Origin of the sequence: Microvirga antarctica (genome assembly GCF_017921815.1) — a bacterium.
GTDB lineage: Bacteria > Pseudomonadota > Alphaproteobacteria > Rhizobiales > Beijerinckiaceae > Microvirga > Microvirga antarctica.
The window spans coordinates 402,996-459,814 of sequence record NZ_JAGEMM010000003.1 but is presented as its reverse complement, the minus strand read 5'-3'; the positions used below and the strand labels follow the sequence as shown (position 1 = coordinate 459,814).

Sequence of the window (56,819 nt, the reverse complement as noted above, 5' to 3'; positions counted from 1 at the left end):
ATGTAGCGCAGGACGATCGAGGCCTGATGCACTCCAAGGGCAGAGGTCGGCTCATCCAGGATCAGGACTCTGGCGCCATGGTAGACGGCCCGGGCAATTGCCACACATTGCCGCTCGCCACCCGACAACGTGCCGACCGGTTGCTGCGGATCCCGCACATTGATGCCCATCTGCGCCATCTCGTTCAAGACGATCGCCTCGGCCTTCCGCATGTCGATCCGCCGGGCAATAAAACGGCCCTTGACCGGTTCCCGCCCGAGGAAGAAGTTGCGCACGATGCTCATGAGAGGGACCATCGCAAGGTCTTGAAAGACCGTCGCGATTCCGCAGTCGAGCGCCTGTCTCGGGGAGCGGAGAATTGTCGGAACCCCGTCAATCCGCACCTCGCCGTCACTGGGCTGGTGGACGCCTGAAAGGACCTTGATCAGCGTCGACTTTCCGGCGCCGTTGTCGCCGAGGAGGCAGTGAACCTCCCCAGGATTGATAGCCACCGAGATGTCCTCCAGCGCGGACATCGAGCCGAAACGTCGGCTGACATGGGAAAGTTCGATCAGTGGCGTGACCACAGGGGGCGTAAACGTTTCACGCATCACCGTGCCTCCAACGCCTTCCGTCGCACGTAATTGTTGACAAGGACCGCCACGAGCACCATGAGGCCGAGAAATACCATGAAGTAATCGCTGTCGATGCCGGTGTAGAAAATGCCCATCGCCACCGTTCCGAAGATCAGCGAGCCCAGCATGGCCCCGATGGCAGAGCCGTAACCACCGGTCAGCAAGGTGCCGCCGATCACCGTGGCAATGACCGCCTCAAACTCCTTCTGTGTTCCGCGAAGAGTGTCGGCGGATCCGGTCTCCAGGACCTGGATCGTGGCAAAAAGTGTTGCCGCGCACGAAGCCCCCACAAACAGAAGAACCTTGACCCGCGTGACCGGGACGCCAACATTGCGCGCGGCCTGCTCGTCGCCGCCGACGGCAAAAATCCAGTTGCCGAATTCAGTCTTCACCAGCAGCCAGGTGACCGCAGCCGTCAGGACGAGCCACCAGGCAATCGACATCGGGAGGCCCTGAACCAAGGGCACGCCATCCGGACGGGTCGCGATCCATCCCGCTTGTCCAAGCCACGAAAAAACACCTGACCCGAACTTGCCTCCGAACAGCCAGACGATGTCTGACTCCGTCGTGTTCTTGGTGATGTAGGGAATCTGGGTTCGTCCTGTCAGGGCGCGCGTCACGGAGAGACTGAGACCCCGTAGAACGAAATAGCTCGCGAGCGTGACGATGAACGAAGGCAGGCCCGTTCGCGCGACCAGCAACCCGTTGGTGGCCCCGATCACCATTGCAAACGCGAAGGCAATCAGAACCGATAGCCAGATCGGCAAACCGAATTGCACCACTGCGATTCCGATCGTGATTCCAGCAAAGCCGATCATCGATCCAATGGAGAGGTCGAACTCGCCGCCGATCATCAGGAGCGCAACCGCGGCAGCAAGAATGCCAAGTTGTGCCGAGACATGAAGGAAATTGACAACACCCAGGGCGCTGAACAATCCGCTGTCTCCGGCCGTGACGGCGAAGAATCCAAATGTGAATACAGTCGCGCCGAGCGCGCCGAGCTCGGGCCGCCGCAATCCGCGAGAAATCAACCGAACGAGTCGATTTCGCCGGAGCGGTACTGTCTGTTGAATGGGCATGAACGTTCTCTTCGTGATCGGGCGAGCGCGGCCTTGCGGCCGCGCGTCGCGTGTCAGCGGATGCCCTGATCGCTCAGCGTCTTGATCGACGCTGCGTCGGCCTTGGTCACGAAAGATGGACCTGTGAGGATGTCGGTGACCGGAATCGTCTTGTACATCGCCCGCCCGGCCAGAAGGACCACCGGCAAATACCCCATCATGTATTGCTGGTTGTCGATGCCAAACATCATCTTGTCGGACTGCAAGGCGTCCAAGACCTCGGGCGAGAGATCGAAACTGCCGATCTTGAGCTTCTTGGTATATCCGCGCTCATCCAGCATCTTGAGAAGCGGTTCGGCCAACGTGGTCCCAAGCATCAGCATGCCATCCGTGCTCCGGTGCGAGGCCATGTAACCCTCGACGCGGCGGGCCGATTCCGTAGGGTCCAGAGAAACAGCGACTACCGATGCCTTTCCGCCGGTGGCTTTCAGCCCATCCGCCAGGCCCTGACACCGGCTGTCGAGGCTGACATTGCCGACCTCGTGGTTCACACACATGGCGTCCTTGACACCGGCTTTGCCCATGAGTTCGCCGGCTTGCACACCGTTGTCGTACTCGGATGCACTTCCGACGTAGAGATCAAGGCCCCAGGGCTTCACGACCTCGCCGCCGGAATCGATCACAATGACGGGGATTGCCGCGGCCTTCGCCGCCTTGATCGGGCCCTCGAGCGCAGTGGCATCGGGGATCGAGATCACGAGGCCGTCGGGTCGGGTCGCTGTAGCTGCCTCGATCATCTGCGCCAGTTTGACAACGTCGAAGCTGGCTGGTGCCTGATACTCGACTTTGACCTTCAGCGCCGAAGCCGCAGCCGTCATGCCGTTCTTGACCACTGTCCAGTAGGCATCGTTGGCCTGCCCATGGGTGACGAAGACGATCCGCACCGCTTCGGGTTTCTTGGCTTGCGCCAGAGACGGGGACGGCGCGCTGAGCACGCTGCCGAGCACCACAAAAGTCACTGTCAGAAAACGCCTCGCGTTCAATCCGAATTCGTTCAACATGTTCCTCACGATGAAGTCCCCACTTTTTATGGTTGAAGTCTCGCCGCGGCGTCAGTCGACACACGCATGCTCCGTTCTGGGTTCGCGCCGATGCGCTTGATCCTGGCAAGGCAGCCTGATGTGGCCGCCGCCGGTGGCCAGTCACTCCTCGACGATGAACCCTGCCGCTGTCGCGGCCGATTTGAGGTGGGCGTATCCCATGCGCGCATAGGTCAAAGGATGAGCTTTGGCCGGATCCTGCTCGGCTTCGACCACCAGCCAGCCCGCGTAACCTGCTCCAGCTAGCATGGCGAGGAGACGCCCAAAGGGCACCTCACCGTCACCGGGAACAGTGAAAATGCCCGCGAGGACCGCCTCCATGAAACTCATGTCGTTGCGGCGCGCCTGCGCCATCACGGCCGGCCGGTAATCCTTGCAATGGAAGTGAACGACACGATCAAGATGACGTTCGAGAAGGGCTTCCGGGTCCCCGCCGGCGAACACGCAATGGCCGGTATCGAAGAGGAGGCCAACGGCCTTGCCGGTGTGCCGCATCAGGGAATCGATCTCGGTATCCGTCTCGACGATCGTTCCCATATGGTGGTGGAACGCCATGGCGACGCCAAAATCAGCCATTTTCTCTGCCAATCGGGTAATCTTGGCGCCATAGGCCGGCCAATCCCGCTCAGGAAGCTTGGGTCGCTCCGATATCGGGCGGAAGATGGCGTCGTGCCGCCCCCATGAGGTATCGGCATACACGACATGCTTTGCGCCAAGGTCTCGAAGAAGCGAGAGGTGCGGCAGCACGGCGTCGAATTCCGCGTCCACCTCGCGCTCGAGGATGCGCCCATCATACCAGCCCGACACCAGTTCGAGGTGAAACTTTGACAGCGCGCCTGCGAGCGCCCCGCTCTCGCGCGGGTACTTTCCGCCGAGTTCAGTCCCGCGGTAGCCAGCCTTGCGCATTTCAGCCAGGCAGACTTCGAGGGGCGTATCTCCCCCGAGCGACGGCACGTCGTCGTTGGTCCAGGTGATGGGATTGATCCCGATCTTCACGCCCATGCTCACGCTCCCAGCCGCCGTTATCGCCGCTGCGCCATACTAGGAAGCGCTGCACCCTCCGCGAGGGCCGGTTCCCGCAATTTCAATGGAGCCAGTTTTGAATTTATGTTACGTTATAATAAATTGCAGGAGGAGCCGAATTGGCTCAGACCTTTCCCCTCTTCGCCCTTTCGCTGGACCGGACGTCCAGTGTCCCGTTGCACCGGCAGCTCTATGAGGCCCTGCGAGACCTCATCCAGAGGCGGGCACTGCCCGCTGGTGCCGATCTGCCGTCGACGCGCGCTCTCGCGCAGGATCTGGGAATCGCCCGCAACACGGTGACGGCGGCCTACGATCAACTCACGGCAGAGGGCTATGGCGTGGCGCGACCAGGCGCCCGCACGGTCGTCGTCGACCTGCCGATCCGCCCGCTCAGTGCAGAGGAAACCCCGCCGGCGCAACGCCGCCCCTTGTCCAAGCGAGGCGAGTTGATGACCCGGCAGCCATTTCATTATGGCCGCCCAGGCGGCACCGCATTTCACCCCGGCCTCCCAGACGCCGCCAATTTTCCGTTCGGTCTGTGGGGACGGCTTCTGACGCGCCGCGCGCAGCATGCCCGCGACGCCCTGTTCGGAACTTACCACGTGGAAGGCTACCCCGATCTTCGTCGGGCGATTGCCAATTATCTGAAGGTCGCCCGCGGCGTGCGCTGCACGCCTGACCAGATCCTGATCACCACTGGAGCACAGGCCGGATTGGATCTACTGGCGCGGCTGCTGCTCGATCCCGGCGACAGCGTGTGGATGGAGGAACCCGGCTATTATGGTGCCCAATCGGCTTTTGTTGCCGCTGGCGGGACACTGGCGCCGCTCGCCGTGAGCGAAGGTGTATGGGATCTCACACGGCCACCTGCTCGCCGCCTGAAGCTTATCTACGTGACTCCCTCATGCCAGCATCCACTCGGTGCTTCGATGCGGATGGAGCAGCGGTTGCAACTTCTGGAGATTGCAGAGACGCTCAATGCGTGGATCATCGAAGACGATTTCGATGGAGAATATCGCTTCCAGGGTCAGCCAATACCAGCCATGCAGGGCTTCGACCATGACGAGCGTGTCATCTATGTCGGGACGTTCGCAAAAATTCTGTTTCCGGCGCTACGGCTCGGGTTCATCGTTCTGCCGCCCTCGCTGAAAAACGGCATCGTCAACGCTCTCAGCCTCACAGGGCAGTTTGCGCCGCTCATGCTGCAGGCCGCGCTGGCAGACTTCATCGAGCAAGGCCACATGGCGCGTCACCTGAGACGCATGCGCCGCATCTACGCGTCGCGCCGGCAAACCTTCAAGGACCTCGTCCAGTCCCATCTCGGGGATTGGCTCACCATGGTGCCGGGCGATTCTGGAATCCAGATGGCGGGTCTCCTGCGACACCCCATCTCCGATCACACGCTTGTTCTTGCTGCGCGAGAGCGGGGCATCAACATGTCGGCCTTGTCGATGCATTACCGTCATGGCCGCGAAAAATCGGGGCTTGTGATGGGGTACGCGGCAAGCAACGAAGCGGCGATGGTGCAGGGTCTGGAGACGCTTCGCAGCCTGCTGCCTCCCGGGTGACAGCGCGAGAAGCTTCAGGCAACAAAAAACCTCCCGACCGAAGTCGGGAGGTTCTCGTCATGCAGAGACGTCTTAGATCACGAAGAAGTCGTGATAGGTCATCTTGAGACCCTTCTTCAACGTCGCAATCTCAACCTGAGCTTTTCCGCCAGACCCGTCTGCGTCGTAATAGAGCACACCCGTCTTGTTGTTGAAGATCACATAGTCGTTCTTGTCCTTGGCGTGGTCGCCAATGGTGAAGAACGCCTTGTTAAGCTCCTTCGGCGAGGCTTCTGTCCCCTTTCCGAGTGTCTTGAAGACGGCATTGTCGAGGTAGACCGAGTCGTCCCTGACGTTGAAGTCGGAGATCTTGTCGACGTTTGTCTTCTTGTTCGGCGACGTGTCGAACACGAAGGCATCCTTGCCAAGCCCGCCAGTCAGCACGTCCTTGCCAAGGCCACCGTAGAGCTTGTCATTGCCCGCACCGCCCGACAGGACATCGTTTCCGCCGAGACCCTTGAGGATGTCATTCCTGACCGTTCCACCGATCTTATCGTTGAATGCGCCGCCATTGATCTTCAGGCTATCGCCCGCAGCCAGCGGTACCGACAGCGCCGCATACTGCGCCTTGGAGAGGGTAAGAACGCCATCCTTTGCGTCGATGGAATCGACGCCGCGGCCCGCGAGTTCCGCAATCTGCGACGCGGACAGCGCACTCAAGGCAGCGCCAGTGTCGGAGAGCGTCACGGTGTCGGCGCCGGTCAAAGCCACGCCGCCAAGTGCAAGATACTGCGCAAGCGACAGATTGAGCACATTGTCCGTCGTGTCGATGACGTCCACACCCTTTGCACCAAGCTGCGCAACTTGCGATGCGCTCAGCCCGCTGAGGGTGAAGCCGTTATCGGCCAGAGTGACAGAGTCACCCGCGGCCAAGGATGCCGCACCCAGGGACGCGAACTGCGCAACGCTGAACTGGACGATGTTGTCGCTGGCATCGAACGAATCGACCCCACGTGCCGAGAAGGCCGCAATATCGGCTGCCGAGAGGCCGCTGATAGCCGCTCCCGTATCAACGATCGAGACGGCATCCCCAGCAGCGAATGACACGCCACCCAGTGCATTGGCCTGAGCGATGGACAGAACGAGTGCGTCATCGCTTGCGTCGATTCGATCGACACCCTGGCCGGCCAACGCTGCCATTTCGGGGATGGTGAGCCCTTCGAGATTGGCACGCGTGTCGGACAGAGTCACAACGTCGACCGCGGTGAGCGTGACGGCACCGAGAGCGCCCAACTGTGCGATGGAGAGCGACAGCGCATTGTCGGTTGCGTCAAGCGTGTCGATCCCCGCTGCTGCGAGGGCCGCAAGCTGTACGGTCGTCAAGGTGCCCAACGCAGCGCCTGTATCGGCCAAGGAGACCGTATCACCGGCCGCCAAAGTCACAGCACCGAGCGCGTTGAACTGGGCCACCGACAGTGCGAGGACATCGTCACTGGCGTCGAGCGACACGATGCCCTTGGCGGCAAGGCCACCGATCTGCACGCTTGTCAAAGTCGCGATAGCAGCGCCTGTATCGGCGACGTTGACAGTGTCTGAGGCGTCAAACGTGATCGGTCCCAGCGCAGCGGTCGCGGCAGCCGAAAGGGTAACGGTGTTATCACTGGCATCGAGCACGTCGACCTGCTTGGCGACCAGCGCCGCAACCTCTGCGGCCGTCAGCGCGCTCAAGGCCGCACCGGTATCGGCAACGGTCACGAGGTCGCCCGCAGTCAGTTGCACCGTTCCCAATGCGTTCATCATGTCGAGCGAGTAGGTGAGCACGTCGTCGACTGCGTCGATGACGTCAACGCCCAGGCCCTGAAGCGTTGCAACCTGCGCCGCGGACCCGCCGGAGAGCACGGCACCGAATTCCGCCAGAGTGACTACGTCACCGGCCGTCAGGGCCACTGCACCCAACTGGGAGAGCTGTGCGGTGTCGAGGGTCAGCACGTCGTCGGTCGCATCGATAAAGTCGACGCCCTTGCCAGCCAGCGCCCCAATGTCGGCCGGCGCGAGAGCGCCGATCGCAGCGCCGGTGTCGGCGAGGGTAACCGCATCACCGGCCGTCAGGGTCACTGCGCCCAGCTGGGCGAGCTGCGCGGTGCTGAGCGCCAGCACGTCGTCGGTCGCATCGATAATGTCGACGTTCTTGCCAGCCAGCGCACCAATCTCGGTCGGCGTGAGAGCGCCGATGGCAGCGCCAGTGTCTGCGAGAGTAACAACATCACCGGTCGTCAGGGTCACTGCGCCCAGCTGGGCGAGTTGCGCGGCGCTGAGGGCCAACACGTTGTCGGTCGCATCGATGATGTCGACGTTCTTGCCAGCCAGCGCACCAATCTCGGTTGGCGTGAGAGCGCCGATCGCAGCGCCAGTGTCTGCGAGAGTAACCGCATCACCGGCAGTCAGGGTCACTGCGCCCAGCTGGGCGAACTGCGTGGTGTTCAGTGCCAGAACGTCGTCGGTCGCATTGATGGAGTCGACATTGTTTCCAGCCAGCTCGCCGATTTCCGTGGGCGTGAGAGCGCCGATGGCAGCGCCTGTATCGGCCAGGACGACGTTGTCGAGTGCGTCGAAGGGTTTACCGAGATTATAGTCAATTAGGTTTACTGTTACATCAGCCATGGGTACGCCTCAAATGTCCTTCGTTGCCTCCAGACGCCCGCGGCGACGGCCGCAATCGGGAGGATTCTCGGGCCATAAGAGACACGAAGTCGGACGGCAGCGCTAATACCCAAAGAGGGTATTCCTACCACTCAATGAGGGTATTATTTGCGGCGCAAAAGGTCCTTTTGGCCGATTTATTGTTGCATTTTCTTGCGCTCTTCGATTCGAAGTTGCACCGCCGTTGCCGAAAGTTCATTCCTTCACGATGTGCAGTGCGAGTTACTCATTTAACGAGATATCGTTATTGGCGCCATCCGCTCACGACATTGACGGCTCAAAAAAATGGATCGCCCGGAACAAGCTTGATGGGCTCGCCCGGAGTCGACCGAATGATGAGGCCGGGAGAGATCGCTCTTACCTGCAGCTCTTCGAAGGCTGGCCGATAATCGCCCGCTGCTTCATAGGATAGAACGAGTACGCCGCCTTGGGGCGCGAGCGTGAATCGCACGACCAACCCGCCTCCTGACCGCCAACTCGCAGCGTCGCCATTGTCTTCATAAAGTTCAGTCGAGGACGGCAGCGCAGGTGAACCGAACACCACCAACTCGCGGTGCACATCAGACTGCGGATCGATCCCGCCGAACTGGCTCCCGAGCGGCACCATTGCACCGGCGCGGACAAAGACCGGCAAGCGTCCCAAAGGCGCCTGAACCTTGACCTGTTGGCCGCCCCGGATATGGGTCCCGTCGTGAAAGTCGTACCAACCGCCGGCATGCACCGGCAGATAGATATCGCGCGCCACGGCGCCCTCTTCGAGAACGGGAGCCACCAACACGTCTGGTCCGAGCATGAAAGCGTCCTGCACGTCCCTCGCCGCGGCATCGTCGCCGAAATCAAAAAAGAGCGGTCGGATGACCGGTTCGTCGGCAAGCGATGCCCGCCACATCTGAGTGTAGAGATAGGGCATGAGACGATAGCGAAGCTGGATGGCGGAGCGAACCTCTGCCATCACGCTTTGATGCATCCACGGGAGATTGACGACACCGTCGTCCTTCCAGGAGTTCATGACAAAGCGTGGCCAGAGCGAACAAAACTCGACGAACCGACAAAACAGCTCGGGTGTTGGACTCGGCCCGTGAAACCCTCCGACGTCATGACCGATGTTGAACATGCCGGAGAGACTCATATTCAGTCCCTGGGTCAGGTTGAAGCGAAGTGTCTTCCAGGCCGTCTCATTGTCGCCCGACCAGGTCTGGGCGTAGCGCCAAAGCCCCGCGGCCCCGCCCCGCGTGACCGCATAGGGGCGCTTATGCGGATGCTGAGCCTGCTGCGCCTCGTAGGACAGCTTGGTCATCAGCAGCGGTTGGGCCGGTCGCGCGAGGGATTGAGCAAAAGGCCTGCCATCCCCATCACAGACAGCGTCTTCGTCCCAGATTTCGAATTCATTGTTGTCGTTCCAGACGGACACGACCCCATAGTCCAGCAATGTCGTTTTAATGCCGGCCCGCCACCAGGCTCTTCCGGCCGGATTGGTAAAATCCATGTGGAATCCTAGGCCATCCCAGAATTGCGCCAGCGCTGGCCGACCCGTCTGCGCATCCCGCACGAGAATGTCGGCCGCCATGGCTTCGGGAAGGCGCGGATGATCGTCCAACAGACATGGCTTCAAATTGGTGACAGGCTCCATCCCAGCAGCTTTGAGCCGCGCCATGGTGGCGGCCGGGTCGGGGAATTTGTCGCGATTCCAGTTGAAGGCGTAGCGGCGGTGTCCGATGGAGGTGTAGCCAGAGCCGAAATGGAAACTGTCGCAGGGAACGTCATAGTGACGACACTTGTCGATGAAATCCGAGATCCGCGCGTCGGCGTCCGGCGCATCGGCGATCGTCATCGAGGTGGTGCCAAAACCGAGGGACCATTTCGGCGCAAAGGCCTGTCCGCCCGTGAGCCAGGAAAACCGTCGGACGACCGCCGGAATCGTGGGACCGGCCATCACGTAGAAATCGAGATCGCCATCCTGCGCCGAATATGACCGAAACAATCCATGGTAGTTGTCGAGCGTGCAGCCGAGATCCATCTCGCCGACCGCCATGTTGTCGTAGAAGACCCCGTGCGCGCCGGTCGGGCCGTCGACCAGCAGGAACGGAATCATCTTGTAGAGTGGGTCGCTCAGCTCGGCGTCAAATCCACAGGGATCGACGGCATCGATCTTGAACCGGCGGCCAGTGTGATCGAGAGGGCCGGCTTTGTCTCCAAGGCCATAGTGACGCTCGCCTTTGTCCCGAGCCATGACATGCTGCAATGTGCCGGTCTTGTTCGACACAAAGTAAGCCTGCGTGGCGCGATCATGGAGAAACGGGGTTGTTTCGCCGGATCTGAACCACGCGATTCCAAAGGGAGCCAGTGTCACCTCTGCCCGCAGGCCACCGCCCGTCAGCACGACTTTGCCGTCGGCCTCACTCGCCTCAGCCTTCGGGCAGGTAAAGCCGGACAGGTCGTCCCGCAGACGGCCCTCATAGGGGGGCTCGAGACCGCCGGGCGCAATAGACCAGCCGCGATCCAACCGGTATCCATTCCCGCGTCGAAGCAGCACCCGTCCGATATCATGCTCCACGATACCGACTCGAAGCTCCGCGCCGGCCTCAAGAGTAAACACCGCCCAAATACCGTCGCGACCGCCGTAGCGCCCTTCCACCAAAGCCTTCATCGATGTGTCTCCTGAGAACGATCAGTTGGCGCGCAGCGCGCGTCCGGCAACGTCAAAAAGGTGAAACGCGTCTCGCCTGAAGTGCAGCCTGAGCCGTGTTCCGCGCTGGTAGGCTGTCTGGCCATCCTGCTTGACCGTGATCTGCGCCAGACCCGGCGTCGAGCCGTAGAGGTAGGTCTCGCCGCCGAGATGCTCGACGAGATCCAGGGTGATGGCGAGGTCCGCATCGTCCCGCGCAGTCACGTCCATATGCTCCGGTCGCACACCGAGCGTGATCTCGTCATCCACGTGCAGCCCCTCCGGCAGCGGCATCGCAATCATGTGCGGTTCGTTGCCAATGCGGATGGCGTCCGGTCCGACAACACGGCCTGGCAGCAGGTTCATGCGCGGGGAACCAATGAAGCCAGCCACAAACAGGTTGGCAGGTCGGTTATAGACGTCGAGCGGAGTGCCTATCTGCTCGATCCGTCCGGCGCGAAGGACCACGATGCGGTCGGCCAAGGTCATGGCCTCGACCTGGTCGTGCGTGACGTAGATCATGGTCCCGCCGATCTGTCCGTGAAGGGCCGCGAGCTCCTTCCGGGTCGCGACTCGCAGCTCCGCGTCGAGGTTCGAAAGCGGCTCGTCGAAGAGGAAGATCTTGGGGTCGCGGACGATCGCGCGGCCGATGGCCACGCGCTGTCTCTGCCCGCCGGATAGAGCCTTTGGCTTGCGGTCGAGATAGTCCGTGAGCTGCAGCATCTGCGCCGCTCGCCGCACACGCTGGTCAATCTCCTGTCGTCCGAGCCCCATGTTCTCGAGGGCGAACGCCATGTTCTTGAAGACGCTCATGTGCGGATAGAGGGCGTAGGACTGGAACACCATGGCAAGGCCGCGGTCGGAGGCCGGCACGCCCACGACGCTATGACCGTCAATCAGAATCTCTCCCTCACTCACATGCTCGAGTCCCGCGATGATGCGCAGCAGCGTGGACTTGCCGCAACCGGACGGCCCGACAAACACGACGAACTCACCGTCGGCGATGTCCAGATCGATGCCGTGGAGGATCTTGGCCGCTCCATAGGACTTCTTGATGTCGACGAGCTTCAGCTCAGCCATGGGTCATCCGGAGAGTTATTTCATCCCGGTATTGGCAATACCGGTGGTGATGAAGCGTTGCAGGAAGACGAAGACGATGGCGACCGGAATGAGTGTCACCATCGTCATGGCGAGAAGGAAATGCCACTGCGTCTGCAGTTCGCCCTGGAAGGCGTTGAGCCCGATCTGCAGCGTATAGACTTCCGTCTTGGTGAGCACAGCGAGCGGCCACAGGAACTCGTTCCAGCGCCACATGATGGAAAATATCGCCAGCACTGCAAGGGCCGGAAGAGTCAGCGGCATCACGATGCGCCAGTAAATCTGCCACTCCGATGCCTTGTCCATGCGGGCCGCCTCGATCAGGTCAGGGGGCAGCGTCAGCATGTACTGGCGAAGGAGAAAAACACCCGTTGGAGTGGCCGCCCCGGGAAGGATGACGGCCCAGAGAGAATTGACGAGACCGAATTCGGTCACCACCAGATAGACTGGCACGAGAATAATCGTGATGGGGATCATCAACGTTCCGATCACCAGAACCATGGCGGTATTCTTGCCACGAAATTCATAAATGGACAGAGCGTAGGCCGCCATCGAGTTGATCAAAAGCGTGATGAGCGTGGCGACGACGGTCACAAAGACCGAGTTACCGAGGAAGCGCATGAAGGCAAAACGCTGCAGCGGCTCGGTATAATTCGATGTCGCCAGAGAGAATTCCCGGACCGGAATACGCCGCTCGATCGGAACCCGAAACTGCTGCGATGGATCGGATGGATCGACCATCTGCGCCACAATTCCGATGCGTCGGACCTGGGCGAGATGCCGCGTCGTGCCGTCTTCGAGCGTTGCGGCGAACAACGGCAGTGGCTGAGGATAGCCATCAACGACCACCTCCTTCTGTGCCAAGGGCAGCAACGTCGGTGGGAATTCCAGCAACCCGGCCTGCGTCTTGAAGGATGAGAGCGCCAGCCATGCCACGGGCCCGAACATCAGGATCACGCCAATGCAAAGGTAGGTGTAGGCGGCAACGTCCGTCCAGTGCCATCGCCCGGCTCGCCGGCGGGACGTGAGGATCCGCGAAAGGGTTGTTCCCATCACGCCGCCTTTCGTCGCGAGAGGGCCAGTTGCAGGCCTGTGAGCAGGCAGAGCACGACGCCAAGGACCACTGAGGCTGCAGCCGCGAGTCCGAAATTCTGCACCTGATTGGAGAAGGCAGTCTCGTAGATGTACTGCACGATCATCAGTGTGGCGGTCCCCGGACCGCCACCGGTGAGCACGAAGACTTCGTCGAATGTCTGAACGCCGCGGATCAACGCGAGCACGATCACAACGATGAGATTCGGCCAGAGGAGCGGGAGGGTCAACCGCAGGAAGACCCGCCAGCGCGGTGTCGCGTCCATTTCGGCCGCCTCATAGATATCGGAGGGGATGGCCTGCAGACCCGCGAGAAGGATGAGGGTGTAGAATCCCATATGAGCCCAGATCGACACGAACACGGCCCAGAACATCGCCCAACCGGGCTCGACGAGGAACAGGATCCGCTCGCCCCCAAGCCCAATAATGCCCGCATTCAACAGGCCGTCGCGTTGCAAGATCCATTTCCAGATCAGCGCGACGACAACCGGAGAAAGGAGAACCGGGAAGAAATAGACCGCGCGAAAAAATCCGCGACCGCGAATTTTCATGTTCAGCACGACGGCGGTCAGGAGCGACAGGAGAACCATCGCGACGACCTGGGAAGCGGTGAACCTGAACGTGTTGGCAACGCCGCGCCAGAAATGGTCCTCCCGGCAAGTGCTCGGATCGAGGTAAGATCCGCAGTCGAACAGATAGGCATATTGCCCGGCACCCACGAAGGGCCGTTCGGACGGGAACAGGGCCGGTCCGCCCGTGACCGAGAAAATCACGTTGATGACGATCGGAGCGAAGACGAAGAGGCTGAAGAAAATGAGGTTTGGGAGCAGAAAGACATAGGCCATCCGCTGCTCGCCAAGCGCACGCTGGAGCGCCCGCATCGGATAGTCGACAATGCGCATCGCCAGCACAAACGGGATGCCGAGCCAGGCGACGATGCTTGGGCGTGCTGTCGTCTTCGGAAGGGGTTCAACGCCGGGCATGGGCGACCGTTCTGTCATCGGCTGTCTGCGCGCAAGGGACCCCGGGCCATCATCGCAATGGCCCGGAATCGGCATTATTATTTCTTGTTCCGCTCGGCGATCTGCTGGTCGACATCGCTGGCGATCCGCTTATACGCCTCGTCCAGCGTGGATTCGCCCGTAATGGCCTGCCCAAGTCGGCTGATGGTCGCGTTGAAGATCACGCGGTTATTGACGTAGCCCTGCAAGCGGTTGGCAGCCGGCGCCAGCAAGTTGACCTGATCGCTGAACACTTTCAGCGCGGCCTTGCCGAGCGGTGAAGCATCCTTGTAGTCGAGGCCCTTCTTGGCGATCCCGAGATGGCCTGGCACGAAGAGCGAGCGCTGGTAGAATTCGGCCGCCACGTCTTCACTGGCGAGATACTCGATCACGCGCGCCACTTCCTTCGGATGCTGCGTCGTCTTGATGCCGACCAGCGCGGCCCCGCCCGGCATGCCGGAGCAGTTGGCCGGCCCGCAAGGCGTTGGCACCGCAACCCAGTCAAAAGCCGAGCCGATGGTCTTGTCGAACTGGCCGATCTGCCATGACCCCGACATGTACATCACAACTTGGGCGTTCTTGAATTCATCGTTGGCGCCGCGATAGGCAGTTCCCGAGACAGCGCCCCACAACTCCTTCGACATCACACCAGCCTTGTGCCAGTCGTAGACAAGCTGGGCGGCGCGCTTGAAACCGTCATCGATGACAGCGGGTTCGTCCTTGTCATTCAGCACCTTGGCGCCTTGCCCAATGGCAATGCCAAAGAATCGGTGGCCAGACCTGTCGACCGCGATCGGGAAAGGTGCCTGAACCTTTGCGGCGACTTCCTTCGTGGCCTTTGCCCAATCCTCCCAGGTCGCTTTTGGCCCAGGCATCGCAATGCCAGCCTGCTCGAACAAGGTCTTGTTGACGAACGGGCCGGTAACGGTGAGCTGCGTCATGTAGCCAGGGATCGAGGAGGTGTCGCCCGGGACCCGCATCCATGAGAGAAACGGGCCATAACTCGCCTCGAAATAGGCCGGGTTCTGGAGATGCGGACGCAGGTCCAGCATGTATTTCGCGATCCCGCCGAGATCTCCGACGCGGGCGATGTCCGGACCCTGGTTGGACGCCAGCTGAACCGGGAGGTTCTCGTTGATGGCCTTGAACGGAACCTGGTCGAGCACGACCTTGATGTCCTTGTTCTTCTCCTCGAAACGGCGCAGCAGGTCGGTCATCACCTCCCCCTCGTTGCCGTCGGAATACCACGTCATGCGCAGCGTCGTCTGGGCTTGAGCCTGGCTGGCGCCGAGGCAGAGGGCAAGCAGGCCGCTGCCCAGCAAAAGTCGTGTAGTCTTCATCGTCATCCTCCCTCAAAAGCTCGGTTGCCGGCCGTCCTTGCCCTGAGATTCATACGATGCGAGGTCGCACTGTGCGCGAGCCACGCAAACGCATTGCGCTCGCAGCCTCAGGCTGGGCAAGACATCGGAACGGAGACCGGCTTCGGCATGGCATTCCTCTCAGAACCGGGAGCGCTTCTCCTCGATCCTGCCCTGTAAGAACGGACCCCTTGCAAGGAGGAGTCTCATCTTGGGAGAGAGTTTGGCAAACGTTTGCCTAAATTGTCAATGCGGTTTCTGATGGGACTGATGCGGGACTCGACACTCCTCGGAAAACGGTGAGAAAAGGACCCATGAACAAGAAACGCCAGGTCACAACCGCCCCTGTCTCCCTAGCCCAGGTGGCGGCGGCGGCAGGGGTGTCCGTCGCCACCGTCTCGCGGATCGTGAATGGCCAGACCCAGCGCGCCTCGACCGAAACGGCGGCGCGCATCCGGGAGGTGATCGAGACACTCGGATACCGCCCCAACCATGTGGGACGAGCCCTGCGACGAAGGGAAAGCCGCATCGTCGCGATGCTGTCGCCCAATCTCGACAATCCGGCCATGGCGGCCATTGCCGCCTCGACGGAAGCCGCCCTCCGGGCGGCCGGCTATGTCATGATTCTGTGCGATACGCATGATCGCCCGGATCTGCAGGACGAGTACCTGCACGCCATGCGCTCACAGGGTGTTCGCGGCTATGTTCTGGTGAATGCCGTTGACAGCTTGGCTCTCGCCGGCGCCGTGGGACGGGGAGATCCCATCGTCTTTGTTGGTCGCCGCAACCCAGTTGGTCCTGGCCCCTTCGTCGGGATCGACAACTACCGGGCGGGTGCGGACGCGGCGGACCATTTCTGGTCACTCGGAATCAGACGGCCAGCCGTGATCTACCCATCTCAGGGCTCATCGACCACACGGGACCGCGTGGCTGGATTTATCGAGCGAATGCGCCATCTGGGTATCGCGGAGGATCAGATAAGACGAGCCGACGCGCCAGGACTCTCTCATCTGCAGGTTGGATACGAGGCCGCGCGTATCCTGGTCGGCACGGGCGACTGGCCAAGCGGGCTCTTGTGCGCCAGTGATCTCATGGCCTACGGCGCCTATCGCCTGGCCTGGGAACAGAGCGTTTCGATCCCTGCCGATTGCAGGATCCTGGGCGTGGATGACAATGCGCTCAATGCGTGGCTCGCTCCCTGGCTGACATCAGTCCATATTCCCTACGATGCGTTTGGCTCCCGTGTGGTGGCGCAGCTGGAGATCCTATGGAGAGGCGATCAGCCGGAGGACGACCTCCTGCCGCACAGGCTCGTCGCCCGCTAGCACGATCACTGCAACGGACACGTCGAGACGATGAAGATTTTTGGCAAGGCGGATCGGTCAGCCCCTCCTCCGCGTGTACTCTCGGCGCCGCAACGTTGGCGGAGATGATCGTGTCGCGGCACCCCGGGTTTTGGGCCTGCTTTCGCCTCGCTGCGCTCGCCACACTCGTCAGTGCGGCGGGGGCAGTGGCAACCCCTCTCCCCGCCACGGAAACAGTCGAACAGGCACTGTGCCGGCTGATCGAAGAGAGCGCGCGGTCACATGACATTCCGGTCGAATTTCTCACCCGACTCATCTGGCAGGAGAGTTCATTCCGCCCCCGCGTCGTCAGCCCGGCCGGTGCGCAGGGTATTGCGCAATTCATGCCGGGCACCGCTCAGGAGCGCGGCCTTGCCGATCCCTTCGATCCGGAACAGGCCATTCCGAAAGCGGCGTCACTGCTCGCGGACCTGACCACACGGTTCGGCAATCTCGGCCTTGCAGCCGCCGCGTATAACGGCGGCCCGGCTCGCGTGACGGGGTGGCTGGCGGCGCAGCGCACTCTGCCGTCGGAAACAAGGCAGTATGTCTTCGCGATCACGGGGCAATCGGCTGACGCATGGGCTGCCCGCCGCGGCCCGGAGGCGGATCAGACAGAGGCACCCACAGCGCCGCCCAGTTCCTGTCTCCAGGTCACCGCACTCCTGCGCCGACCGGGGAACGAGAGTATCGCGGAGGCGCCGTTCGCCCCATGGGGCGTGCAGCTCGCGGGCAATTTCTCGAAAGAGCGCGCGCTTCGATCATTCGCTCGGGCCCGAGAAACCTATGCGGCTGCTTTGGGCGACATCCAGCCGATGATTATTGGCACCAGGCTCAGGAGCCGCGGCACACGAGCATTCTATCGCGTCCGGGCTCCAGCGGCCACGCGCGAGGCCGCCAATGCCGTCTGTGGCAAGATTCGCGCCGCCGGCGGGGTATGTATCGTGCTGCGGAGTTGATCGCCACGCCGTCAATCGAAGATGCGATCACCCTGCTCGTCGATGATCTGCCGCCCTTTCGCAAGTGCGAAAGAACTCGCATCCTCGACGCTCGCATGGGTCTCCGCCCGAACGAACCGGTGCTCCTTTCGGCCTGTTTCCAGATCCCTTTCGATCAGTCCGGCGGTTTGAAACTGGCCTTTCGCCGGATAGGGCGTGGGAGTGATCAGATAGCCCTTGTACTCGGTCGCCTCAGCCACAGGGCGCGCCGATTCGGCCTTAGGGCCGCCAAAGAGGCTTGACCATAGTCTTTCCAGAACCGTCGCCATGTCTTGTGCGCCTTGAGAGTGATTCGCGACTGTCATTATACGCAATCGCGCATTTGTGCTTGCGTTGCACGCGACGCAACAATGCGCTCGGGGCATGAGGCCTGCCGCGGGCAAAAAATTGTCAAGCAACCAGACGATAAACGTGACTTGTGGGTCCCGATCCGTCACTCTTGAGCCCTCACCGTTTCAACCCGCCTGTGCCAGTCGCGATGCGCCTGTCATGGGTTGCGGCGCGACCTCAAACGGCACCAACGCTGAAGGACGACTGTCTCATTGTCTGACGATCCCACGAAAGGCGTTCTCCCCGCTCCCACCCTGAGACGCATTTTTCTAACAGTCCTCCCTTCCATCATGGTGCCGATGTTTCTGGCCGTCATGGACCAGACGATTGTCGCCGCCGCCCTGCCGGCGATTGCCGCCGAGCTTGGAGACCCCGAGAGAGTCTCGTGGATCGTCGTCTCATATCTGATGGCCGCAACCATCGCGGCACCGGTCTATGGGCGTCTGGGTGACAGTTACGGCCGCAGGCGGCTGATGTTCGTTGCGCTCGCCATGTTCATTGTCGCGTCCCTGCTCTGCGCGGTTTCGATCAGCACCGAAATGCTGGTGGCGGGCCGTGTTCTGCAGGGTCTCGGCGGCGGCGGCCTCATGACCCTTTCGCAGGCACTCATCGGCGAAACGATCCCGCCGCGCGAGCGCGGGCGCTTTCAGGGGTATCTCGCCGGCATCGTCGTGTCGGCCAGCACGTTCGGCCCCGTAGCGGGCGGCTTCCTGACCCAATATTACGGCTGGCGATCAATCTTTCTCGTGAGTGCTCCGCTGGGTCTTCTCGCCCTCTTCCTGACCCTGAGGCTGCCGGCACGGGCGGGCTCCGGGCACCCTGGGCGGTTTGATGCAGGGGGGCTTGTCCTCCTCATCGCCTTCATCGCCCCCCTCCTCGTTGCACTCGAGCAGATGCAGAAAGCGGACCCATCGGCTCTGCCCCGAGCCTTGGCCCTGACAGTGCTATCCGTCATCTCCCTGCTTTGTCTCATCTGGCGTGAGAAGCGCGCCGCCGTCCCGCTCCTGCCGATTGCCCTGCTGCGCCAACCCAGTGTTTGGCGCGCCGACGCGCTTGCTGCGTGCCACGGCGCCGCCCTCGTCTCGCTGACCACCTTCATCCCGATCTATCTGCGGGTCGTCCGGGGTGCATCGCCGTCAGAAAGTGGCCTTCTGTTGCTTCCGTTGACGGTCGGGGTCGGCTTGGGATCCATCCTCACGGGGCGCCTTGTCAGCAGGACAGGGTACACGGCGATTTTCCCCTCGCTCGGGCTGCTGGGCGCGACGATGACCATGGTGCTTGTTGCCTATGGCGCCCCATATCTGACGGTCACCCAGCTCGCCCTCGCCCTCTCGGCCTGCGCGCTCTTCATGGGCACCACCATGGGCGTCGTCCAAGTGACCGTCCAGAGCGAGGCGGGGCATGACATGCTGGGGGCTGCTGCCGCGTCCGTGCAACTGTCGCGATCCATCGGAGCGGGACTGGGCGCCGCGATCGTAGGCGCCGTGCTGTTCATGGCGCTGCGATCACAGGGCGCAGCAGTCACCGATTTGTTCGGACATCTGCTGCAGGAGGGCCCGTCGGCGCTGGACATGTTGCCCGCGGCGGAAAGGGGCGCGGTGCTCCTCTCGGTCGCGGACGGGTTTCGCGCGGCATTCCTGACGATTGCAGCCTTTGCCGGGCTTGGGATGGTCTTTGCCTGGACGATCCCCCTGCGTCGGATTTAGAGTTCTGCGTTTGCATGCGGCGGAGACGAGTTCGGGGGTATGACGATGATGAGCGACGAGATCGCGAACCTCGAGCTTGAGATCGATATGCTTGCCGATGCGGCGGAGCGTTGCCGAAAGATCATGGTTGTGGCCAGGCTGGCAACCGGCGGCGGCCTTGCGCTCATGGCCGCGCTCGTTCTTGGCTTGGTCCGGTCCGATGTGCTGATCCTTCTCGCCAGCGTGAGCGCCGTTCTTGCCGGAATTGCCATTTTCGGAACGCACCGGAGCACATTGCAGGAATTGAAAGCCAAGATTGTCGCCGGTGAAGCGCGGCGCATGGCGCTCATCGACGCGATTGATCTGCGCCCCGTCGCGCAGACGTAAGGGTAGCTCTCGGACCGCGTGGAGACCGTCGCCCTAGCGCGGCGAAGGCGTCGGCTTTGGGTCATGCGACTTAAGGATGAACCCTGGCGGGATTGCTGCGCGCGAATGCGCCGTTAGCTTCCTTGACCACGCTCGCAGCCGGTTCCACCATGGCTCGATAAAGACGCTGGCTCTATCCCAGCGCAATAAAACAGAAGGGAAGAAGCTGATGAAAATTCTCAAAACACTTGTATTCGCCCTGAGCTGCACCGTTCTGACGCAAGCCGCATCGGCGCAGCAGGCCTCGGACGGCGTCGTCAAGATCGGCATCCTCAACGATCAGTCTGGCGTCTATGCTGATTTCGGCGGCAAGTGGTCTGTGGAGGCAGCCCGCATGGCCGTCCAGGATTTCGGCGGGAAAGTTCTCGGTGTGCCGATCGAGATCGTCAGCGCCGACCACCAGAACAAGCCCGATGTGGCCTCCAACATCGCCCGGCAATGGTACGATACCGACAAGGTCGACGCCATCATGGAGTTGACGACGTCGTCCGTCGCGCTCGCCGTGCAGGGGCTCTCCAAAGAGAAGAAAAAAATCACGATGGTGACCGGTGCGGCCACATCCGATCTTACCGGCAAACAATGCACGCCCTACGGCTTCCACTGGGCGTACGACACCCATGCGCTCGCCGTTGGCACCGGTGGCGCCCTGGTGGAGAACGGCGGCAACAAGTGGTTCTTTCTGACCGCCGATTATGCGTTCGGATACTCGCTGGAAGGCGAGACCTCCAAGTTCGTCAAGTCAAAGGGCGGCCAAGTGGTGGGTGCGGTTCGCCACCCGCTGAGCGCCAACGATTTCTCGTCATTTCTCCTGCAGGCGCAGGGCTCCGGTGCCAACGTCATCGGCCTTGCCAATGCGGGCCTCGACACCGCCAATGCCATCAAACAGGCGTCGGAATTCGGCATCACGCAGGGCGGCACACGCCTCGCAGCGCTGCTGTTCACGCTGGCCGAGGTGAAGGGCCTGGGCCTCAAGGCGGCACAGGGGCTTACGCTGACCGAAGGGTGGTACTGGGACCAGAATGACGAGAACCGTGCCTTCGCAAAACGCTATCTGGATAAGACCGGCCGGATGCCGAACATGATCCACGTCGGAACCTATTCAACCGTCCTGCAATACCTCAAGGCGGTGCAGAAGGCCGGCACGGACGCTACGGAGCCTGTCGCCAAGCTTCTGCACGAGATGCCGGTCGAAGACGTGTTTGCAAAGAAGGGCAAGGTCCTTCCCAATGGCCGCATGGTTTATGACATGTACCTGTTCCAGGTGAAGAAACCCGACGAAAGCAAGGGCGAGTGGGACATGTACAAGCAGCTCGCGAAAGTTCCGGGCGACGAGGCGTTTTTGTCCATGGCCGACAGCGGCTGCTAGATCACGCCGTAGCACGATCATGCAGGGTGCGTGCGCAGCGCGCCCTGCATTCTCCGAAATTCGCCCTCCGGTGCAGCGAACTGACCCGGACGGGAAACCCGTTCGACAAGAGATTGATGACCGTATGATGGTCGAGACGCAGCCCATACTTTCCGCCAGCGGGCTCACGATGGAATTCCGTGGCTTCGTCGCGGTGAAGGACGTCTCGCTCTCGGTGACCGAGGGATCGGTGCATGCTCTGATCGGCCCCAACGGGGCTGGCAAGACGACCGTGTTCAATCTCCTGACCAAATTTCTGACGCCCACGCGCGGACGCATTGTCTTCCGCGGCGACGACATCAGCCGGCTCAAGCCCGCCGAGGTCGCGCGCCTCGGGCTCGTGCGGTCGTTCCAGATCTCGGCGGTTTTTTCCCACCTTACCGTCCTCGACAATGTGCGCGTGGCGCTGCAGCGGCCGGCGGGTCTTGCAACGCAATTCTGGCGATCATCCGATGTCCTGGCGGCCCTCGATGCGCGCGCCCTTGAGCTGATCGACGCCGTCGGATTGTCCGAGTATGCGGATCTTCCGGCCGTCGAGCTGGCCTATGGACGCAAGCGCGCCTTGGAGATTGCAACGACCCTGGCGCTCGAGCCCACCATGCTGCTGCTCGACGAACCGATGGCAGGGATGGGGCATGAGGATATCGGCCGGATCTCCGAGCTGATCCGCCGCATCGCCAAAGGGCGAACCGTTTTGATGGTCGAGCACAACCTTGGGGTCGTGGCCGATCTCTGCGACCGTGTCACCGTGCTGGCGCGGGGCGAAATTCTGGCAGACGGATCCTATGAGAGCGTGAGTGCCGATCCGCGTGTACGTGAGGCCTATCTGGGAACAGAACATGAGTGAGCCTCCGTTCCTCGAGATTCGTGGCCTGCAGGCCTGGTACGGCGAGAGTCACGTCCTGCACGGGGTCGACATCGCCATGCGCGAGGGCGAGACCATCACACTCCTGGGACGCAACGGCGCCGGCAAGACCACGACCCTGCGGGCCATCATGGGAATCCTGCGCAAGCGTGAAGGCACCATCACCCTGCGCGGCCAGGACCTCATCGGCCTCCCTCTGCATCGCGTGGCCCAGGCAGGCCTCGGCTACGTGCCAGAAGAGCGCGGGATCTTCGCCAGCCTGACCGTGGAGGAAAACCTGATGCTGCCGCCGCGCGTGGCGCCGGATGGCATGACCGTCGAGGACATCTACCGCCTGTTTCCCAACCTCCACGAGCGGCGCTCAAGCCAAGGCACCAAGCTGTCGGGCGGGGAACAGCAAATGCTGGCCATGGCAAGAATCCTGCGCACCGGCGCCAGGATTCTGCTGCTGGACGAACCGACCGAGGGGCTCGCCCCGGTTATCATCCAGCGCATCGGAGACGTGCTGACGACTCTCAAGCAGCGGGGCATGACAATCCTGCTGGTCGAACAGAACTTTCGCTTCGCCCGCAAGGTCGCCGACCGGTTCTACCTCATGGAGGACGGGCGGATCGTCAATTCCTTCGCGGCACGCGACCTCGATTCCCACATGGGCCAGTTGCAAGACGTTCTGGGGGTGTGAGGGCAGCATGAGCACGATCTTCGGCATCTCCGCGCCTGCCCTCTACGGGCAGATCCTCATCGGTCTCATCAACGGATCATTCTACGCGCTTTTGAGTCTCGGCCTCGCCGTCATCTTCGGGTTGCTGCGCGTCATTAATTTCGCCCACGGAGCGCAATACATGCTGGGCGCGTTCGCGGCCTATCTTCTGCTCGCGTATACCGGCATTGGCTATTGGCCCGCGCTGGTCGTTGCGCCCCTGCTCGTGGGTGTGACGGCCGTCGTTGTCGAGCGGACCATGCTGAGACGCCTCTACGGCCTCGACCCGCTCTACGGGTTGCTTCTGACGTTCGGCCTCGCGCTCATTATCGAGGGCGCATTCCGCTACTGGTTCGGAGCGGCAGGCAAGCCCTATTCGCCACCGCCACAGCTCTCCGGTGCTCTCAATCTCGGCTTCATGTTCCTGCCCATCTATCGCGGCTGGGTCGTGATCGCATCACTTGTCATCTGCCTCGGCACCTGGCTGCTCATCGAGAAGACCAGGCTTGGCGCCTACCTGCGGGCAGCGACCGAGAACGCCACGCTGGTGCAGGCTTTCGGGGTCGATGTTCCGCGGCTGCTGACGCTTACCTACGGACTGGGCGCGGCGCTGGCAGGGCTCGCCGGCGTGCTCGCGGCACCGATCTATCAGGTCAGCCCGCTCATGGGCAGCAACCTGATCATCGTCGTCTTCGCCGTGGTGGTGGTGGGCGGCATGGGTTCGATTCTGGGCGCGATCGTGACGGGCTACATGCTCGGCGTGCTCGAGGGCTTGACAAAGGTGATCTACCCGGAGGCGTCCAGTATCGTCATCTTCGTCGTCATGGCGATCGTGCTGCTGGTGAGGCCGGCGGGGTTGTTCGGGCGTGAGGAGTGATGTCATGAATGCCGATGCCGGCCGGCTGTCTCCAGCATCCCGACTCCGACGGTCCACGTTGGCATTTGCCGCGGTCTCGATTGTCGCGCTTCTGGTGGCACCCTTCTTTCTCTACCCTGTCTTCCTCATGAGCGTTCTGTGCTTCGCGCTGTTCGCCTGCGCGTTCAATCTGCTGATCGGCTATGTGGGCCTGTTGTCGTTCGGCCACGCCACTTTCTTCGGCGGCGCTGCCTATATCACGGCCCACGCGGTCAAGGTCTGGGGCTGGGAACCCCTGTCAGGAATTCTGCTCGGCGCCGTCGGCGCCGGTGTGCTGGGCGTCATCGTCGGCGCCCTCGCGATCCGCCGGCAGGGCATCTATTTTGCTATGATCACCTTGGCACTTGGGCAGATGTTCGCCTTCATCTGCCTGCAAGTTCCTTTCACGCATGGTGAGGACGGCATTCAAGGCGTGCCGCGCGGCCATCTGCTCGGCCTCATCGATCTCAGCGGGCCCCTGGCGATGTACTACGTGACGCTCGCGATTTTCCTGATCGGTTTCTTCGCCATCTGGCGGATCGTGCATTCTCCCTTCGGCAACATTCTGAAAGCCATCAGGGAGAACGAACGGCGCGCCATCTCGCTCGGCTATCGTGTCGACCGCTACAAGCTGGGCGCCTTCGTCATGTCGGCCTCGCTTGCGGGCCTTGCCGGCGGCACCAAGGCAATCGTCTTTCAGTTCGCGACCCTCACGGACGTGCAGTGGCAGATGTCGGGCGAGGTCATTCTCATGACGCTCCTTGGCGGCATCGGCACCCTCGTGGGTCCCGTCGTCGGGGCAGGTCTCGTGATTGCGCTGCAGAATTACCTGGCAGCCTCGGATTTCCCCGTGACAGTACTGATCGGCATCATCTTCGTCATCTGCGTTCTGTTGTTCCGGCGCGGCATCGCGGGCGAGGCCATGGCATTCCTGCGTCGACGGGCAGCCGGCTAACGCGATGCGAGGTGCTTCGGTCCCACGCCTGCGATTGCCGAGGACCCAATGACGGAAATTGTGACGACCGACTACGTGATCGTCGGCGCTGGCTCTGCCGGTTGCGTCCTTGCAAACAGGCTCTCCGCCAATGAGAGCCATTCGGTGTGCCTTCTCGAGGCCGGCGGCAAGGACAACTGGATCTGGTTTCACATCCCCGTCGGATATCTTTTCGCCATCGGAAACCCGCGCGCCGACTGGATGTATCAGACTGAGGCGGAGCCCGGCCTGAACAACCGCGTGCTCAACTATCCGCGCGGAAAGGTCCTCGGCGGATCATCTGCCATCAATGCCATGATCTACATGCGGGGCCAGCGCGAGGATTACGACGGTTGGCGCCAGATCGGACTGGACGGCTGGGGCTGGGACGATGTTCGGCCGATCTTCCGCCAGCACGTCGATCATTATCTCGGCGAGGGTGAGCATCACGGCGCAGGCGGTGAATGGCGCGTCGAGGCCCCCCGCATGCGGTGGGACATTCTTGATGCGTTCCGCGATGCGGCCGTCGAGGCGGGGCTTCCCCGAACTGACGATTTCAATACCGGGAGCAATGAAGGCGTGGCGTATTTCCACGTCAACCAGAAGAGCGGGCGTCGCTGGTCATCCGCGCGCGGCTTTTTGAAACCGGCCTTGTCGCGCCCCAACCTGAAGGTTGAGACCCATGCCCATGCCACCCGTATTCTCATGGATGGGAAGCGCGCCATCGGTGTCGAAGTGCGGCAGAACGGTGCGATACGGCGTATCATGGCGAGGCGGGAAGTGATCCTCTCGGCCGGCGCAGTCGCGTCCCCGCAACTCCTGCAGCTCTCAGGCCTCGGTGATGGCGCGCAGCTCCGCGAGCACGGAATCGATGTGGCACACCACCTGCCTGGGATCGGCCAGAACCTCCAGGATCATTTGCAGCTTCGGCCGATCTATAGTGTCTCCGGTGTGCGCACCCTGAACGAGGAGTTTCGCTCGCTACCGCGGAAGGCCCATATGGCGCTCGAATACCTGCTGTTCCGACGAGGGCCGCTGACCATGGCGCCCTCGCAACTTGGGGCCTTTGCACGGTCGTCGCCGCGCTATGCGACGCCCAATCTGCAATTTCATATTCAACCGTTGTCACTCGACAAGTTCGGTGAGGATCCGCACACGTTTCCGGCCTTTACGGCGAGCGTGTGCAATTTGCGGCCGACGAGCCGCGGAAGCGTCAGCCTGCGCAGTCTCGATCCTGCCATCCCGCCGTCGATCCGGCTGAACGCCTTGACGACGTCCGAGGATCAGGCGGTAGCCGTCGAGTCCCTGCGGCTTGTGCGACGGATCGTCGCCATGCCGTCGTTGCAGAAATATGACCCGACGGAGTACAAGCCGGGGGCCGCGCTGGAAACCGACGCGGAGCTTCTCGAAGGTGCGCGCGCGATTGGCACCACCATCTTCCACCCCGTGGGCACGGCCAAAATGGGACTTGCCAGCGACCCGATGGCAGTGACCGATGCGCGGCTGCGGGTGCACGGCGTGTCAGGGCTGCGCGTGGTGGACGCGTCTATCATGCCCGCGATCACCAGTGGGAACACCAATTCGCCGACACTGATGATCGCCGAAAAGGGCGCTGCGATGATCCTGGAGGACCAGCGCAGCGTCTGACCTTCCGGTCGCAGACCGGGTTACGGCAAGCTCCTTGGCTCACCGCAACCGTGGCCGTCTGCGCGTTAGACGACGCGGACCTCGATGGCGCCGACGCCTTCGACCAGACCCTCGAGAACATCGCCCTTGACGACAGCGCCGACGCCTGCCGGCGTACCGGACATGATGATGTCACCCGGCTGCAGGGTGAACAGCTTCGACAGATACGAGATCATCTCGGGCACTTTCCAGATCATCTGGTTCAGGTCGCCCTCCTGCCTCAGGGTCCCATTGACCTTGAGGGATACGCCGCCTGCCGCCGGATGGCCGATCTCGCTGGCTGGGACTAGCGCCGTGCAGGGAGCTGAGGCCTCGAAGGCCTTGCCGACTTCCCACGGGCGACCGAGCTTCTTGGCCTCTCCCTGTAGATCGCGGCGGGTCATGTCGAGGCCGACGCCGTATCCGAAAACATGGTCAAGTGCTGACTCGACCGGAATGTCGACGCCCCCCTTGGCAAGCGCGACAACCATCTCGATTTCGAAATGCACGTCCGAGGTCATGCTGGGATAAGGGAATTTTCCATCGGTGACGACGTTGTCCGGGTTCTTCTGAAAAAAGAACGGAGGCTCCTTGGACGGATCGTGACCCATCTCGATCGCGTGTTCGGCATAGTTGCGCCCGACGCAATAGATGCGGTGGATGGGAAACAGCTTCTCGCTTCCCTTCACCGGCAAAGATGGGACCGGCAACGGCTCAACGACGTAGCCAGCTGTAGAGATCGGCGCATTCATCATCTTACTCCTGCGTAGTAATCAACTTTTTTCTCGACGTGTTCGATGGCCGCCGACATCAGCATCGCCGCGGCGAAGAGGATGATGGTCAGCGCCCAGAAGTTCTCCATGTCGAAGCTGCGCGAATAGAGTTCGAACAGTTCGCCATATCCGATGATGGACACCAGAAGCTGTCCGATCACCACACCCTTTACGCCGCGGACGAGTCCCAGCCGTATCCCCGCGAGGATTTCCGGAAGGGCCGCGAGGAGAACGATCTTTCCGTAAAGGGCGAACGGTGAGGCGCCGTAGCTGCGCCCCATTTCGATCAGCGAATTCGGCACATGCTGGATTCCGGCGCGCGTGTCCAGCACGATGATCCAGACGGCGAACAGAAACACCGTCACGATCACTGTGGTTTCGCCAATCCCGAACAGGATCATCAGCACGGGCACGAGGGCGGAAAGCGGCGCGCTGACGAAGATATTGACCCAGATGCCGAATAAGTCGTCCACCGCCTTGAAGCGTCCCATGAGAACGCCAAGGGCGATGCCGACAAGGATGGCGAGCGCCATGCCGACGGAGAAGCTGTGGAGGGTTACCAGCGCAGCACTCTGCCAGGTTGCGGTCTGGACCATCGCGAAAGCTGCGACCAGCACGCTGGAGAGCGGCGGGATCAGGAAGAGCGCGCCAGATCGTCCGACAACTTCCCAGATCACGCACCACACGATGAGAGACGCCATCATCGGCACCCGATAGCCGAAAAGAATCATGACCGCATCCTCAATCCACGTAGTGTTTCAGGCCCTGCCAGATCTCCTCGACGGTGTCGAGATATCCCTGATCGCGGCGGATGGCGTCGGGCGATGCGGTGCGGTCGATCCTCGGCTCGATGATCTGCGAGACCCGTCCCGGCCGACGCGACAGAAGCACGATGCGATCTGACACATAGACCGCCTCCTCAATGCTGTGCGTCACGAAAATGAAGGTCTTGCGTTCCTTGTCCACGAGGCGAAGCAGATCCTCTTGAAATTTGCGTCGGTTCTGCTCGTCGACGGCCGAAAATGGTTCGTCGAGCAGCAGAACCTCGGCGTTGACCGCGAACGCGCGGGCAAGTCCGACCCGCTGGCGCATCCCGCCCGACAATTCGTGCGGGTACTTGTCCTCGAATCCCGTGAGACCCACCTCGGCAATGTAATTGCGGGCAATGGACTGCCGTTCCGCCTTGCCCATTCCCTGCAATTCGAGCCCGAACGCCACGTTGCGCATGACGGTTGCCCACGGCATGAGCGCGAAATCCTGAAACACGAAGGCCCGCTCCGGACCGGGGCCGGTGACCGGCTTGCCGTTCACCCGCACTTCGCCGGACGATGCGGCGATGAGGCCGGCAATGATCTTCAGCAGCGTCGTCTTTCCACACCCCGACGGGCCCAGCAGCGTGGTGAGTTTCCCCCTTGGGAAATCGAGGTCAATCAGGCGCAGCGCCTCCACCTCGCTGTAGCGCTTGCAGATGCCCCGCACTGCGACGACCGTCTCGGATGCGGGGATTGCGGCTTCGGCGACGGCAAGATGTGCCATGTCAGCCTCTCCTCTTTTCAGGGCGCAGCAATCGGGTCTCGAAGGACTCGAGCGCGGCGAGCGTCAGCGTGGACACGAGAATGATGGACACCACGGCGGCATACATCTCAGCGTAGTTGGCGACCGACCGATGGTAGGTAATCAAATCGCCGATCCCAGTCGGGGTGATAAGAAGCTCGGCCAGGATGACGCCGATGAAGCCGGCCGCAAGCCCAAGCCGGAGGCCGGCGAAAATGACCGGGCTGGCGTCAGGAACAATGATCTTGGCGATTTGCTGAAGCTTGGTGCCCTGGAACGACCGACACATCGCGACGAGGGACGGATTGGCGTTGCGAACGGCCTTATAGCCGTTCAGCACGATGACGGGCAGCGCCAGCATGATCACCGCCAGGGTCTTGGCCAAAAGCCCGATGCCGTACACGAAGGTGATGAGCGGGATGAGGGCCGCCATGGGCGCCGCCTGCAGGACGACGAAGAGTGGGGCGGCGAGCCATTCCGCCATCCGCGACAGGCCCATCACGATCCCGAGGACGACGCCGACGACGCCCGAGATCGCAATACCGATGACGAGCGGCTGAAGCGTCGACCCATAGGCCACGAAAAGACTGCCATCCGCCATCATGGAGACCAGCGCAACAAGGGTGGCCGAGAAGGTCGGGAAAGCGTAGCTGATGGGCACCCGCCCGGCGATTTCCCAAGCCAGAAAGAAGAGCACCAGCGAAGACAATCGCCACACGACAGGATGTCTCGACGCCAGTCGGCCGAGGCTTGCGCCCAGGCCTTCTGGCGGATGGACGGCCGGTGCTGGGCCACCCACGCGCGAAGGAGCGATCATGCTGCCAACCTCACTTGGTGCCGAGCTTTGCCAGGGCGCGATCAAGCGAACGGGTATCCCAGAAATCTGCGACCTTCAGGTTTGCTGGTTCGCCGGTCAGTTGCCCCGACAAGGTGTAGAACGCAAAGTCGTCTTTGGCGGCAACCGCTCCGCCACCATTGAGCGGGAACGCATTGCCCTGTGCGAGTTCCTGGAAGTACGGCAGGATTTCCGCGACCTGGCCGGCGGGCAGATCGGGCATAAGCTTGTACTTCGCGCGCCATTCCGTGACGACGCCCGGATTGGCCGTTACATCGCGCCACGTCTGCACGATCGCCTCGACGATCTTGTCCACATCGGCCGCGTTCTTGTCGAGGAATGCCTGGTTGGCGAACAGCGCCTCGTCGGTTGCATTGACGCCATCGAGAGGGAGGATGACGAATTTTCCAGGCGCCTGAGTCTCAAGCAGACGTCTGCCGGATGAATCCACGATTGTGGCTTTCACGTTGCCTTGCAGAAGCGCGCCCGTCCTGACCTCCGAGCCCGGGATGTAGCTGATCTTCGAGAATTTGATGCCTTGGCGATCTTCCATCAGCTTCATGATGGCCTCGGTGCCGGAACCGCGCGAGTGGACCGCGATCTCCTGACCATTGAGGTCCTTCCAGGTTTTGTAGAATTGCCCATTGACCGCCGGGTAGAAGCGCAAGGTGGACAGTTGCAGGAACATCCGGATCGGAGCCTTGACCTTCTGCATCAGCGCATAGGGGCCGCCAACGCCGATATCGGCTTGCCCGCCGACGACGGCTTGCGCCGCGATGTCCTCGGATTTGAGATAGGTCACTTCGATATCGACGCCCTGCTCCTTGGCGCGCTCGAAGGCAGCCAAAAGGTGGAGCGATTCGACGCTTGCGATGTCACCGAAGGCGACGCGCACCTTGCCGGCGTCGGCCGCGCTGGACATAAGAAGTCCCGCTCCTAGAGCCAGTGCCATAAAGCCTGCCTTTACACCCGAAACTGACTTGCACATTTCCATCTCCCGAGGTTCCCGGCGGTTGTTCCACCCTGTTGATACCGGTCGCGCTTTAGCCGACCAATCTTATAATGGTTACAATTGGGAGAATGAAGATGTCAAGAACAAGCCTCTTGACGGCAACCGCACGGTGTTTCATACACCAACCAATCTATCATTGGTTTGATTGTGTTATCATGGCTGACGGGTTAGCGATCGAGCGGGGGGTGATCACCCAGTTGCGGGCCTACCTTGCGCAAGCGGACTTGCCAGACGATGGCCGGCTGCCTCCGGAGCGCGATCTCTCCGAGGCCCTCGGCGTCTCTCGGACTGAGTTGCGCAAGGCGCTGACGACTCTCGAATCCGAGGGTCAATTGTGGCGCCATGTGGGAAAGGGCACCTTCATCGGCAGCCGGCCCATCGATACGTTTGCGGATATCGCGGCGCTCGCCAAGCGCACCAATCCCGCCGAGGTCATGCGGACTCGTCTGATCATCGAGCCCGAAGTCGCCCGAGCGGCGGCTCTTACAGCCACGCCTCTGCATCTCTCGGAAATGACGACATGCATCGCGCGGATGCGGGAGGCTGGGACCTGGCGCCAATATGAGAGCTGGGACAATCGTCTGCACCGGACCATCGCGGAGGCGACGCAGAACAACCTGCTGCTGGGCCTCTTCGACAGCCTGAATGCAGTTCGCCGCGCCGTCACCTGGGGCCGATTGCGCACCACGCCTGTGAAGCCGAGACCGGATCACCACAGCTTTGCGGAACACGACATGATCGTGGCGTCCATTGCCAACCGTGACATGGGGGGAGCGGCTGCCGCCATGCGCCAACATCTGCAGAGCGTCGAGCGGAAACTCCTCGACCGGCAGTCCGACAACGTCCCCTGAATCAGCAGATTGCGGGATGAGGTTGCGGAGACAACCTCTAGGAGAACGGCGCTCTGGCGCGCGCGGAGTGCTCGCGCAAGATTGCCCCAGTGGGATCGATCTCCTTTAGCACCACACCGTAGCCCCAGAGATCGGCGAGATGCTGCAAGACCTGATCGACATCGTCCTTCTGCAGCAAGACGCCATGGAGTACATTGTGATGGAGCTCGAGGCGCCGGTCACCGGCGAGATCCACGTCGACCACCTGAATGTCCGGATCGAGCCAGGCCATATCATGATGCCGCGCAAGCGACTGGCGCACGCGCCGATAGCCTTGGTCATTGTGAATGGCTCCGACGCGCAACGTCTTCTCTTCGGGATCATCGACGAGGTGGAACATGCGCCACTCGCGCATCAGGCGGGGGCTCAGGAACTGCAGGATGAAACTCTCGTCACGGTAGTTGGCCCAGACATCTCTTAGAACAGCAAGGGAATCCCCGTAGCCGGCAATATCCGGAAACCAGATGCGATCTTCGTCTGTCGGATGGCGACAGACGCGCTCGATGTCGCGCATCATCGCAAAGCCCAGTGCGTAGGGGTTGATGTTGCCATAGTGGGGATCATCGAATTCCGGCTGGCGCACTACGTTGGTGTGCGACTGGAGAAACTCGAGAAACGATCCGTCAGAAATCCGACCGTTGTTGTGAAGGCTTGTCATGATTGCATAGTGACAATAGGTGGCGCACCCCTCGTTCATCACCTTGGTCTGGCGCTGCGGGTAGAAGTACTGCCCGATATGCCGAACCAATCGCAGGATCTCGCGCTGCCAGGGCTTGAGTCGGGGCGCTGTCTTCTCGAGGAAATAGAGAAGGTTCTCTTGAGGAAGCTCAAGCAGCGACCGCAAGCGGTCGGCATCTGGCTTCTGGCTCTGTCCACGCCTCTTTCCCGGTATCGTCTTCCACAGATCGTTGTACGTCTGCTCCTGATGCAGATGACGTTCGCGCTCCCGCCGCTCCTCGGAGCGAAGGTCGGGTCGCTTCTTGCGCGGATAGCGGTGAACGCCATGAGACATCAGGGCATGGGCCGCATCCAGAAGGCGCTCCACCGCGGCTTGGCCGTAGCGCTCCTCGCACCGTGCGACATAGGCCTTGGCGAATGCAAGATAATCGAGGATTCCGTCGGCATCCGTCCATTGACGAAAAAGGTGATTGTTCTTGAAGAAGTGATTATGGCCAAAGGCTGCGTGCGCGATGACCAGCGTCTGCATCGTGGCAGTGTTTCCCTCCATGATGTAGGAGACGCACGGGTTCGAGTTGATCACGATCTCATAGGCGAGGCCCATAAAGCCCTTGCGGTAGACCGCATCATGAGCCGCGAAATGCTTGCCGAACGACCAGTGCCGATACAGGAGCGGCATGCCGGTCGACGCGTAGGCGTCGAGCATCTGTTCGGCCGTGATCACCTCGATCTGGTTTGGGTAGACGTCGAGCTTGAGTTCCGACAGCGCGACATCTTCGACAGCATCGTAAATCCGCTGGATGGTTCCGAAATCCCAGTCAGAGCCCTCAAACAACAAGCCACTGTCAGTTTTTCGTCTCATAGCGCACTCTGCGCAATCGGCGGTCCGCGACGCCGGAAGAGGTCGCGAAAGACCGGATAAATCTCGCTGCGATGATTGACCTTTCGCATGGCAATGTCGCTCCCGGCCTGCGCCAGCGCCTCATATGTTTGCCACAGGGTCGTCGCGTGGGGGGCAAATCCGATTCGCGGCCCTTCATCGTCCGCACCCACTTCGAGATAGGCAAAATGCTGACAGACCGGCAGGATGGAATCTCGCAGGAGCGCTGTGCAGGCGCCCCGATCTGACGCCGAATTGTCGCCATCGGAGGCTTGCGCCGCATAGATATTCCAGTTCGAAGGCGAATAGCGCTCCCCGACAATTCGCTTCATTTCAAGGAGTGCAGAGGACACCAGCGTTCCGCCGGTCTCGGGGCTGTTGAAGAACGTCTCCTCGTCCACCTCTTTGGCCTCATGCGTATGGCGCACGAACACAATGTCGACCCGGCGGTAGCGATGCTTCAGAAACACGTAAAGCAGCATGTAGAAACGCTTTGCCAGATCCTTCATGTGCTCCGTCATGGAACCGGACACGTCCATGAGGCAGAACATGACAGCCTGGGTCACAGGCCGCGGAACAGGTTCGAATCTGCGATAGCGCAGGTCGATCGGATCGATGTACGGAATCCGCCGGGTGCGCCGGTTTAACCGCTCCAACCTTTCGCGAAGTTCCGCGATCTCTGGCGCGGTTTCAGGAAGCCCGGCAGCCAGGCCGGCAATCTCGTCCTCCAACCGATTGAGCTCCGCAGCGCTTGGTCTCTTCATGGCCACGCGGCGCGCCAGGGAATTGCGGATGGTGCGCGTGAGAGCCAAATTGGCGGGCGAGCCGGTGACCGCATAGCCCGCGCGCCGCATGCCGAAGGATTCGTCTGAAAGGACACGGCGCTTTGCCAGATTCGGCAAGTCGAGGTCGTCGAGAAAAAGCTCCAGAAATTCATCCCGCGTCAGAACGAACCGGAAGTCATCCTCACCCTCTCCCTCGCCCGCCTCGGAACCTCTGCCCGCCCCCGGGGGCGGCCGCTCCAGGGTATCTCCCTCAAGGAACTTCTTGTTTCCGGGAAGAACGTAGTCTCGAAATCCCCCGGCACTCGCACGGCGCAGGCGCGGCTCTCCAATCCCGTTCCGGGGAATTGCGACCTCGGCCGCACTGTCGATGTCGGTGATGCCGCGCGCGGCCGCCTTGTCGGCCACCGCACGCTGGACGAGAGCCTTGGCGCGGCGCAGGAAGCGCTGGCGGTTGGGGAGGCTTTTCCCCCCAGCGTTGAGGCGTCGGTCAATGATGTACATGACGCGCTACTCCCGACCGACCGATGGTCAATCCGCCTGCTTCACACGCATGTACCACTCGACCAATCGACGGACCTGACGCTCCGTGTAACCACGGGCAAGCATCCTTTCCACGAACTCTCCGTGCTTCTTTTCCGTCTCCGTGTCCTTCTTCGAGCCAAAACTGATGACCGGCAGCAATTCCTCGACCTGCGAGAACATGCGCCGCTCGATCACCTCCCGAAGTTTCTCGTAGCTCGTCCAGGACGGGTTGCGACCGGCATGGGCCGCCCGTGACCGCAGGGCGAATTTCACCACCTCGTTCCGGAAGTCCTTCGGATTGGCGATGCCGGCCGCCTTTTCGGTCTTGCTCAGTTCCTGATTCAGGAGTTCCCGGTTCAGCAATTGGCCGGTGTCGGAATCTTTGAAGTCCTGGTCTTCGATCCACGCATCGGCGTAGTCGACGTAGCGGTCGAACAGGTTCTGGCCGTAGTCGTGATAGGATTCGAGATATGCCTTCTGGATCTCATGACCGATGAACTCGGCATAACGCGGCGCGAGATCGGCCTTGATGAATTCGAGGTAGCGCTTCTCCACCTCAGGCGGAAGCTGCTCGCGGCGCAGGGCCTGCTGCAGCATGTACATCAAATGCACCGGATCGGCCGACACTTCGACAGTGTCGTGGTTGAAAGTCGCGGCCAGAACCTTGAAGGCGAAACGGGTCGAGATGCCCTCCATCCCCTCATCGACGCCGGCCACATCCTTGTATTCCTGCAAGCTTCGCGCGCGCGGATCGACCTCCCGAATGCTCTCGCCATCGTAGACGCGCATCTTAGAGAACAGGTTGGAGTTCTCATGCTCCCGAAGGCGCGACAAGACCGAGAATTGCGCCAGCATCTCGAGCGTTCCGGGCGCACAGGGGGCAGCTGCCAATTCCGACGTCCGGATCAGTTTCTGGTAGATCTTTTCTTCCTCCGTCGACCGCAGGCAGTAGGGCACCTTGATCACGTAAATGCGGTCGATGAACGCCTCGTTGTTCTTGTTGGCCCGGAAGCTCTGCCACTCCGCCTCGTTGGAATGGGCCATGACGACTCCCGAAAAGGGAATGGCGCCGATGTTTTCGGTGCCCACGTAATTGCCCTCCTGCGTGGCCGTCAGCAGGGGGTGCAGCATCTTGATGGGGGCCTTGAACATCTCGACGAATTCGAGGATGCCCTGGTTGGCTCGATTGAGGCCGCCTGAATAGCTGTACGCATCCGGGTCGGACTGGGACAATGTCTCGAGTTTGCGAATGTCGACCTTGCCGACAAGCGAAGAGATATCCTGGTTATTCTCATCGCCCGGTTCCGTTTTCGTCACCGCGATCTGGCGCAGCCGCGAAGGGTTGATGCGCACGACGCGGAAGCGGGAAATATCGCCTTCGAATTCATCGAGCCGCTTCAGACACCAGGGGCTCATGACAGTCGTCAGGCGGCGGCGCGGGATGCCGTAGCGCTCTTCGAGGAGCGGGCCCATCTTGTCGGGATCGAACAACCCGAGGGGGCTTTCGAAAACCGGGCTCAATTCATCCCCAGCCTTGAGAACAAAAATCGGCTGCAATTCCACAAGGGCCTTGAGGCGTTCGGCAAGTGATGACTTGCCACCCCCAACCGGGCCGAGCAGGTAGAGAATCTGCTTGCGCTCCTCCAGTCCTTGCGCAGCGTGGCGGAAGAAGCTCACGATCCGCTCGATCGTCTCCTCCATTCCGTAGAACTCTGCGAAGGCGGGATAGGCGCGGATGGTCCGGTTCATGAAAATCCGGCCGAGGCGTGCGTCCCGGGACGTGTCCACGAGTTCGGCCTCACCGATAGCAGCGAGAATTCGTTCCGGCGTACTGGCATACATCATTGGGTCGTCGCGGCAGCCGTCGAGGTATTCTGAAAGAGACATCTCGCTGTCGCGGCGTGTCTCGTACGATCGCGCATAACTCGCAAAGAGATCACTATGAGGAAGCATTGCCACCTACCGAATCTGCATCTGGCTCCATGATAACTGAGTTTCACCGCTGAGGTTGCTCAAAGTTGGGCAGCACGCGCGGCATTCACGAAGTTCTGACTAGGCCGACGGGGAGTTTTTTCCCTGTGATCGCGTGCGCAAGGAGCGCGAAATTGGGCAAAACGGGGCCTCGACTGCCCGTGACTTCACCATTCCAGGAAAAATTGCAGCGAATTCGAGCAACCTCGACGGGTCGCGCGGCTGTGGAGAATCGCCCGCAAACGGCTGCGATTCTGCGACTATCTGCCTCGCTGACGGGGTGCTCGTGCTGCCGGGTCGGGCGCAATTGCCGGCAAAAACTCTCCCTGTCGGCAAGGAGCCGATGTAGGATGGGGAGAGGCGGTCTCTCCGGAGCGTGACGGAGCCTTCAAGGCCGGCCTCAGAAGATCGGGTTGGTGGGCTGTCGGAACACGCGTCAGCCAGAACCGGCCGCGTGACAGGTGGGATCGGACATATGCCCAACGTCAAGATTCGCGGAATTGTCGTCGTCGGCGACGGTCGAAAGACTCTCTTGTTGAATTATCATGGGACGCGCCTGCAACCTCACCTGGAGGTGAGGCAGGTCATTCAGGCGCCCGACAATCCGCCGACATCGGAGCAGGGGACGGACCGGCCTGGCCGATCATTCCAAAGCGCCGGGGTCATGCGCAGCGCGGTTTCGCAAACCGATTGGCACGACATGGCAGAGCGCAAGTTCGCCAAGCAGGTTGTGGGAGTTCTCCAATCCCTCCACCAGACAGAGGAAATCAAGGAATTGATCCTTGTGGCACCTCCGCGAACTCTAGCCTGCCTGCGTCAGGAAATCCCAGATTCCATGAAGAAGCTGATCGTCGCAGAAATCGACAAGGACCTCACCAAGCTCCCGCTCAACGAGATTGCGACGCATCTCGCGGCGAAGTGATTGCGGCGTCAGGCTGTGAGTGCCGGGGCGGCGCCCGGCAAGGCGTAAGCGGTCGTGGACTTCACCCGCTGCATGGCGAAACGCGACGTCACGTTCTTCAGCGGGATCGTTTCGATGAGGCGTTTGTAGAACAGGTCATAGGCGGCCATGTCGGCCACGACCACGCGGAGCATGTAATCGACGTCGCCGGCCATGCGGTAGAATTCCATGACCTCCGGCATCGCCGACACGAATTCGGCAAAGCGCTGCAACCAGTGGCCGGAATGGTCGGCTGTCTCGATCGACACGAACACAGTCAATCCGAGGCCGATTTTCTCCGGGTTCACCAGCGCAACCCGTTTCTCAATCACTCCTTGCGCCTCGAGCCGCTGGATACGCTTCCAGCAGGGCGTTTGCGAAAGGCCGACCCTTTGGGCAAGTTCGGCGATCGAAATCGCGGTGTCGGCCTGGAGAATGGTCAGGATCTTGATGTCGACAGCGTCCATGTCCTGCTTTCAGTCGCGTAAGGAGAATTTATCTCCAAAACATGCCAAATATTGGGGAAAATAATTCTTATTCCGGTTGTGCATTGCCATAGATCAGAAATTTTATTCTAATTCGCCCAGTCGGCACGTCAATCCGGACGGCACGCTGTCCTTCATGTTGGTAGCGCGGCCGACATTTCGGCGCTCGTCATCAGTCTGCCGGATCGGTGGCATTGGAGCAGCGCCTCAAGTCAGGAGATGACTCATGCGAGCGACGCGAGAAGTTCGGTGGCTGGCCGTGGTTGGAATGGCCCTTGCGATTGTGACAACCGGCCTGGCCTTTCGCGCACAAGCGCAGAGCACGCTCCTGAATGTGTCATACGATCCTACCCGGGAACTCTATCGCGCCCTCAATCAGCTGTTCGCGGAAGAATGGAGCCAGCAGGGCAACCCGAAGGTCACCATTCGCATGTCGCATGGGGGCTCGGGCAGCCAGGCCCGGGCGGTGATCGACGGCCTGGACGCTGATGTCGTGACCCTCGCGCTTGCGGCCGACATCGACGAGATTGCCAGACGGACCAGGAAATTGCCTGTGGACTGGCAGGCGCGCCTCCCGAACAATTCCTCGCCCTACACGTCCACGATCGTTTTCCTGGTCCGCAAGGGAAACCCCAAGGCGATCCGCGACTGGGATGATCTGGTCAAGCCCGGCATACAGGTCATCACCCCGAACCCCAAAACCTCCGGCGGCGCGCGCTGGAACTACCTGGCGGCCTACGCCTATGCGGTCGAGAAGTTCGGCAGCGAACCGCAAGCCCAGGCTTTCGTCGCGCAGATTTTCAAGAACGCCCCCGTGCTCGATACCGGCGCGCGCGCCTCCACCAACACCTTTGCGCGCAGGGGCATTGGCGACGTGCTGCTCGCATGGGAGAACGAGGCCTTCCTGGCACTCGATGAGCTTGGCGCCGGCACCTTCGATATCGTGGTGCCGTCGCTGTCGATCCTGGCCGAGCCACCGGTCGCGCTCCTCGATGCCAATGCCGACCAGAAAGGAACCCGCAGAATCGCGCAGGCCTATCTCGACTTTCTCTACTCCCCGAAGGCACAGGCCGTGATCGCGAAAAACTACTATCGGCCGGTCAAGCCGGAGGCTGCCAACCCCGAGGATATCGCGCGCTTTCCGAAGGTGAAGCTGGTGACAATCCAAGAATTCTTCGGGGGATGGGACGAAGCCCAACGGAAACATTTCTCCGACGGCGGCATCTTCGATACAATCCTGAAATCAAACCGCTGAACCGGGAGAAGATGATCGCGATGGTGCCGACGCGCGAGAGACGTCAGACGCGTTTCCGGTTCCGGCGGCCCAGCGCCATCCCGGGCTTCCCATTGGCCTTCGGCTACACGCTGACCTATCTCGGCCTCATCGTTCTGATCCCGCTCGCCACCCTTGTCATGCGGGCGTCGACCCTGGGCTTCTCCGGTCTCTGGAACGTCGTCACGGACGAGCGCGTCCTATCGGCCCTTCGCATCAGTTTCGGGCTATCGTTCGGGGCGGCGTTCCTCAACGCTTTCTTCGGACTGGTCGTCGCCTGGGTACTGGTTCGGTACGATTTTCCCGGTCGAAAGTTGCTCCACGCTGCGGTCGACCTGCCCTTTGCTCTTCCGACCGCGGTGGCTGGCATCGCGCTCGCGGCCCTCTACGCACCCAATGGCTGGCTGGGCGAGCCGTTGTCGCATCTCGGCATCAAGGTCGCCTATACGCCCTTGGGGATCTTCATCGCGCTCGTCTTCGTCGGCCTGCCCTTCGCGGTGCGCACCGTGGAGCCCCTCATCGCTGAGATCGATCGTGAAATCGAGGAGGCCTCCGCAACCTTGGGAGCGACGCGCAGCCAAACCTTGTGGCGGGTGGTTCTTCCGCCCCTGGCACCGGCAATTCTGACAGGCTTCGCCCTGGCCTTCGCCCGCGCGGTCGGCGAGTACGGTTCCGTGATTTTCATCGCCGGGAACATTCCCTACATATCCGAGATCGCCCCCATCCTGATCGTCATCCGGCTGGAGGAGTTCAACTACGCCGGCGCAACGGGCATTGCCGTAGTCATGCTCGCAATCTCGTTCGCGACCCTGCTTGTCATCAATCTCATCCAGACCTGGAGCCGGAGGAGGTTCGGCGATGCGTAATCCGCCTCATCGTCCGACGACCGAGAGCCCGGGAGTCAGGATCGCGGCCACGCTGGTCTGCTTCCTGTTTCTCGGCGTGTTCCTCGTCTTGCCTCTGGTCGCCGTCTTCGTCGAGGCGTTCGGCAAGGGCGTGAGTGCCTATTTCGCGTCGTTTCAGGACCCGGACGCGCTGGCCGCGATCCGCCTCACACTCACGATAGCGATCATCGCCGTTCCCCTGAACCTCGTCTTCGGTATCGCTGCATCCTGGGCGATCGCCAAATTCGAGTTCAAGGGCAAGAGCCTCCTGATCACGCTCATCGATCTTCCTTTCTCGGTCTCACCGGTCGTGGCCGGCCTCGTCTTCGTCCTCCTGTTCGGCGCACAGGGCTTGTTGGGGCCATGGTTGATCGCGCACCGCATCGAGGTGATTTTTGCGCTGCCGGGAATCGTCCTGGCAACGATCTTCGTCACCTTTCCGTTCGTGGCCCGTGAGCTCATCCCCCTGATGCAGGATCAGGGAACCAGCGACGAGGAAGCAGCCCTCACCCTCGGAGCGAGTGGCTTCATGGCATTCTGGACGGTGACGCTGCCCAACGTCCGCTGGGCACTGCTCTATGGGGTGCTGCTTTGCAACGCACGCGCCATGGGCGAGTTCGGGGCGGTGGCGGTGGTCTCGGGGCACATTCGCGGCGAGACCAACACCATGCCGCTCCACGTCGAGATCCTCTACAACGAGTATAACTTCGTGGCAGCCTTTGCTGTGGCCTCGCTCCTGGCGCTCCTGGCGTTGCTGACGCTGGCTGCCAAATCGTTTCTGGAGTGGCGCTACGGGGACGCTATCGCCGGGCGCGCCGCACACTAGATCGCCGCGTTGCGCGGATCGACCCGGAAACGTCGCCGGGCTTGCAGATCGGAGGACGAATGGAGATTCGCGTCGAGCACCTGTCCAAGGATTTCGCCGAAACGGCGGCGCTCAGGGACGTCAGCGTGACGGTCCGCTCCGGGGAACTGATGGCATTGTTGGGCCCCTCCGGCTCCGGCAAGACGACGCTGCTGCGCGTGATCGCAGGATTGGAAGTTCCCGATGAGGGCCGGGTTCTGTTTGGCGACGAAGATGCCACCCATGTTCCGGTTCAGAACCGCGGCGTGGGGTTCGTCTTCCAGCACTACGCCCTGTTCCGGCACATGACCGTCACGCAGAATATCAGCTACGGGCTGCGGGTGCGCAGACGCGCCGACCGGCCGGGCGCGGACGAGATCGACACGCGCGTCAGGAGCCTCCTCGCCCTCGTCCAGCTCGAAGGGCTGGGGGCGCGGTTTCCCGCTCAACTATCGGGCGGCCAGCGCCAGAGGGTTGCCCTGGCGCGGGCTCTCGCCGTCGAGCCGCGTGTGCTTCTCCTTGATGAACCATTCGGCGCCCTCGACGCTAAGGTCCGGAAGGACCTCCGACGCTGGCTGCGGGAGATTCACGAGCATACAGGCCAGACGACCGTATTCGTCACCCACGACCAGGATGAGGCGCTCGAACTCGCTGACCGCGTCGCCATCCTGAAGGATGGCCGCATCGAGCAGGTCGGAACACCGGAGCAGGTCCATGAGACCCCGGCGACGCCATTCGTGATGAGTTTCATCGGGGACACGACCCGGCTTCCGGTTCGCGCTCGTGGCGGTAGCCTCTGGTACGAGGAAACGCCACTGTCGTTAGCTGCGCCGGACCAGGGCGACGGCCCGACCGATCTCTATCTCCGGCCATGGGACGTGGCATTCGCCGACACCGCGGAGGCGGGCACGCTGTCGGGCACGATCCTGACGATCAGACGGTCGGCGGCGGGGCGGCGGGCGTCCATCAGCCTCATCCCATCGGGCCAGATCATTGAGGTCGAGCTTCCTATCGCCTCTCTCGCGGCGGTGCGCGACCCCATCCTGCTCCGCATTCTTCGCGGCAAGGCCTTTCCGGCAAGCGAGCAACGCGGCGCCTAAAGGAAACCAGGGTCGATGGCCAACTGTCGCTCCAGCCAGGCAGGAACCGGCAAATCGCGCTCTCGCAGGAACTGTGGATTGAAGAGCTTGGATTGATAGCGGCTCCCGGAATCGCACAGGATCGTCACGATGGTGTGTCCCGGACCGAGATGTCGCGCAAGGCGGATGGCGCCGGCAACGTTGATGCCCGACGACCCGCCGAGGCAGAGACCTTCATGCTCCAGCAGATCGAAGATAATCGGCAGCGCTTCCGAGTCCGGGATCTGGAACGCGGCGTCGATCGGTGCGCCCTCGAGATTTTTGGTGATGCGGCCCTGTCCGATACCCTCGGTGATCGATGACCCGCTCGCCTTCAATTCACCGGTGGTGAAATAGCTGAAGAGCGCCGCGCCCATGGGATCGGCGAGGCCGATCTGGATGCCGGGGTTACGTGCCTTGAGAGCCATTCCCACACCCGCCAGCGTGCCACCGGTCCCGACAGCGCAAATGAAGCCGTCGACTTTTCCATCCGTCTGCTCCCAGATTTCCCGGCCGGTTGTCTCCATGTGCCCATTGCGATTTGCCACGTTGTCGAACTGGTTCGCCCAGATCGCCCCCTGGGGCTCCGAGAGCGCGAGACGTTCCGCAAGGCGGCCAGACACTTTCACGTAGTTGTTCGGGTTGGCATAAGGCACGGCCGGGACTTCGAGCAGCTGCGCGCCGGCTAGCCGGAGCATGTCCTTCTTCTCCTGGCTCTGGGTTTCCGGGATGACGATGAGCGTGCGGAAGCCAAGAACGTTGGCGACCAGCGCCAATCCGATGCCGGTGTTTCCCGCTGTGCCCTCCACGATGGTCCCGCCGGGCAAGAGCGCCCCGCGCTTGACCGCATCGGCAACGATGAACAGAGCCGCCCGGTCTTTGACCGACTGCCCGGGATTCATGAATTCAGCCTTGCCGAGGATGGTGCATCCCGTCATCTCGGACGCCCGGCGCAAGGTGATGAGGGGCGTGTTTCCGATGGCGGCGAGAGCGTCTGGCTTGATATCCATGGAGTCCTGAAGGGGATGGGCCGCTCCGACAAAGGAGCGAAGGAAGAACCAATTTGACTGGTACAAATCTGGCCGCAGTGACGCACGGTTGCAACCGCCTTTCGCCCGACGCCGAAAAGCAAAGGCGCCGGCAAGCTGGACAGAAGCCTGACGGCCGCTCAAAGATGAGCCGCGAGCGGGACGCGCTCGCAGCAGGATTGATGTCTCAATGAGCAGCCTCCACGATCGACTTTGCGGCAGATCGACACTTGCGGGCCTCGTCTCGTCGCGCGGGCGCAGCGCTCGATGAGCCTGCTGAGCAGCATCTCCTGGGCCACCGTTTATTTGGCGTCGGAGTGGATCGTCAGGGTCATCATGTTGATCGTCGTGCCCTTTCGCCGCTCTCCAGAGGCCGCGAAGGGCTGGCTGCTGTTCGTGTTCTTTCTGCCGTGGCCGGCCTTGCTGGTCTATTTCCTGATCGGGCGACCCGGTTATCCCGAATGGCGCCAGCGCCGGTTCGCCAGGCTTCCGGTCGTGTTCAAGTCCGTCAACGACAGGCTTGCGGAGGTCACCCAGGAGCAGCGCCCCGAGCTGCCGGCCAACCTCAAACAGGGCGCGACCCTGATCCAGAATCTCGGTCGCTTTCCAAGCCTGAGCGGCAATACAGCAGAGTTGCTGTCTGATTACGACGCGACCATCGACCGGCTGGTCGCCGACATCGACAGCGCGCAGGTCCATGTCCATCTGCTGTTCTATATTTTTGCCGACGACGAGACCGGCCAGAAGGTCATCGCCGCCCTTTCCCGCGCCGTGGCCCGAGGGGTTCCCTGCAGGGTGCTGATCGACGCCCTCGGCTCGCGCGCGTGGGCAGCCCGCACCATCGCGCGTCTCAAGGCAGCGGGAGCGGACGTTCACCTGGTGTTGCAATTGGGAATCCTGCGCCGGAAATCTGCCCGCGCGGATCTGCGCAATCATCGCAAGATCGCCGTTGTCGACGGCATGGTCGGCTATGTCGGCTCGCAGAACCTCGTCAATCGCGACTTCAAGCCCGGCATCGTCAACCAGGAGCTGGTGGTCCGCGTGACGGGCCCCATCGTGCTCGAACTTCAAGGGGTTTTCGTCACCGACTGGTTCCTGGAAACCGAGCAGGTTCTCGACGATCCCGTGATTTGTCCGGAGCCGGTGAGCACGGGAGACGTCATCGCACAGGTTCTCCCGTCAGGGCCCGACTATCCGGGCGCTGGCGTCGAACGTCTGATCGAGGCGCTGATCTACGGGGCGCGAACGCGTGTCGTGATCACCACCCCATACTTCATCCCGAACGAAGCCCTGCTTCATGCCCTTGAGACGGCGGTTCTGCGCGGGGTCGATGTCCATCTGGTGCTGTCGAAGCCGGTCGATCAGGCGCTCGTCAATCTCGCCCAGCGCTCCTATTATTCCGGCCTGCTCGCGTCTGGGGTGAAGATCCACCTGTATCGGGACAAGTTGCTCCACGCCAAGCATCTCAGCGTCGATGACGACCTGTGCCTCATCGGCTCTAGCAATATCGACCTGCGCTCATTCATCCTGAATTCGGAGATCAGTCTCATCCTGTTCGACCGTGAGGTGACCCGTCGGCTTCGAGAGGAACAGGATCGCTATTTTGCCGAGAGCGACCTTCTCGATATGACTGATTGGAACCGCCGATCCCTGGCGGCGAAGTCGATCGAAAACATCGCGCGGCTTATGAGCCCGCTGCTCTGAGCCTGGGCTGCCGGCAGATCGGCAAATTGGCCCATCGGGCTAGCAATTGGCCAGCTGCCGTCATATATCGAGCGGGTCAGGGCAACCTGGCTATGATCGTAGAGGCAGAGTGGAATAAGCGTTTAGGACGCGGGTTCGATTCCCGCCGCCTCCACCATAAGGGCATCGCGTTCCGCCGCAGGCGGCATGTTTGAGGTGCCTTTGTGACGGGGGCGACATGGGTTCGACTAGGCGTGATAAAGGCTAGGCTGCGATTAGGCTGAGCTACGGCCTTAACAGTGCAAATTCACAAATGCCAACGATAACGTTGACATGGGTGCGGTTCGCCTCGCGGCGTAACCATCCGGGGCTCGGGAAAGCCTAGCAACAGAAACGGCACCTCCGGGTGCCGTTCCCATTTTCAGACCGACTTGGCGTCTTGAAGATCAGGTTTTGCCCGGCTTGCCCGGATCGGCCGCCGCCGGCCCCTCGAGAACCTCTCCCAGAGCTGCCGCAACGGCACGCTTTCCCGCCTCACCAATGCGCTCGGCTTTGCGTTTTCGTTCCGTCTTGTCGATTTTGTCGAGGAGGGGATCGAACTCGACAGGCACCATCGGGTCGCCGAGATATTTCGGCTTGTCCCCGGTCTCATGATACTGCGCCCGCAACTTCTGGCCGAGATGCTCCTGCACGGGGCGCGGCAGGGGAGGAAGGTTGCTCCCCCGTTTTCTCGGTATGTCACCGTCTCCGGACATGATCTTCCTCGCTCAGGATACGGGCCTAGGAAAAAACGGCAGCGTGGCCATAAAGGTTCCATCGCAACCCGAGGGTGAACCAGCCCGGCATTCCTTGCAAGCGCGCTATGCCAGCACGGCGTAGACATCGCCCGAATTTGCGTCGTGTGGGACGTCTTCCAGAAGGGCTCTCATCGCATCGGCCGATACCGGGCCGTCGAAATGGAATCGCTGGCTCTCACCCATTGCAACGTTGAACCGGTAGGGCCCAAGCTGCGCAATGCGCTCCAGACAGGCCGTGGCGACGTCCCGCGCAATGGTGGTGAACTCGAACGACAGGGCGGGAACCCGAGCGGTGAGCCCGGCCAGGACCTGGTCCTCGAACCCTTCGACATCGATCTTGATGAAGCGTGGCTTCCCGTAGCGGGCGATCAGCGCATCAAGCGTGGTGACCGGCACCGTGATCGCCCCATCCCACTCCTGTCCTTCCCAGCCCTTGGCATCTCTTGCCGCCGAGACGAACGCTGAAGAGATGGTGGCGACGGTGGGATTTCGCGAGTTGGTCCGGAGCGTCAACTCGCCCGGTTCGGCGCCAGCTGCTTCCTGCAGGCAGGTGACCGACCCGTCCCGGCCATGGAAAAGCCGAATGATCGCGGCCGGGCCGGGTTGCGGCTCCAGCGCGATCACCCGGGCCCCCAAACGGCGAAAACAGGAGATGCGGTCGCCCACATGCGACCCGATGTCGAACGCAAGATCTCCCGGCCCCACATAGGCAGCGTACAGGGCGTCCATGCGCCGGTGGCGGGCACGGTCGCCATGGTAGACGAGCACTGATCGCGCGAGGGCCGCGTAGGACCGCAGAGAAGCGATCATGCGGCTTCCGTCTCAAGCGCCCCGGACAAGGACACGGCAGGACCGGAAGCGCGCAGCGCCGCCAGTTCCCATGGCCGCTCTTCTTCCTCCGGAATGGCACACAGGCCCGCTCGGACGAGAAACCGCCCGACAGCAGGCTTCGACGACAGGACTGCGAACGGGATCGCCAGGAGATATCCGAGGGTCAGCGGCAAGGTCCACAGAACGACAGCCGGAGCCACGATCGCCAGGGACCCGAGAACGAGACTCCCGAACAGCAATTGCGGCCATAGACCGAACAAAGCGGTGCTCCAGCTCAAGGCATGAGCATCGCGCTCCTGACCGTTCCAGGTCGCCGATCGTCCGAACGGCAGCCCGATCATGAACAGCGTGATCCGCAGGGTGGTGGCGGCTCCGACGAGGAACGAGAACACCAGCTCCACCGCCACGCCGCAGAGGAACAGCCCGGCGCCACCGTAACGTCGGCTTTCACGCCGGGTGGCGAGGATGTCGGCAAAGCCCGCGAGCTTCGGCGAGAGATACATGCCGAGGAAGGTCAGATAGAGCCCGATCGCTGAGGCTGCGGGAAACAGCCGTGCGGATTCGCCGTCCATCGCCTTGAAGGGTAACAGGGCGATGAGAAGCGTCCAGGCAGGGATGCCGAGGAACATGAGGATGGCCCAGGCGAGCTGAAAGCGGCTCGTGGGCAGGAGGCCGGGCAACCGCAGGAGCTTCGCGTACTGGAGATTGCCCTGGCACCAGCGCACATCGCGACGCGAAAAATCGGCGAGCGTTGGCGGGTTCTCCTCCCAGCTGCCGCATTCCTCAGGCCAGACCCTGACCTCGTAGCCGGCGCGGCGCATCAAGGTGGCCTCAACCTGGTCGTGGGAGAGGATATGCCCGCCGAGCGGGCCATCGCCCGGCAGCAGGGGCAGGTCGCAATGGTCGCTGAAGGGCTTGATGCGCACGAGTGCGTTGTGCCCCCAGAAGGGACCGCAATCGGCCATCCACCAGGCCGAGCCCATGGTGTAGGGCCGCATGCCATGGCGCATCCCGAACTGGAAGATGCGCGCGAAACCGCTCTTGGACGGCATGCCGGTCACGAGACTCTGGAGAATGCCGAGCTTCGGATAGGCCTGCATCATCCGGACCATCCTCACGATGGTCTCGCCCGTCATCAGGCTGTCGGCGTCGAGCGGGAGCATCAGCTCGTAACGCTGGCCCCAGCGGTCGCAGAAATCCCGAACGTTGCCGGCTTTGAAGCCGACGTTCTCGACCCGGCGACGATAGACCACGCGAAAGGATCCGCCGCTCTCCAGAGCGAAGGCATGGGCCATCGCCTCCTCCTCGATCGCCAGTACGGGATCGCTGGTGTCGCTGAGGATGAAATAGGAGAACCGCTCGCCGAACCCTGTCTCGTCGAGGCTCTGCTTGACGATCCGCAGACGCTTCATCGCCCTGGCCGGATCCTCGTTGCGAAGAGTGAGGAGGATGGCGGTCTCGAGCCTGATCGGCTCCTCGGTTTCGCCCGCTGCGGCGAAAGGCGCAACGCGGGCAAGCGGATCGCGCGTGGCGTGAAGGAGCCACAGACCGATCACCGCGTTCCAGAATCCGAGGACAGTCCAAGGCGATCCGATCAGGAAGCACGCAAACAGGACAACGTCGACCGGGCTCCAGCCTTGTGCCCCGAGGATGCTCGCCAGCCAAAGGGCAAGGGCCACATAGGTGACGGCGTTCAGGGCGAGAACGATGGAGCGTCGACGCGAAATATCCGCCGTGGATTGCAAGCCCGCGGGGGTCGTGGACGCTTTGACGGCGTCGCGCCGGATTGGGAAACTGACGGGATTGGATGTATCGGTCACGGAGGCGCTCTGTTAGAGGCGTGGGGTTGGTCATATAGGGATCGTGAAACACATGCCAGATCCGACAGACGGCAACAAAGGACAGGTTTCGGCCCTTTGGATGACCGGACAAGGCCAGGCAGAATTGAGAGCCGCGCCTGAACCCCGACTGAATGCGGGCGAAGTACGGGTCCGAACCTTGTGGTCCGGTATCAGCCGCGGCACCGAGCGTTTGGTGTTCGAGGGCCGCGTTCCCCCGTCGGAATATGAGCGGATGGCGAGCCCGTTGCAGGAGGGCGCGTTTCCTTTCCCGGTCAAATACGGCTATTGCGCCGTCGGCATCGTGGAAGAGGGACCCGATGACCTGGTCGGTCAAACGGTTTTCGCGCTCCACCCGCATCAGACGGGGTTCAATGCGCCGATGGCGATGGTCTCGCGAATTCCCGAGCACATCCCCGCACGTCGCGGCGTGTTGGCCGCCAATATGGAAACCGCGCTCAATGCCCTTTGGGACGCCGGCTGCGGACCCGGTGACGACATCGTGGTCGTGGGAGGCGGGGTCGTCGGTCTGCTGGTCGCTCATCTCGCGTCGCGCCTGCCGGGTGCGCAGGTCACCCTGGTCGATGTGGCGCCGGAGCGGCGCCACCTTGTGGAGCCCCTCGGTGCGGCCTTCGCGCTACCGGATGATGCTCCACGGGATGCCGACCACGTATTCCACACGAGCGCTTCGCCGGCGGGACTCGACCTCGCGCTCTCCTGCGCCGGCTTCGAGGGCGGGGTCGTCGAAATGAGCTGGTACGGCGACCGGAGGGTCGAGGTTTCCCTGGGAGGCGCTTTCCATAGCAAAAGATTACGCCTCATCTCCTCGCAAGTCGGCCAGGTGGCCCTATCTCGTCGCATGAGATGGACGCATGCGCGCCGGCTGTCAGCCGCGATCCAGCTGCTTGACGACCCGCGCCTCGATGCGCTGGTGGCCGAGGAGGTGATGTTCGTGGACCTGCCGGGCGCCCTGCCGGACATCCTTTCATCAAACGCCGACGGCCTGCCGCCGGTCGTTCGCTACACGTAGACCATTATCGAGGAGACATCGCGTATGTACGCCGTAGAGGTGCGCGAGCACATCATGATCGCCCATAGTTTCAAAGGCGAACTCTTTGGCCCCGCGCAGACGTTGCACGGTGCGACCTTTGTCGTCGACGTGGCGTTCTTCCGCGAGGAACTGACGGCCGATTCCGTGGTGATCGACATCGGCCGCGCCCACGATGCGCTCAAGGCCGTCCTGACTCCGTTGAACTACCAGAATCTCGACGCACTGCCGATCTTCGCAGGCCAGAACACGACGACCGAGTTCCTCTCGCGCCACATCTTCGACGCGATGGCAAAGGCTGCCCGGACGGGCGATCTCGGGCCGGGCGGTGACGGGCTCGCCAAGATTCGCGTGGTCCTGCATGAATCCCATGTGGCGAAAGCGTGGTTCGAGGGGTCGCTCTCCGGTGACTGAGGCCGTGTTCGCCATTCCGGGAGACATCGATACGCCGACCGGCGGCTACGCCTATGACCGCCAGGTTCTGCGGCGGTTCCGCGCACACGGCATAAAGGTCCACCATCTTGCACTGCCCGCGACGTTTCCGACACCGTCGGCGGACGACATCGACGAGACGATCAGACGTCTCAACGACATGCCGCGGGGACATCCGATCGTCATCGACGGCCTCGCGTTTGGCGCCTTGCCGGCGGGCGCCGTAGCCCGGCTCCAAAGCCCGCTCATCGCCCTCGTGCATCATCCGCTGGGGCTTGAATCCGGCCTGACGGAGGCGGACGCCGCACGCCTGATCCAAAACGAAACGGCCGTTCTCGAACATGCGGTTGCGGTGATCGTCACGAGCAGCGCGACCGGCCGATTGCTCGCTTCCGATTTCGGCGTCCCGGCCGCTCGGATCACCGTGGCCGAACCCGGCACCGAACGGGCGGAGCGCGCGCGCGGTGGACAGGGTCCCAGCTTGAACATCCTGGCAGTCGGCTCCGTCGTACCGCGCAAAGGCTATGACGTCCTCATCAAGGCTCTGGCAGGCCTTGTCGATCGCGCCTGGACGCTCACCATCATCGGGGCTGATGACCGTGCGCCGGATCACGCCTCCGCGATCCGACGGCAGGTCGCTGAGTCCGCCTTGAATGATCGGATCGCCCTCGCGGGCGCCGTCACCGAAACCGTTCTGGATGCCGCATACGCTCAGGCGGACATTTTTGTGCTCGCATCCCACTTCGAGGGATTTGGGATGGTGCTGACCGAGGCGCTTGCCCGGGGGCTCCCGATCATCACCACGACCGGTGGGGCCGCCGCCGAGACCGTGTCAGATCAGGCGGCTCTGAAGGTCCCGCCCGGCAATGTCTCAGCCCTGCAGATCGCCCTTCGGCATCTGATCGAGGATAAGGACCAGCGCAGGGCACTTGCCGACCAGGCCTGGCGCGAGGCGCAATCCCTGCCGGGGTGGGACGATACCGCCCGCATCATCTCCGGCGTCATCAAGAGCCACGCAGCATGACGGATTTCAGCGCCGAATGGCTCGCCTTGCGCGAGCCCGCCGACCACGCGGCCCGCAACGCCGAGGTGCTTGCAGCGGCGGCGGCGCTTTTCGAAGGCCGCGAACCGGTGACGATTCTCGACCTTGGCTCGGGCTCGGGCTCAAACCTGCGCGGAACAGCCCCGCACCTACCCCGGCACCAGCTCTGGAATCTGGTGGACTATGATCCGCGTCTCCTCGCCGCCGCACGATCCAGCCTCTCATCCTGGGCTGATGCTGTCGCGACACGGGCCGACGCGCTCCGCATTGAGCGGGCCGGTCAGGTCCTGGACGTGGCATTTCGGCAGGTCGATCTCGCAGAGTCGCTGGATGCCGTGTTCGAGCAGCCCGTCGATCTCGTCACCGCGGCCGCCTTCTTCGACCTGGTATCGGCACAGTGGATCGACAGATTTGCCGCCTCTCTCGCGGCTCGAAGGCTGCCGCTCTATACGGTGCTGATCTATAACGGGCAGGAGGAATGGGTCCCGTCCCACGGCGCCGATGCCGCGGTGAACGAGGCCTTCAACGCCCACCAGCGCGGCGACAAGGGTTTTGGGCCGGCTGCCGGACCTGCGGCCGCCGGACTTCTTGCGGAGGCCCTGCGCGCCCACGGCTACAAGGTCCTGACAGGCGACAGCCCCTGGCACCTGGGACCGGCGGACGCAGCCCTCATCGCCCCGCTGGCGGATGGTATCGCGGATGCGGCGCAGCAGACCGGTTCCGTCTCGCCAGACGACATAGGGGACTGGCGCGCTGCCCGTCGCTCCGCGCGCTCCGGCGTGATCGGCCACACAGACCTGCTGGCGATCCCGCCCGGCTGATCTAGCGCTTTGCCGGCCACATGCGCTCGAAGACTCCATCGCGCAAAACAAGCCGGTGGAAAAGCGCAGCAGCGAGATGCAGGCCAAGGACGGCCGCCAGCACAAAGACCGCGGCCTTGTGCCAGTCGAGCACCATTTCGGCGCGTTCAAGGCTGCCGGAGAACGCCAGGGGAATGGGCACCGTCCAGAAATAATTGACGGGCGCGCAGCACATGGAGGTCCCGATGAAGCCGAGGATCGGCACCAGAACGATGAGGCCATAGAGCGCAAGATGCGTGGCCCGCGCCGCGGCCAGCTGCCAGGCCGGAAGCGCTGACGGAAGGGGGCGAAACCCCTCGAAGGCCCGCACCCCGACCCGCAGGATCGCGAGGACGAACACAGTCATCCCGAACGACTTATGCAATTCGTAGAGCGAGTTCTTGGCGCCGCCGTCCGGCAGATTTCCCATGAGGAGCCCGATGGGAATCGTGATGAGGATGATGAGGATTGCCATCGTCCAGTGAAGCAACCGGGAAGGAGCAGAATAAGGCGTGGGGGATACGCTCATCGAGCCGCCCGGTTTTCTTCTCGCATGTGGCAATCGAACAGCACGTCGCCATCCGGAAAGAGATGCACGTCAACTGCAGGTCTCAGCGCATCCTCGAGCCCGTCGATGGGCGGAAGAACGAGGCCGGGGACTCCTGATCCGATGATCATCGGCGCGACCAGCACGTGCAGACGGTCGATGCAGCCCGCGGCGATGAAGGACGAGATCGTCCGAGCCCCACCCTCGACCAGAATGCGGCGCATCCCGCGTTCAAACAGCGCAGCCACGATCGCGGACGGCGGGATTATCCCATCGGCGACCCCGACCAGAATTTCTGTCAGGCCTGGGTTGGAGGGGCCCGGTAGCGCGCGAATGACGAACCTGTCGGCGCAATCCGACGTGACGCATTTCGCGTCCGGTGGCAGCCGGCCATTGGGGTCGATAAAGACCCGGGCGGGATTCCGGCCCTCGACACGGCGCACCGTCAGCGCAGGATCGTCCGCCACCACCGTACCGACCCCGACCAGGACGGCGTCGACATGAGCCCGCAGGCGATGCAGATGATCCAGGGCGCAGGCACCATTGATGTAACGCGACGCCCCGGTGGGTGTGGCAATGCGCCCATCGAGCGACTGGCCAAGCTGCGCCACCACGAAGGGACGGTCCGTGGGGGCGTCCCGCAGGCTGGCCAGGGGATCAGGAGCCATGCGGCTCTGTGACATGAGGGTCATCGACGACCGAGCGTATTCATGGCGTTGGGCCTGTGCCGTGTTCAATTGAACGTGTTATATGGGGCTGCTGGCTGGAAACATCGATCCGTCCGCCTACTTCCTATCACGCTTGAACAAAGTCAGTCAGCCAGGATACGAAACGTCGATGAGTACCGTCCCCACGGGCCTACGTTTGATCGAAGATCATGCTTTCGCGGCAGCAGAGCGCGCCATCTCGGAATTTCGATCGGCGCGCCCGGTCGTCCTGATGGGAGCGGGCGAAGCCCTTGTGGCTGTCGGCGTCGAAGGCGTCGAAGCCGATCTGGCATCCCGCCTCGACCGTCTCTCCGACGGGGCAGCACGCCTGATCCTCCCGCCGGCCCGCCTGCGACGTCTCGGCCTCGAACGAACCGGATCAGGCATCATTGCCCTGCCCTCCATCGATCTCGAGCGCGTGGAGACGCTCGCCCTCAAGCTCGACGCGCGGATCGATGCGCCTGTCGGCCCCCCCACGCCACTCGACGAAGCGGCGCTGGAACTCGCGCATCTGGCGTTGGTTTTTCCGGCCGTCATCGCGGTGTCGATTGATCCATCCGTCGCCTTCGACCTTGGAGCGGTGGTGGTGGATGCGGACGACATTGTATCGTTCAAGCGCCGCAAAATCGACGATCTGCGGATCGTCAGTCGCGCTCCCGTCCCGCTCGATGGCGCGCTGGACACGGAATTTGTGATTTTCCGCGGCGGCGAGGGCCTGCGCGATCAGGTTGCGATTGTCATCGGGCATCCGGATCTTGCCGGAATCGTGGATGTGCGCCTCCATTCGGCCTGCCTGACCGGCGACCTGTTCGGCAGCCTGAAATGCGATTGTGGCGATCAGTTGCGCGACACGGTGGCCCGCATGGCGCAGGGCGAGGGCGGTATCCTGCTTTATCTCGATCAGGAAGGCCGGGGCAACGGGATCGCCAACAAGATGAAGGCCTACAAGCTGCAATCGCAAGGTTATGACACCTACGATGCCGACGAGGTTCTGGGGTTCGACCTAGACCAGCGTCGCTTCGAATTTGCAGCCGCCATGCTCAAGCAGTTGGGAGTCTCGTCGGTACGGTTGATCACGAACAATCCTGTGAAGATCGCGGCCCTGCGGGATGCCGGGCTCGAGGTGCAGGAGCAGCGTGTTCTGGGACGCGCGACCGCCGAAAACGTCCGCTATCTCGCGTCGAAACGGGACCGGGCGGGCCACAAGATCGATTTTGATGTCCTTGCGGCTTTCGCCGCGCCGAACGACTGACGGCCATTCGCCGGTTCGGGAGAGACATTCGTCAGGCCTCGCCCCTTGATCCGGGGCGCTGGCCGGTCCTGCCGTATGGTCTGATCCTCCTGACCTCATGGCTTGTGCTCGGCTGGCCTTGGCTGTCGGGCGCGGTCACCATCCCTTGGGACGCGAAGGCCCATTTCTATCCGCAGCTACAGTTTCTCGCCCAATCCATCGCCCGGGGCGAGTGGCCGTTCTGGAATCCGTTCATTTTCGCCGGCCACCCGCAAATCGCCGATCCGCAATCCCTCATTTTTTCGCCACCGTTTCTTGCCCTGGCGGCCATCGGACCGGATCCGAGCTTTCGTGCCGCAGACGCCACCATCCTTGGCATGCTGCTGCTCGGCGCGACCGCAATCCTTCTGCTCGCCCGGGACCGAAAGTGGCACCCGGCGGCCGCTCTCCTGGCCGCGCTCGTTTTCTGCTACGGCGGCTCCTCATCGTGGAGGATCCAGCATATCGGGCAAATTCTCAGCCTCTCCTACTGGCCGATCGCCTGGCTCCTGCTGAGCCGTGCGCTGGACCGCTCGTCCGTCACGTACGGATTTTTCGCCGGCCTCGTCGCTGGCTTTATGGTGCTCGGGCGCGATCAGGTAGCCTATCTGGGGGTCTGGTTTCTCGTCGCCATCGTGCTGTTCCGGATCGCGCTCGCCCCTGCACGCCTGAACGCGCTCAGACGCGCTGTTCTCCCGCTGTCCGCAGGCGTCGTGGCGGGTCTTCTGGTTGCCGCGGGGCCCTTGATCCTCACGATCCTCCTGAACGGCGATTCCAATCGCTTCGTCATCGATCAGGATGGCGCCGGACGCGGATCGCTTCATCCGGCCCTGCTTTTGACCAGCGTGGTGCCGCAACTCTTCGGCGCGGCCGGGCCGCTGTCTGACCATTGGGGGCCCCCAAGCCCTGCCTGGGGACCGGTGGACCTCTACCTCGCCCGCAATATGGGGCAGGTCTATCTCGGCGCCCTGCCAATGGCTGCCTTGTTCGCGCTTGCCTGGGGACGTGGTCTCTTCTCCCGGGCCGACATCAGAGGGATTGCGATCGCCACTCTGGCCGTCGTGGTCTATACGCTCGGCCGCTACACCCCCCTTCTCGGCATCGCCTTCGACCTCATTCCGGGGTTCTCGTTGTTCAGGCGTCCGGCCGATGCGACGTTCCTCCTCACGCCGCTGGCCGGACTGTGCGCAGCCTACCTGCTCCATCGCTGGCTGACGGATCAGGGCGATCAGCCACTTCTTGGACCCTTTGCGCGCGCGCTATTCGGCTTTGCATTTCTGTTCCTCGTCGCTGCAGCCGTGGCGAACTCCAAGGACCGGCTCGATTATGCGCTCTGGCCTCTGGCACAAGCCGGCGTCTTCGCGACCGGCGCGGTTCTGGTTCTGTTTGCCGCGCGCCCGCTCGCACGCGGGAGCGCCTTTGCGGCTGCCTGCCTCATCGTGGGTTTCATGGTGCTCGATCTCGGATGGAACAATGGACCCAGCGAATCGACCGCGCTGCCGCCAGCGCTCTACAACGTGCTGAAATCCGACGGCCAGGATCCGACCATCGCATTTCTCAAGGAGCGCGTGGCAAGGGATGCATCAAGCGACCGCCGAGATCGGATTGAACTCGTGGGGATCGACTTTCACTGGCCCAATGCCAGCATGACGCACCGTCTCGAACAAACGTTAGGCTACAATCCCGTGCGGCTGCGCTGGTACAGCGAGGCGACCGGCGCGGGCGACCACGTCGCCTTGCCGAGCCAGAGGCAGTTCTCGCCCCTGTTTCCCTCCTATACGTCGCGGCTTTCCGATCTCCTCGGCCTGCGCTACATCGCTTCGCGTGTTCCCATCGCGGAGGTCGATCGTCACCTTGCGCCCGGCGCCCTCCCCTTGATCGGCCAGACGGATGCGGCCTTGATCTACGAGAATCCAGGAGCCCTTCCCCGGGTCATGTTCGCAACCCAATGGCAGCGAGCCGACTTCGCCCGGATGATCGAAAGCGGTATCTGGCCGGCCACGGAGAATGACGTCGTCCTGCTCGAGACCGATCCGCCGGCCAGGGTCCCGGTTGGCGCGGCGGGCGGGGAGGTCAGGATTGCCGCCTACGGTAACAGCGAGGTCGTGGTCGATGTCAATTCGCCGAGCGGCGGCTTCGTCCTGCTCAATGACGTCTGGCATCCATGGTGGTTTGCGTCCCTCGACGGTCAGTCCACCCCGTTGCTGAGAGCCAATGTGATTTTCCGGGCTGTCCAGGTGCCGGCCGGACGCCATCGCGTCACGCTGACGTTCAGGCCCGTCGCAGGCGCGATCGCGCAGATCCGTCAGCGACTCAAGCCCGTGATTACGCCAGCGCCTTCATGACGCCGATGAGGCCCGGCGCGTGGGGTCCGGCGAATTCCGCCAGGAGGCCCTCGTCGATGGCGTCGTCTCGCAGGATCTCGTCGCGATGGATGCCCCCGGCGATCAGAAGCGCGTCGATGCCAAATGCCATTGCACCGGCAATGTCGGTCCGCAACGCGTCGCCAATAGCCAGAATGCGAGAGAGGGCCGGGTTGTCGCCGCCCAGTCCGCCTGCCAGTTGTCGGGCGCGCTCATAGACCGGCGCATAGGGCTTTCCGGCCCAATAGACCTCGCCGCCCAACTCCTCGAAGATTACCGCCAATGCACCCGCGCAGGGCAGCAGGTCCTCGCCCACGTGAACGACCAGATCGGGGTTCCCGCAGATGAACGGCAGCCGGCGAGCGGCCGCGGCCTCCAGTAAAGGCCGATAATCCTCAGGCGCTTCCGA

The 56,819-nt window shown here is 62.3% G+C and carries 51 protein-coding genes and 1 other RNA gene (2 of these 52 cut by a window edge); 25 read left to right on the top strand and 27 right to left on the bottom strand.

Going from position 1 to position 56,819, the window contains the following annotated elements; genetic code table 11:
* From J4G32_RS13230 to iolE, 4 genes are all read right to left on the bottom strand, one after another.
* Positions 1-566, bottom strand: partial view of an ATP-binding cassette domain-containing protein gene (locus J4G32_RS13230; protein ID WP_210494420.1) — the 5' portion only. 271 nt of this gene lie to the left of the window's left edge; the window shows 566 of its 837 coding nt (coding positions 1-566); it begins with the start codon at positions 564-566; its stop codon lies beyond the left edge, outside the window.
* A 23-nt stretch (positions 567-589) separates the two neighbouring features.
* Entirely contained in the window at positions 590-1,693 is a 1,104-nt protein-coding gene (locus J4G32_RS13225) for an ABC transporter permease (RefSeq protein WP_210494082.1), read from the bottom strand.
* A gap of 53 nt (positions 1,694-1,746) precedes the next feature.
* Positions 1,747-2,733, bottom strand: a complete 987-nt coding sequence (locus J4G32_RS13220) for a rhizopine catabolism ABC transporter substrate-binding protein (protein WP_210494079.1) — start codon at positions 2,731-2,733, stop codon at positions 1,747-1,749.
* 141 nt (positions 2,734-2,874) lie between these two features.
* Positions 2,875-3,774, bottom strand: coding sequence for a myo-inosose-2 dehydratase (iolE, locus tag J4G32_RS13215; protein ID WP_210494072.1), 900 nt, complete (start codon positions 3,772-3,774; stop codon positions 2,875-2,877).
* Positions 3,775-3,914: 140 nt separating this feature from the next.
* Between iolE and mocR the strand changes: the two genes are divergently transcribed.
* A complete protein-coding gene (gene mocR / locus J4G32_RS13210) occupies positions 3,915-5,363 on the top strand; it encodes a rhizopine catabolism transcriptional regulator MocR (protein ID WP_210494067.1) in 1,449 nt (482 codons plus the stop codon).
* Positions 5,364-5,435: 72 nt separating this feature from the next.
* On the opposite strand, the gene J4G32_RS13205 is transcribed toward mocR, so the two are convergent.
* From J4G32_RS13205 to J4G32_RS13180, 6 genes are all read right to left on the bottom strand, one after another.
* Positions 5,436-8,003: a calcium-binding protein gene (locus tag J4G32_RS13205; protein WP_210494063.1), complete on the bottom strand. Its 2,568-nt coding sequence runs from the start codon at positions 8,001-8,003 to the stop codon at positions 5,436-5,438.
* A 316-nt stretch (positions 8,004-8,319) separates the two neighbouring features.
* The gene (locus J4G32_RS13200) at positions 8,320-10,689 is read right to left on the bottom strand and encodes a glycoside hydrolase family 31 protein (protein ID WP_210494061.1); all 2,370 of its coding nucleotides are present in this window, start codon (positions 10,687-10,689) and stop codon (positions 8,320-8,322) included.
* Positions 10,690-10,710: 21 nt separating this feature from the next.
* A complete protein-coding gene (locus J4G32_RS13195; protein ID WP_210494060.1) occupies positions 10,711-11,787 on the bottom strand; it encodes an ABC transporter ATP-binding protein in 1,077 nt (358 codons plus the stop codon).
* Between the two features lie 15 nt (positions 11,788-11,802).
* On the bottom strand, positions 11,803-12,858 hold the full coding sequence (locus J4G32_RS13190) for a carbohydrate ABC transporter permease (RefSeq protein ID WP_210494059.1): 1,056 nt from the start codon (positions 12,856-12,858) through the stop codon (positions 11,803-11,805).
* Positions 12,858-13,880, bottom strand: a complete 1,023-nt coding sequence (locus J4G32_RS13185; RefSeq protein WP_425515515.1) for a carbohydrate ABC transporter permease — start codon at positions 13,878-13,880, stop codon at positions 12,858-12,860. The genes J4G32_RS13190 and J4G32_RS13185 overlap by 1 nt, the downstream gene beginning before the upstream one ends.
* A gap of 77 nt (positions 13,881-13,957) precedes the next feature.
* Positions 13,958-15,238: an ABC transporter substrate-binding protein gene (locus J4G32_RS13180; RefSeq protein WP_210494055.1), complete on the bottom strand. Its 1,281-nt coding sequence runs from the start codon at positions 15,236-15,238 to the stop codon at positions 13,958-13,960.
* Positions 15,239-15,570: 332 nt separating this feature from the next.
* Here J4G32_RS13180 and J4G32_RS13175 point away from each other — a divergent pair, with 332 nt between their 5' ends.
* Both J4G32_RS13175 and J4G32_RS13170 read left to right on the top strand, forming a co-directional pair.
* The gene (locus J4G32_RS13175) at positions 15,571-16,581 is read left to right on the top strand and encodes a LacI family DNA-binding transcriptional regulator (protein WP_210494053.1); all 1,011 of its coding nucleotides are present in this window, start codon (positions 15,571-15,573) and stop codon (positions 16,579-16,581) included.
* Positions 16,582-16,691: 110 nt separating this feature from the next.
* The gene (locus J4G32_RS13170; RefSeq protein ID WP_425515514.1) at positions 16,692-17,558 is read left to right on the top strand and encodes a lytic transglycosylase domain-containing protein; all 867 of its coding nucleotides are present in this window, start codon (positions 16,692-16,694) and stop codon (positions 17,556-17,558) included.
* Positions 17,559-17,569: 11 nt separating this feature from the next.
* Here J4G32_RS13170 and J4G32_RS13165 read toward each other — a convergent pair whose 3' ends face one another.
* Positions 17,570-17,866, bottom strand: coding sequence for an HlyU family transcriptional regulator (locus J4G32_RS13165; protein WP_210494041.1), 297 nt, complete (start codon positions 17,864-17,866; stop codon positions 17,570-17,572).
* A 273-nt stretch (positions 17,867-18,139) separates the two neighbouring features.
* Between J4G32_RS13165 and J4G32_RS13160 the strand changes: the two genes are divergently transcribed.
* From J4G32_RS13160 to J4G32_RS13125, 8 genes are all read left to right on the top strand, one after another.
* A complete protein-coding gene (locus J4G32_RS13160; protein ID WP_246505029.1) occupies positions 18,140-19,633 on the top strand; it encodes an MFS transporter in 1,494 nt (497 codons plus the stop codon).
* Positions 19,634-19,672: 39 nt separating this feature from the next.
* The gene (locus tag J4G32_RS13155; RefSeq protein WP_210494035.1) at positions 19,673-19,999 is read left to right on the top strand and encodes a hypothetical protein; all 327 of its coding nucleotides are present in this window, start codon (positions 19,673-19,675) and stop codon (positions 19,997-19,999) included.
* 208 nt (positions 20,000-20,207) lie between these two features.
* Complete coding sequence (locus tag J4G32_RS13150; RefSeq protein WP_210494031.1) at positions 20,208-21,404, top strand: ABC transporter substrate-binding protein; 1,197 nt, start codon at positions 20,208-20,210, stop codon at positions 21,402-21,404.
* A 127-nt stretch (positions 21,405-21,531) separates the two neighbouring features.
* On the top strand, positions 21,532-22,290 hold the full coding sequence (locus tag J4G32_RS13145) for an ABC transporter ATP-binding protein (protein WP_210494392.1): 759 nt from the start codon (positions 21,532-21,534) through the stop codon (positions 22,288-22,290).
* Positions 22,283-22,990, top strand: a complete 708-nt coding sequence (locus J4G32_RS13140) for an ABC transporter ATP-binding protein (protein ID WP_210494026.1) — start codon at positions 22,283-22,285, stop codon at positions 22,988-22,990. The genes J4G32_RS13145 and J4G32_RS13140 overlap by 8 nt, the downstream gene beginning before the upstream one ends.
* A 7-nt stretch (positions 22,991-22,997) precedes the next feature.
* Positions 22,998-23,885: a branched-chain amino acid ABC transporter permease gene (locus J4G32_RS13135; RefSeq protein ID WP_210494023.1), complete on the top strand. Its 888-nt coding sequence runs from the start codon at positions 22,998-23,000 to the stop codon at positions 23,883-23,885.
* A 4-nt stretch (positions 23,886-23,889) separates the two neighbouring features.
* A complete protein-coding gene (locus J4G32_RS13130) occupies positions 23,890-24,858 on the top strand; it encodes a branched-chain amino acid ABC transporter permease (protein ID WP_210494018.1) in 969 nt (322 codons plus the stop codon).
* A gap of 48 nt (positions 24,859-24,906) precedes the next feature.
* Positions 24,907-26,523, top strand: coding sequence for a GMC family oxidoreductase (locus tag J4G32_RS13125; RefSeq protein WP_210494012.1), 1,617 nt, complete (start codon positions 24,907-24,909; stop codon positions 26,521-26,523).
* 65 nt (positions 26,524-26,588) lie between these two features.
* Here the strand turns inward: J4G32_RS13125 and J4G32_RS13120 are convergent, their stop codons facing one another.
* Genes J4G32_RS13120 through J4G32_RS13100 form a run of 5 tightly spaced genes read right to left on the bottom strand, consistent with a single transcriptional unit; the run spans position 26,589 to position 30,691 of the window.
* Positions 26,589-27,293 carry a fumarylacetoacetate hydrolase family protein gene (locus J4G32_RS13120; RefSeq protein ID WP_210494006.1) on the bottom strand — a complete coding sequence of 235 codons (705 nt, stop codon included), beginning with the start codon at positions 27,291-27,293 and terminating at the stop codon, positions 26,589-26,591.
* On the bottom strand, positions 27,293-28,045 hold the full coding sequence (locus J4G32_RS13115; RefSeq protein ID WP_210494000.1) for an ABC transporter permease: 753 nt from the start codon (positions 28,043-28,045) through the stop codon (positions 27,293-27,295). The genes J4G32_RS13120 and J4G32_RS13115 overlap by 1 nt, the downstream gene beginning before the upstream one ends.
* Positions 28,046-28,055: 10 nt before the next feature.
* Positions 28,056-28,850, bottom strand: coding sequence for an ABC transporter ATP-binding protein (locus J4G32_RS13110; RefSeq protein WP_210493986.1), 795 nt, complete (start codon positions 28,848-28,850; stop codon positions 28,056-28,058).
* Between the two features lies 1 nt (position 28,851).
* The gene (locus J4G32_RS13105; RefSeq protein WP_210493980.1) at positions 28,852-29,685 is read right to left on the bottom strand and encodes an ABC transporter permease; all 834 of its coding nucleotides are present in this window, start codon (positions 29,683-29,685) and stop codon (positions 28,852-28,854) included.
* 10 nt (positions 29,686-29,695) lie between these two features.
* Positions 29,696-30,691, bottom strand: coding sequence for an ABC transporter substrate-binding protein (locus tag J4G32_RS13100; protein WP_210493974.1), 996 nt, complete (start codon positions 30,689-30,691; stop codon positions 29,696-29,698).
* A 179-nt stretch (positions 30,692-30,870) separates the two neighbouring features.
* On the opposite strand from J4G32_RS13100, the gene J4G32_RS13095 reads away from it, so the two are divergent.
* Entirely contained in the window at positions 30,871-31,566 is a 696-nt protein-coding gene (locus J4G32_RS13095; RefSeq protein ID WP_210493966.1) for a FadR/GntR family transcriptional regulator, read from the top strand.
* A gap of 37 nt (positions 31,567-31,603) precedes the next feature.
* Here J4G32_RS13095 and J4G32_RS13090 read toward each other — a convergent pair whose 3' ends face one another.
* The 3 genes from J4G32_RS13090 to J4G32_RS13080 are packed head-to-tail and all read right to left on the bottom strand — an operon-like array spanning position 31,604 to position 36,423.
* Positions 31,604-33,145 (bottom strand): SpoVR family protein, encoded by a 1,542-nt coding sequence (locus tag J4G32_RS13090; protein WP_210493961.1) that lies wholly within the window; start codon positions 33,143-33,145, stop codon positions 31,604-31,606.
* On the bottom strand, positions 33,142-34,449 hold the full coding sequence (locus tag J4G32_RS13085) for a YeaH/YhbH family protein (RefSeq protein ID WP_210493955.1): 1,308 nt from the start codon (positions 34,447-34,449) through the stop codon (positions 33,142-33,144). Before J4G32_RS13085 ends, J4G32_RS13090 begins: the two co-directional genes overlap by 4 nt.
* A 27-nt stretch (positions 34,450-34,476) precedes the next feature.
* Positions 34,477-36,423, bottom strand: a complete 1,947-nt coding sequence (locus J4G32_RS13080; protein WP_210493950.1) for a PrkA family serine protein kinase — start codon at positions 36,421-36,423, stop codon at positions 34,477-34,479.
* A 493-nt stretch (positions 36,424-36,916) separates the two neighbouring features.
* On the opposite strand from J4G32_RS13080, the gene J4G32_RS13075 reads away from it, so the two are divergent.
* Positions 36,917-37,363 (top strand): host attachment protein, encoded by a 447-nt coding sequence (locus tag J4G32_RS13075; protein ID WP_246505028.1) that lies wholly within the window; start codon positions 36,917-36,919, stop codon positions 37,361-37,363.
* An 8-nt stretch (positions 37,364-37,371) separates the two neighbouring features.
* Here J4G32_RS13075 and J4G32_RS13070 read toward each other — a convergent pair whose 3' ends face one another.
* Positions 37,372-37,848 (bottom strand): Lrp/AsnC family transcriptional regulator, encoded by a 477-nt coding sequence (locus tag J4G32_RS13070; RefSeq protein ID WP_210493941.1) that lies wholly within the window; start codon positions 37,846-37,848, stop codon positions 37,372-37,374.
* Positions 37,849-38,092: 244 nt separating this feature from the next.
* On the opposite strand from J4G32_RS13070, the gene J4G32_RS13065 reads away from it, so the two are divergent.
* From J4G32_RS13065 to J4G32_RS13050, 4 genes are read left to right on the top strand one after another with little or no spacing between them, the layout of a single operon-like run.
* On the top strand, positions 38,093-39,121 hold the full coding sequence (locus J4G32_RS13065) for a sulfate ABC transporter substrate-binding protein (protein ID WP_425515513.1): 1,029 nt from the start codon (positions 38,093-38,095) through the stop codon (positions 39,119-39,121).
* 20 nt (positions 39,122-39,141) lie between these two features.
* On the top strand, positions 39,142-40,005 hold the full coding sequence (cysT, locus tag J4G32_RS13060) for a sulfate ABC transporter permease subunit CysT (protein ID WP_210494379.1): 864 nt from the start codon (positions 39,142-39,144) through the stop codon (positions 40,003-40,005).
* A complete protein-coding gene (cysW, locus tag J4G32_RS13055) occupies positions 39,998-40,849 on the top strand; it encodes a sulfate ABC transporter permease subunit CysW (protein WP_210493937.1) in 852 nt (283 codons plus the stop codon). The genes cysT and cysW overlap by 8 nt, the downstream gene beginning before the upstream one ends.
* Before the next feature lie 59 nt (positions 40,850-40,908).
* Complete coding sequence (locus J4G32_RS13050; protein ID WP_210493933.1) at positions 40,909-41,967, top strand: sulfate/molybdate ABC transporter ATP-binding protein; 1,059 nt, start codon at positions 40,909-40,911, stop codon at positions 41,965-41,967.
* Here J4G32_RS13050 and J4G32_RS13045 read toward each other — a convergent pair.
* Positions 41,964-42,995, bottom strand: coding sequence for a cysteine synthase A (locus J4G32_RS13045; RefSeq protein WP_210493930.1), 1,032 nt, complete (start codon positions 42,993-42,995; stop codon positions 41,964-41,966). The two genes, J4G32_RS13050 and J4G32_RS13045, sit on opposite strands and share 4 nt — an antisense overlap.
* Positions 42,996-43,280: 285 nt before the next feature.
* Between J4G32_RS13045 and cls the strand changes: the two genes are divergently transcribed.
* Both cls and ssrA read left to right on the top strand, forming a co-directional pair.
* Positions 43,281-44,717 (top strand): cardiolipin synthase, encoded by a 1,437-nt coding sequence (cls, locus tag J4G32_RS13040; protein ID WP_210493926.1) that lies wholly within the window; start codon positions 43,281-43,283, stop codon positions 44,715-44,717.
* 36 nt (positions 44,718-44,753) lie between these two features.
* Positions 44,754-45,098, top strand: a transfer-messenger RNA (tmRNA) gene (ssrA, locus tag J4G32_RS13035).
* Between the two features lie 44 nt (positions 45,099-45,142).
* On the opposite strand, the gene J4G32_RS13030 is transcribed toward ssrA, so the two are convergent.
* From J4G32_RS13030 to mdoH, 3 genes are all read right to left on the bottom strand, one after another.
* Positions 45,143-45,451, bottom strand: coding sequence for a hypothetical protein (locus J4G32_RS13030; RefSeq protein ID WP_210493920.1), 309 nt, complete (start codon positions 45,449-45,451; stop codon positions 45,143-45,145).
* Between the two features lie 105 nt (positions 45,452-45,556).
* Positions 45,557-46,303, bottom strand: a complete 747-nt coding sequence (locus J4G32_RS13025; RefSeq protein ID WP_210493918.1) for an FkbM family methyltransferase — start codon at positions 46,301-46,303, stop codon at positions 45,557-45,559.
* Complete coding sequence (gene mdoH / locus J4G32_RS13020; RefSeq protein WP_210493914.1) at positions 46,300-48,144, bottom strand: glucans biosynthesis glucosyltransferase MdoH; 1,845 nt, start codon at positions 48,142-48,144, stop codon at positions 46,300-46,302. The genes J4G32_RS13025 and mdoH overlap by 4 nt, the downstream gene beginning before the upstream one ends.
* Before the next feature lie 52 nt (positions 48,145-48,196).
* On the opposite strand from mdoH, the gene J4G32_RS13015 reads away from it, so the two are divergent.
* From J4G32_RS13015 to J4G32_RS13000, 4 genes are read left to right on the top strand one after another with little or no spacing between them, the layout of a single operon-like run.
* On the top strand, positions 48,197-49,192 hold the full coding sequence (locus J4G32_RS13015) for a zinc-dependent alcohol dehydrogenase (protein WP_210493911.1): 996 nt from the start codon (positions 48,197-48,199) through the stop codon (positions 49,190-49,192).
* A gap of 24 nt (positions 49,193-49,216) precedes the next feature.
* Positions 49,217-49,624 (top strand): 6-pyruvoyl trahydropterin synthase family protein, encoded by a 408-nt coding sequence (locus J4G32_RS13010; protein ID WP_210493907.1) that lies wholly within the window; start codon positions 49,217-49,219, stop codon positions 49,622-49,624.
* Positions 49,617-50,666, top strand: coding sequence for a glycosyltransferase family 4 protein (locus J4G32_RS13005; protein ID WP_210493904.1), 1,050 nt, complete (start codon positions 49,617-49,619; stop codon positions 50,664-50,666). The genes J4G32_RS13010 and J4G32_RS13005 overlap by 8 nt, the downstream gene beginning before the upstream one ends.
* Positions 50,663-51,505, top strand: coding sequence for a class I SAM-dependent methyltransferase (locus tag J4G32_RS13000; protein WP_210493900.1), 843 nt, complete (start codon positions 50,663-50,665; stop codon positions 51,503-51,505). The genes J4G32_RS13005 and J4G32_RS13000 overlap by 4 nt, the downstream gene beginning before the upstream one ends.
* A 1-nt stretch (position 51,506) precedes the next feature.
* On the opposite strand, the gene J4G32_RS12995 is transcribed toward J4G32_RS13000, so the two are convergent.
* A complete protein-coding gene (locus J4G32_RS12995) occupies positions 51,507-52,052 on the bottom strand; it encodes a cytochrome b (RefSeq protein ID WP_210493896.1) in 546 nt (181 codons plus the stop codon).
* Positions 52,049-52,738, bottom strand: a complete 690-nt coding sequence (locus J4G32_RS12990; RefSeq protein ID WP_246505026.1) for a RibD family protein — start codon at positions 52,736-52,738, stop codon at positions 52,049-52,051. Before J4G32_RS12990 ends, J4G32_RS12995 begins: the two co-directional genes overlap by 4 nt.
* 169 nt (positions 52,739-52,907) lie before the next feature.
* On the opposite strand from J4G32_RS12990, the gene ribA reads away from it, so the two are divergent.
* Together ribA and J4G32_RS12980 are read left to right on the top strand one after the other, a co-directional pair.
* A complete protein-coding gene (gene ribA / locus J4G32_RS12985; RefSeq protein ID WP_210493888.1) occupies positions 52,908-54,029 on the top strand; it encodes a GTP cyclohydrolase II RibA in 1,122 nt (373 codons plus the stop codon).
* A 104-nt stretch (positions 54,030-54,133) separates the two neighbouring features.
* On the top strand, positions 54,134-56,392 hold the full coding sequence (locus J4G32_RS12980) for a glycosyltransferase family protein (RefSeq protein WP_210493883.1): 2,259 nt from the start codon (positions 54,134-54,136) through the stop codon (positions 56,390-56,392).
* Here J4G32_RS12980 and J4G32_RS12975 read toward each other — a convergent pair.
* A protein-coding gene (locus J4G32_RS12975; protein ID WP_210493880.1) for a TIGR01459 family HAD-type hydrolase crosses the window boundary here: on the bottom strand, positions 56,373-56,819 show its 3' portion. It continues 414 nt past the right edge of the window; only the last 447 of its 861 coding nucleotides appear in the window; its start codon lies off the right edge, out of view; the stop codon is at positions 56,373-56,375. The two genes, J4G32_RS12980 and J4G32_RS12975, sit on opposite strands and share 20 nt — an antisense overlap.

What these genes read in the sequence shown, in the direction of transcription:
- J4G32_RS13225 (WP_210494082.1), bottom strand. Translation starts at nt 1,693, where the DNA reads ATGCCCATTCAACAGACAGTACCGCTCCGGCGAAATCGACTCGTTCGG.
- J4G32_RS13220 (WP_210494079.1), bottom strand. Translation starts at nt 2,733, where the DNA reads ATGTTGAACGAATTCGGATTGAACGCGAGGCGTTTTCTGACAGTGACT.
- iolE (WP_210494072.1), bottom strand. Translation starts at nt 3,774, where the DNA reads ATGGGCGTGAAGATCGGGATCAATCCCATCACCTGGACCAACGACGAC.
- J4G32_RS13205 (WP_210494063.1), bottom strand. Translation starts at nt 8,003, where the DNA reads ATGGCTGATGTAACAGTAAACCTAATTGACTATAATCTCGGTAAACCC.
- J4G32_RS13200 (WP_210494061.1), bottom strand. Translation starts at nt 10,689, where the DNA reads ATGAAGGCTTTGGTGGAAGGGCGCTACGGCGGTCGCGACGGTATTTGG.
- J4G32_RS13195 (WP_210494060.1), bottom strand. Translation starts at nt 11,787, where the DNA reads ATGGCTGAGCTGAAGCTCGTCGACATCAAGAAGTCCTATGGAGCGGCC.
- J4G32_RS13190 (WP_210494059.1), bottom strand. Translation starts at nt 12,858, where the DNA reads ATGGGAACAACCCTTTCGCGGATCCTCACGTCCCGCCGGCGAGCCGGG.
- J4G32_RS13185 (WP_425515515.1), bottom strand. Translation starts at nt 13,880, where the DNA reads ATGCCCGGCGTTGAACCCCTTCCGAAGACGACAGCACGCCCAAGCATC.
- J4G32_RS13180 (WP_210494055.1), bottom strand. Translation starts at nt 15,238, where the DNA reads ATGAAGACTACACGACTTTTGCTGGGCAGCGGCCTGCTTGCCCTCTGC.
- J4G32_RS13175 (WP_210494053.1), top strand. Translation starts at nt 15,571, where the DNA reads ATGAACAAGAAACGCCAGGTCACAACCGCCCCTGTCTCCCTAGCCCAG.
- J4G32_RS13165 (WP_210494041.1), bottom strand. Translation starts at nt 17,866, where the DNA reads ATGGCGACGGTTCTGGAAAGACTATGGTCAAGCCTCTTTGGCGGCCCT.
- J4G32_RS13155 (WP_210494035.1), top strand. Translation starts at nt 19,673, where the DNA reads ATGACGATGATGAGCGACGAGATCGCGAACCTCGAGCTTGAGATCGAT.
- J4G32_RS13150 (WP_210494031.1), top strand. Translation starts at nt 20,208, where the DNA reads ATGAAAATTCTCAAAACACTTGTATTCGCCCTGAGCTGCACCGTTCTG.
- J4G32_RS13145 (WP_210494392.1), top strand. Translation starts at nt 21,532, where the DNA reads ATGGTCGAGACGCAGCCCATACTTTCCGCCAGCGGGCTCACGATGGAA.
- J4G32_RS13140 (WP_210494026.1), top strand. Translation starts at nt 22,283, where the DNA reads ATGAGTGAGCCTCCGTTCCTCGAGATTCGTGGCCTGCAGGCCTGGTAC.
- J4G32_RS13135 (WP_210494023.1), top strand. Translation starts at nt 22,998, where the DNA reads ATGAGCACGATCTTCGGCATCTCCGCGCCTGCCCTCTACGGGCAGATC.
- J4G32_RS13130 (WP_210494018.1), top strand. Translation starts at nt 23,890, where the DNA reads ATGAATGCCGATGCCGGCCGGCTGTCTCCAGCATCCCGACTCCGACGG.
- J4G32_RS13125 (WP_210494012.1), top strand. Translation starts at nt 24,907, where the DNA reads ATGACGGAAATTGTGACGACCGACTACGTGATCGTCGGCGCTGGCTCT.
- J4G32_RS13120 (WP_210494006.1), bottom strand. Translation starts at nt 27,293, where the DNA reads ATGAATGCGCCGATCTCTACAGCTGGCTACGTCGTTGAGCCGTTGCCG.
- J4G32_RS13115 (WP_210494000.1), bottom strand. Translation starts at nt 28,045, where the DNA reads ATGATTCTTTTCGGCTATCGGGTGCCGATGATGGCGTCTCTCATCGTG.
- J4G32_RS13110 (WP_210493986.1), bottom strand. Translation starts at nt 28,850, where the DNA reads ATGGCACATCTTGCCGTCGCCGAAGCCGCAATCCCCGCATCCGAGACG.
- J4G32_RS13105 (WP_210493980.1), bottom strand. Translation starts at nt 29,685, where the DNA reads ATGATCGCTCCTTCGCGCGTGGGTGGCCCAGCACCGGCCGTCCATCCG.
- J4G32_RS13100 (WP_210493974.1), bottom strand. Translation starts at nt 30,691, where the DNA reads ATGTGCAAGTCAGTTTCGGGTGTAAAGGCAGGCTTTATGGCACTGGCT.
- J4G32_RS13095 (WP_210493966.1), top strand. Translation starts at nt 30,871, where the DNA reads ATGGCTGACGGGTTAGCGATCGAGCGGGGGGTGATCACCCAGTTGCGG.
- J4G32_RS13090 (WP_210493961.1), bottom strand. Translation starts at nt 33,145, where the DNA reads ATGAGACGAAAAACTGACAGTGGCTTGTTGTTTGAGGGCTCTGACTGG.
- J4G32_RS13085 (WP_210493955.1), bottom strand. Translation starts at nt 34,449, where the DNA reads ATGTACATCATTGACCGACGCCTCAACGCTGGGGGGAAAAGCCTCCCC.
- J4G32_RS13080 (WP_210493950.1), bottom strand. Translation starts at nt 36,423, where the DNA reads ATGCTTCCTCATAGTGATCTCTTTGCGAGTTATGCGCGATCGTACGAG.
- J4G32_RS13075 (WP_246505028.1), top strand. Translation starts at nt 36,917, where the DNA reads ATGCCCAACGTCAAGATTCGCGGAATTGTCGTCGTCGGCGACGGTCGA.
- J4G32_RS13070 (WP_210493941.1), bottom strand. Translation starts at nt 37,848, where the DNA reads ATGGACGCTGTCGACATCAAGATCCTGACCATTCTCCAGGCCGACACC.
- J4G32_RS13065 (WP_425515513.1), top strand. Translation starts at nt 38,093, where the DNA reads ATGCGAGCGACGCGAGAAGTTCGGTGGCTGGCCGTGGTTGGAATGGCC.
- cysT (WP_210494379.1), top strand. Translation starts at nt 39,142, where the DNA reads ATGGTGCCGACGCGCGAGAGACGTCAGACGCGTTTCCGGTTCCGGCGG.
- cysW (WP_210493937.1), top strand. Translation starts at nt 39,998, where the DNA reads ATGCGTAATCCGCCTCATCGTCCGACGACCGAGAGCCCGGGAGTCAGG.
- J4G32_RS13050 (WP_210493933.1), top strand. Translation starts at nt 40,909, where the DNA reads ATGGAGATTCGCGTCGAGCACCTGTCCAAGGATTTCGCCGAAACGGCG.
- J4G32_RS13045 (WP_210493930.1), bottom strand. Translation starts at nt 42,995, where the DNA reads ATGGATATCAAGCCAGACGCTCTCGCCGCCATCGGAAACACGCCCCTC.
- cls (WP_210493926.1), top strand. Translation starts at nt 43,281, where the DNA reads ATGAGCCTGCTGAGCAGCATCTCCTGGGCCACCGTTTATTTGGCGTCG.
- J4G32_RS13030 (WP_210493920.1), bottom strand. Translation starts at nt 45,451, where the DNA reads ATGTCCGGAGACGGTGACATACCGAGAAAACGGGGGAGCAACCTTCCT.
- J4G32_RS13025 (WP_210493918.1), bottom strand. Translation starts at nt 46,303, where the DNA reads ATGATCGCTTCTCTGCGGTCCTACGCGGCCCTCGCGCGATCAGTGCTC.
- J4G32_RS13015 (WP_210493911.1), top strand. Translation starts at nt 48,197, where the DNA reads ATGCCAGATCCGACAGACGGCAACAAAGGACAGGTTTCGGCCCTTTGG.
- J4G32_RS13010 (WP_210493907.1), top strand. Translation starts at nt 49,217, where the DNA reads ATGTACGCCGTAGAGGTGCGCGAGCACATCATGATCGCCCATAGTTTC.
- J4G32_RS13000 (WP_210493900.1), top strand. Translation starts at nt 50,663, where the DNA reads ATGACGGATTTCAGCGCCGAATGGCTCGCCTTGCGCGAGCCCGCCGAC.
- J4G32_RS12995 (WP_210493896.1), bottom strand. Translation starts at nt 52,052, where the DNA reads ATGAGCGTATCCCCCACGCCTTATTCTGCTCCTTCCCGGTTGCTTCAC.
- J4G32_RS12990 (WP_246505026.1), bottom strand. Translation starts at nt 52,738, where the DNA reads ATGGCTCCTGATCCCCTGGCCAGCCTGCGGGACGCCCCCACGGACCGT.
- ribA (WP_210493888.1), top strand. Translation starts at nt 52,908, where the DNA reads ATGAGTACCGTCCCCACGGGCCTACGTTTGATCGAAGATCATGCTTTC.